We start from the raw sequence: 57,671 nt of genomic DNA, 5'->3' as shown, positions 1-57,671 counted from the left end.
GCCATGGACCCGATCGTCATGCTGTTCGACGAACCGACCTCGGCGCTGGACCCGGAAATGGTCAGTGAAGTCCTCGACGTCATGGTGCAACTGGCCCACGAAGGCATGACCATGATGTGCGTGACCCATGAAATGGGCTTTGCCCGCAAGGTCGCCAATCGGGTGATCTTCATGGACAAGGGCAACATCATCGAGGACTGCACCAAAGAAGAATTCTTCGGTGACCAGAGTGCCCGTGATGAGCGCACCCAGCACTTCCTCAGCAAAATCCTGCAACACTGAGGTGATGACCAGCACCCTCTGTTCGGCGTACGCCGGGCAGAGGGTGCTGGTCGTACCAAGGCCACTGTGATGAAATGTGCCCCCACGCTCTTTCGCCCAGCCAAGCCTGCCCTTGCCGTGAAACCCCGTCTGATCCGCCAACTGTTGATGCCGCCCTTGATCATCCTGCTGATGATCGGCCTGGGTGTGGCTGGCTTCCTGATCAGCGAACACAACGGCATCCGCACCTTGAGCGAATCCGGCGAGCGCCAGCTTGAGCTGCACGCGCGCGGCGTCGAAAGCGAAATCAGCAAATACACCTATCTGCCCAGCCTGCTGGAACTGGAAAACAGCGTTTCCAGCCTGCTGACCGAGCCCGATGGCGAGCATCGCCAGACGGTCAACGAATACCTTGAAGGCCTGAACCGGCGCAGCCGCAGCCGGGCGATCTTCGTCCTCGATACCACTGGCCGAGTACAGGCCACCAGCAACTGGCGTGATGTAGACAGCTTCCTTGGCGAAGATTTGTCGTTCCGAGCCTATTTTCAGCATGCCGTACGCGGCCAGCCTGGACGCTTCTATGGTATCGGCAGCACCACCGGTGAGCCTGGTTATTACCTGGCCCATGGCCTGGAAGAACACGGCAAGATCATTGGCGTGGCCGTCATCAAGGTACGCTTGGAAAACATGGAAGAACGCTGGCAACGGGCCCGTCTGGAAGCCTTCGTCAGCGACGAGAACGGCATCATCATTCTTTCCAGCGATCCGGCCCGCCGACTCAAGTCGGTGCGCCCGCTGACCCCGGAGATCAAAGAGCAACTGGCCCGTAGCCTGCAGTACTACTGGTGGCCACTCAATGAGCTGCAACCCTTGTCGCGGGAAACGCTTGCCGACGGCGTCGAGAAGCTGAGTTTTCCGGCCAATGCCGAACTCGGCGACGGGCGCCGCGAAGTCGCCTACCTGGCCCAGACCCGGCGTCTGAGCGACACACCCTGGCATTTCACCCTGCTCACGCCTCTGCAGGACCTGCGCCGCGAGTCGATCATCCAGGGCATGCTGGTGGCCGTGGCCTTTGCCCTGCTGACCATCGTACTGATTGCCTGGAACGAACGCCGCAAGGTGATTGCCACCCGCCTGGCCGCCCGTGAAGCCCTGGAAGAAGCCAACAGTCAGCTGGAGCGCAAGATCACTGAGCGCACGGCGGACCTGCGTGCCAGCAATGACCGTCTCAAGGGCCAGATTCGCGAGCGCCGGCAGGCCGAACAGACCTTGCGCCACGCCCAGGACGAACTGGTCCAGGCCGGCAAGCTCGCTGCCATCGGCCAGATGTCCACCAGCATCGCCCATGAACTGAACCAGCCGCTGGCGGCGCTGCGCACGCTGTCGGGCAATACCGTGCGCTTTCTTGAGCGCGGTGCCCTGGAAACCGCCAGCACCAACTTGCGCACCATGAACGACCTGATCGATCGCATGGGCCGCATCACCGCCAGCCTGCGCTCCTTCGCCCGCCGCGGTGACGACAGCGGCCAGGCTTCACTGGTCAAAGCGGTAGACGCCAGCCTGCAAGTACTGGGTAACCGCATTGCCGGCTGCCATTTGAAACTCAACAGCCAGTTCGACGACCAACAACTGGCAATCGATCAGACCCGCCTGGAACAGATTCTGGTCAACCTGATCGGTAACGCCCTCGACGCCATGGCCGCGCAGCCGCTGCCCGAGCTCTGGCTCGAAGGCGAACGGCAAGGCGACAAATACCGCCTGCGAGTGCGCGACAATGGTCACGGCATCGATGACGAAGCGCGCAAGCATTTGTTCGAACCGTTTTTCACCACCAAGCCGGGAGAGCACGGCCTGGGCCTGGGCCTGACCCTGTCCGCCAGCCTCGCCGCCGCAGCCAGGGGCAACCTGAGTGTCGAACACCCTGCCAGTGGTGGCACGGCGTTCGTCCTCACCCTGCCCCTGGTCAATGCCCCTACAGAATCTGCCGAGTCCCTATGAATCAAGCGCCCCTTACCGTCCTGATCGTCGAAGACGACCCGCATGTGCTGCTCGGCTGCCAGCAGGCCCTGGCGCTGGAAGATATCGCCTGTGAGGGCGTCGGCAGCGCCGAAGAAGCCCTGCAGCGCATCGGCGATGACTTCGCCGGCATCGTCGTCAGCGACATCCGTCTGCCCGGTATTGATGGTCTGGAGCTGCTGAGCCGGCTCAAGGCCCGCGACAGCAGCCTGCCGGTGGTGCTGATCACCGGCCATGGCGATATCGACATGGCCGTCGGCGCCATGCGCAACGGCGCCTACGATTTCATGGAAAAACCCTTTGCCCCGGAACGCCTGGTCGAAGTGGTGCGCCGTGCCCTGGAACAACGCGGGCTGTCACGGGAAGTCTTCGCCCTGCGGCGGCAACTGGCCGAACAGAGCACCCTGGAAGGTCGGATCATCGGCCGCTCGCCGGCCATGCAGAACTTGCGCGAACTGATCGCCAACGTTGCCGACACCTCGGCCAACGTCCTGATTGAAGGCGAAACCGGCACCGGCAAAGAGCTGGTCGCGCGTTGCCTGCATGATTTCAGCCGCCGCCAGGCGCAGCCCTTCGTCGCCCTGAACTGCGGCGGCCTGCCCGAGAACCTGTTCGAAAGCGAAATCTTCGGTCACGAGGCCAATGCGTTTACCGGCGCGGGCAAACGCCGCATCGGCAAAATCGAGCATGCCAATGGCGGCACGCTGTTTCTCGACGAAGTCGAAAGCATGCCGATCAACCTGCAAATCAAGCTTTTGCGCGTACTGCAGGAACGCACCCTCGAGCGCCTGGGTTCGAACCAGAGCATTGCCGTGGATTGCCGGGTAATTGCCGCGACCAAATCCGACCTCGACGCCCTTGGCCAGAGCGGACAGTTTCGCAGCGACCTGTACTACCGTCTCAACGTCGTTACCCTGGAACTGCCGCCGCTGCGCGAGCGTCGTGAAGACATCCTGCAGCTGTTCGAGCATTTCCTGCAGTTGTCGTCATTGCGCTTCGACCGGGAAATTCCTCAACTGGACAGCCAGACCCTGTCGCGACTGATGGCCCACGACTGGCCAGGTAACGTGCGTGAGCTGCGCAACGTCGCCGAACGCTACGCGTTGGGCCTGCCAGCGTTCAAGAAAGCCGGCGCCAGCGGCAACCAGGGCCTGGGTTTTGCCGAAGCGGTCGAGGCCTTTGAGCGCAACCTGCTCAGCGATGCCTTGCAACGCACCGGCGGCAACCTCAGCCAGGCCAGCCAGGAGCTGGGCATGGCCAAGACCACCCTGTTCGACAAAGTGAAAAAATATGGCTTGGGTTGACCGGCCGCTAGCGCGAGAACACATGTGGACCTGATACTCAAAGCCTGCCTGGGCGCGGCGGTGGTGGTGATCCTTGCCGCCCTGGCAAAAACCCGCAATTACTACATCGCCGGATTGGTCCCGCTGTTTCCGACCTTCGCCCTGATTGCCCATTACATCGTCGGCAAAGGCCGCTCGCTGGAGGACTTGAAAACCACCATCCTGTTTGGCATGTGGTCGATCATCCCCTACTTCGTCTACCTGGCGGCCTTGTACGTATTGCTCGACCGCATGCGCCTGGAGCTGTCGTTGGCGTTGGCGGCGGTGGCGTGGCTGGTGGCGGCGACGGTTCTGGTCAGTATCTGGGTCAGGCTGCACTGAGCGAAGTGCAGCTCCGCGATCAATACACCGCCAGATGGGCATCCGTCAGCCGCTGCGTCTTCAGATAGGGCAACACCGCCCCCAGCAACGCGCCCTTGTACTGCTCCTGGAATCGATGGGCCAAGCCTGGAATCAGTTTCAGCTGACTGCCCTGAATATGCGCAGCCAGATGTACACCATGCATCACCGGCAACAACGGATCGGCGGTGCCGTGCACCACTAGCGTGGGGACATGCAGGCGATTGAGCAACGCGACCCGGCTCGGTTCGGCAAGAATCGCCATGATCTGACGCTCAGCCCCCTGCGGATTAAAGGCCCGGTCATAGGATTGCGCTGCTTGTTGCAGCAATGCCTGACGATCATCCTTGACCTGCGGGCTGCCTAACGCGGCCAACAGGTCGGCCTGCTGTTCGATGGCCACTTCACGGTTGGGTGCCTCGCGTCTGGACAGCAACTGCAACAAGGCCGGGCTGGGCGTCGGTAAGCCTTGAGCACCGGAACTGGACATGATCAATGTCAGGCTTTCGACTCGTTGCGGGGCAAGCCCAGCCATATGCTGAGCGATCATCCCGCCCATGCTCACACCAAGCACGTGGAAGCGTTCGATCTGCAGGGCGTCCATCAAGCTCAAGCCATCTTCAGCCATGTCATTGAGGCTATACGGCGCCTCTACCGAGAGTCCGAGCTTGAAACGCACGACCTGATACGCCAGGTTGGCAGTGCCTGGCGCCTGACTCCAGGTGCTCAGGCCGACGTCGCGGTTGTCGTAGCGGATCACCCGAAAGCCTTGTTGGCACAAGGCAACCACCACTTCATCGGGCCAATGGATCAACTGGCCACCGAGCCCCATGACCAACAGCAGTGCCGGGTCCGAATCACGACCGATGCTCTGGTACGCCAGGTTCAGCTGTGCGAGTGCGACGTGTTCGGTTGGCACGTTGACATCGCAACGCGCCGCTGCAAAAGAAGGTAAGGCGCAGATCAGCGCCAGAAAAAAGCAAAAAGCCCGCATGACAGAAACACCAGAATGCAAATCCCCAGTAGAGCGGGAGTCTGATGACTTTCATGCGGGCGCGCTGCCACAAAACCGTGACCGTTTAATGACAGTCGCCGAGTGGTAGGCCTACAGACTTCAGGCCAATTCGCTACGCAACTGACGCGCAGCGGCAACCATGTTCACCAACGCCGCTTCCGTCTCCGGCCAGGCGCGGGTCTTCAGGCCGCAGTCCGGGTTGACCCACAGACGCTCAGCCGGAATACGCTGGACCGCCTTGCTCATCAACTTGACCATCTCGGCGGTGTCCGGCACCCGCGGCGAATGGATGTCATACACGCCCGGGCCGATATCGTTGGGGTAGGCGAAGGCGTTGAAGGCTTCAAGCAGTTCCATGTCCGAACGCGAAGTCTCGATGGTGATCACGTCGGCATCCATCGCCGCGATGGCCTCGATCACATCGTTGAATTCGCTGTAGCACATGTGCGTATGTATCTGGGTTTCATCCCGCACGCCGCTGGAACACAGGCGGAAGGCCTCGACAGCCCAGTCCAGGTAGCCTTGCCATTGCGCCCGGCGCAACGGCAAGCCCTCGCGGAAGGCCGCTTCGTCGATCTGTACGATCTTGATACCGGCTGCTTCCAGGTCCTGCACTTCATCGCGAATGGCCAGCGCCAACTGCTCAGCCTGGACTTTGCGCGACACATCCTCGCGGGGGAACGACCACATCAACATGGTCACCGGGCCCGTCAGCATACCTTTCATGACCTTGCTGGTCAGGCGCTGGGCGTATTCGATCCAGGACACGGTCATCGGCTGTGGGCGGCTCAGGTCGCCATAGATGATCGCAGGCTTCACGCAGCGCGAACCGTAGCTCTGGACCCAACCGAATCGGGTGAAGATGTAGCCGTCCAGTTGCTCAGCAAAGTACTCGACCATGTCGTTGCGTTCGGCCTCACCGTGCACCAGCACGTCCAGACCAAGACGCTCCTGCACTTGTACGGCGTGGCGGATTTCGCTGTGCATGGCGTCGGTGTAGTCATTGGCCGACAGTTTGCCCTGCTTGTAGGCCTGGCGCGCCAGACGGATGGCCGAAGTCTGTGGGAACGAGCCAATGGTCGTGGTCGGGAAGGCCGGCAACTGCAGGTGCCGACGCTGGGCCTCGATACGCTGGGCAAACGGCGACTGACGCTGGCTGTCAGCCGCGCTCACCGCAGCCAGGCGTGCCTGTACCTGAGGTTTATGGATACGCGGCGACTGCACACGGCTTTGCTGTACTGCGCGACTGGTGGTCAGCGCGTTTTGCACTGCCGGCAGGTGCGGTGCTTCCAGAGCCTTGGCCAGCACGGCAATTTCTTCGCACTTTTGCACGGCGAAGGCCAGCCAGCTTTTCAGTTCGGCATCGAGCTTGTCTTCGCGCGCCAGGTCCACCGGGCTGTGCAACAACGAGCAGGAACCGGCGACCCACAGGTTGGCACCGAAGCGCTGCTTAGCCTGCTGCAATTGCTCCAGGGCTTGTTCCAGGTCGCAACGCCAGACGTTACGGCCATTGACCACACCCAGCGACAGCACTTTATAGCTCGGCAGCCGGTCAAGTACGGTCGGTAACTGCTCTGGCGCGCGCACCAGATCAATGTGCAAGCCATCCACCGGCAGGCCAACGGCCAGGCCGAGGTTGTCTTCCAGACCACTGAAGTAGGTCGCCAGCAACTTCTTCAGCGGCGAGTATTGAAGGATGTGATAGGCGCGTTCGAACGCATTCTTCCAGTCTTGCGGCAGGTCGAGGCCAAGAATCGGCTCATCGATCTGCACCCACTCCACACCCTGGCGCGCCAAGCGACTGAGGATTTCGCCGTAGACCGGCAGCAAGCGTTCCAACAGCTCGAGCTTATCGAACTCAGCGCCCTTGGCTTTGCCCAGCCACAGGTAGGTCAACGGCCCGATCAGCACTGGTTTGACGGCATGGCCCAGGGCTTGAGCTTCGGCGACTTCGTCGAACAATTGATCCCAACTGAGCAGGAAGCGTTGGTCAGCACTGAACTCCGGTACCAGGTAGTGATAGTTGGTGTCGAACCACTTGGTCAGCTCTTGGGCATATTGCGCCTGGCCGTGCTCGCCGCCGCAGCACGTGCTGGCACCACGGGCCATGGCGAACAGGGTGTCGAGGGTCGGCAAGCCATCACTGCCCAAGGCCTTGGCAAAACGCTCAGGAATCGCGCCGAAGGTCAGCGAGTGGCTCAAGACCTGGTCGTACCAGGCAAAGTCACCCACCGGTAGCAGGTCGATACCGGCATCTTTTTGCAACTGCCAGTGACGGGCACGCAGCTCACGCCCCACCGCTTGCAAGCCAGCCTGGTCGAGGTCGCCTTTCCAGTACGCCTCCTGGGCTTTTTTCAGCTCGCGGTCAGCGCCAATGCGCGGAAAACCAAGGTTGTGGGCCAGTGCCATGACAATCGTGCTCCCTATAAAAGATGGCGCTATTGTCGACAGTCAAGGCAACATGAGACAAACTCAATAAATTCGTGTTCATCTCAAAGTTTATTCATGGAGCACCGTCGTGCTGGAAATTCGCCACCTCAAAACCCTGAACGCCCTGCGCGAGGCCGACAGCCTGGTCGAGGCTGCGGAACGCCTGCACCTGACTCAGTCGGCCTTGTCCCATCAGTTCAAAGAGCTGGAAGAACGCTTGGGCATGCAACTGTTCATGCGCAAGACAAAACCGATCCGCTTCACCAGCGCTGGCCTGCGCCTGCTACAACTGGCCGATGCCACCCTGCCGCTGCTACGCGGCGCGGAGCGTGACATTGCCCGCCTCGCCGGCGGCACCGCCGGACGCCTGCACATGGCCATCGAATGCCACAGCTGCTTCCAGTGGCTGATGCCAACCATCGACCAGTTCCGCGATGCCTGGCCAGAGGTCGAGCTCGACCTGGCCTCAGGCTTTGCCTTTGCGCCATTGCCCGCACTGGCCCGCGGTGACCTCGACCTGGTGGTGACCTCCGACCCCCTGGACCTGGCCGGCCTGACCTATGTACCGCTATTCACCTACGAAGCCATGCTCGCCGTGGCCAACCAGCACCCCTTGGCCAACAAGCCGTACATCGTCGCCGAGGACCTTGCCAGCGAGACACTGATCACCTACCCGGTGGAGCGCGATCGCCTGGATATCTTCACTCGTTTTCTCGAGCCTGCGGACGTTGAACCCGCACAGGTGCGCACCGCAGAACTGACGGTGATGATGATGCAACTGGTGGCCAGCGGCCGTGGTGTCTGCGGCATGCCGCACTGGGCTCTGCACGAGTACAGCTCGCGCGGCTACGTGAAGGGCAAGCGCCTGGGTGAGAAAGGCTTGTTTGCCACCCTGTATGCGGCCGTGCGCACCGACATGCTCGATGCGCCATACATGCGCGACTTTCTCCTCACCGCCAAGGACACCTCGTTCTCCACCCTTGACGGGGTCAGCGCGGTGCGTTGAGCCTCAGGTCAGCTTGCGCTGCTCCTGCACCAGGCGCAGCGCCAGGCCGGCGAGGACGAAGCCCATTAAATAGCGCTGGAGCATCAGCCACAGCGGGTAGCGCACGAACCAGGCCGCCAGGCCAGCGGCGAACAACGCAATCAATAGATTGACCGAAAAGCTCACGGTAATCTGGGTCAGCCCCAGCAGCAGGCTCTGCGCCAGCATTGAGCCATGCTCGGGGGAGATGAACTGCGGCAGGATCGACAGGTAGAACATTGCCACTTTCGGGTTCAGCACGCTGGTCAAAAAGCCCATCATCACCAGCTTGGCCGGTGAGTCCGGAGTCAGCTCACGGGCCTCGAACGGCGAGCGAGCGCCGGGTTTGACCGCTTGCCAGGCCATCCACAACAGGTAGGCAGCGCCCGCCCACTTGAGCAGGTCATAGCCCAGGGGAACGGCCATGAACAAGGCTGTCAGGCCCACCGCCGCGGCCGTCATATGCACCAGAAATCCGGCAACCACCCCCACCAGCGAGGTGACTCCAGCCATACGCCCCTGGCAGATCGAACGGGAGATCAGGTAGATCATGTTCGGCCCCGGGGTGAGGACCATCAACAAAGCCGCACCGCAGAACAGCAGCCATTCATGAGCAGGGATCATCGGCATTCCTTGGCAGATAGAGAGTCAGGCAGGCTGGCTAGTTAAGCGCCGGTACAGGGGCAGAATCAAGTCTCGCGTCAGCGGTGCCAACTCAAGCGTCAGTTGCTTGCGGGCCGAGACCCAGACTACCTCTTCGATCTCGGCGGCGGGCTCGACGAGCATTGCGGTGCGTACCTGAAACAGCTCGGCCTGGACCTCGAAACCCGGCTCGTTGGCTGCCGGGGCGCTGAACTGGCCAAGGTACTCGGCGTCCTGCGGATCGATCTGCAGGCCCAGTTCTTCGAACAATTCACGGGCCAGGGCATTGATCGGCTGCTCGTCGGCTTCGATCTTGCCGCCAGGTTGCATGAAGGCCTGAGTGCCTCGCTTGCGCACCAACAAGGTCCGGCCTTGAGGATCGAGCAGGAGGGCGGCGGCGATGCGGATGGTTTTGCTCATGAGAAGCTCGTCACGGAGAAAGCGCGCAAGGATCACATGTTGTCGAGCACTGCACAATCGCATCGCCGTAGGAGCCGGCCTTGCCGGCGAAGGCGTCAACGCCGTCTGACGAACGTATCTTGCAACCCTCGCCTGATGGCCGCATAAACAGTCCATGAACCTGCCTGCCCTGAATCACCCGGAACTGGACGCCTTCCATCCCGCTGTGCGCGCCTGGTTTGAGCGCCGCTTCCCGAGCGTGACCGCCGCGCAGGCGCAAGCCTGGCCGCTGATTCGAAGGGGGCAGTCGCTGTTGGTGGCGGCCCCCACAGGTTCAGGCAAGACCCTCACTGCGTTCCTGGCCATCCTCGACGAACTGTTCGAACAAGGCCTGGCCAATGGGCAACTGCCCGACCAGACCCAAGTGGTCTACGTCTCCCCCCTCAAGGCGCTGTCCAACGATATCCAGATCAATCTGCAAGCGCCGCTGGCCGGTATCAATGAAGCACTGGTCGAGCAAGGCCATGAGCCGCTAGCCATTCGCTCCGCTGTGCGCAGCGGCGATACTCCACAAAAGGAACGCACTGCCATGCGCCGCCAGGCGCCGCATATCCTGGTGACCACCCCTGAATCGTTGTATGTGCTGCTCGGCTCCGATTCCGGCCGCCAAGGCCTGGCCAGTGTACACACGGTGATCGTCGACGAAATCCATGCCTTGGCCGGCAATAAGCGCGGCAGTCACCTGGCTCTCAGCCTTGAGCGACTGCAAGCCCTGTGTGGCCGGCCGTTGCGGCGGATTGGCCTGTCAGCCACGCAACGCCCGGTGCAACGGGTCGCCGAGTTTCTGGTGGGCCAGGGCCGAGACTGTGCGATTGTCGATATCGGCCATGCCCGCAGTCGTGATCTGGCCCTGGAAGTGCCGCCGGTGCCCTTGGGCGCGGTGATGGCTACCGATGTCTGGGACCTGGTCTACGACCGCCTGGCTGCGCTTGCTCGTGAGCACCGCACCACCCTGGTGTTCGTCAATACCCGACGCCTGGCCGAGCGTTTAACCCGACACCTGAGCGAACGCCTGGGTGTGCAGGCGGTAGCCGCGCACCATGGCAGCCTGGCCAAGGAATACCGTCTGGATGCTGAGCAGCGTCTCAAGCGCGGTGAACTGCAAGTGCTGGTGGCCACCGCCTCGCTGGAACTGGGGATTGATATCGGTGAGGTCGACCTGGTCTGCCAGATCGGTTCGCCAGGCTCGATCGCAGCTTTTCTGCAACGGATCGGACGCGCCGGCCACCAGGTTGACGGCACCTCAAAAGGCCGCCTGTTTGCGCTGTCACGGGACGACCTGATTGAGTGCGCGGCGCTGCTCGACGGTGTTCGTCGTGGCGAACTGGACCTGCTGCATATTCCTCACGCACCGCTGGATGTACTGGCGCAACAGATCGTTGCCGAAGTCAGTTGCCAGCCCTGGCAAGAACTCGCGTTATTCGATTGCCTGCGCCAGGCCATGCCCTACGCCGAGCTGGACCCGGCGCACTACCAAGCCCTGCTGCGCATGCTCAGCGAAGGCTTCAATGGCCGTCAGGGTGTGCGCAGCGCCTACGTGCATCGCGACGCTGTCACCAGTAGCCTGCGTGGACGCCGTGGCAGCCAGTTGAGCGCACTGACCAGCGGCGGCACCATCCCCGATAATGCCGACTATGCGGTAATGCTCGACCCCCAAGGGTTGAACATCGGCAGCGTCAACGAAGACTTTGCGGTGGAAAGCATCGCCGGCGATATTTTCCAGTTGGGCAATACCTCCTACCGCATCCTGCGTGTGGAAAGCGGCAAGATCCGTGTCGAGGATGCCAAGGGAATGCCGCCAAGCATCCCCTTCTGGCTGGGCGAGGCACCGGGGCGAAGCGATGAATTGTCGTTCGCGGTTGCCCGTCTGCAAGGCGAGATTGACCGGCGTTTGAGCGAATCAGGCGGTCAGTTACAGGACGCGCTCACCTGGTTGCAGGAAGTGATCGGCCTCGCCAGCGACAGCGCTGAACAGTTGCTCGACTACCTGGCCCGCACGCGTCAGGTGCTCGGTGCCCTGCCCTCGCAACAGACGCTGATCATGGAACGTTTCTTCGACGAGTCCGGCGGCACCCAATTGATCATCCACTCGCCGTTTGGCAGCCGGATCAACCGGGCCTGGGGCCTGGCATTGCGCAAGCGCTTGTGCCGCACCTTCAACTTTGAACTGCAGGCGGCAGCCAGCGAAGATGCCATTGTTCTGTCGCTGTCAGCCAGCCACAGCTTTAGCCTGGACGAGGTGTGGCGCTACCTGTCGAGCAATAACGCCGAGTCGATCCTGATACAGGCCCTGCTCGACGCACCACTGTTCGGCGTTCGTTGGCGCTGGAATGCCGGTGTTGCCCTGGCCTTGCCGCGCTTTGTCGGTGGGCGCAAAGTGGCGCCGCAGATCCAGCGGATGAAAAGCGAAGACCTTATCGCCGCAGTATTCCCTGACCAGATTGCCTGCCTGGAAAACCTCGTCGGCGAACGGCAGATCCCGGATCACCCGCTGGTCGAGCAAACCGTCGACGACTGCCTGCACGACGCGATGGACTGTGAGGGCTGGTTGGCCTTGCTGCGGCGCATCGAGCAAGGCCAGATCCGCTTGATCAGCCGTGACCTGCCAGCCCCTTCCCCCTTGGCCTCGGCGATTCTCAATGCGCGCCCCTATACGTTCCTCGACGATGCACCGCTGGAGGAACGGCGTACCCAGGCGGTACTCAATCGGCGCTGGAACGAGGCGCAGGACAGCGATGACCTGGGTGCCCTTGACCCCGAGGCCATTACTGCAGTGCAAGCAGAGGCCTGGCCGCTGCCAACCCGTAGCGATGAAATGCATGAAACGCTGATGAGCCTGGCCTGTGTTAGCCACGTCGAAGCCTCAGCCAACAGCGGCTGGCAGGCCTGGCTTGAGGCACTGCAACAACAAGGCCGTGCCTGCCGTTTGCAGTTGGCTGAAGGTCAGTCCCTGTGGCTGGCGCGTGAACGCCTGGAGCTGTTACGTGCGGTGTATCCATGGGCCCAGATAACCCCGAACCTCCCGGCGTTACCAGGATTTGACCAAGCGCTGGATGCTGACGCAGCGTTGGTTGAACTGTTGCGCGCACGCCTGAGTGGCTTCGGTCCGCTTACTACCACGCAGATCGCCAACCCGCTGCAACTGTCCGCAGCGGATACCGAACAGGCACTGGCCCGTCTGGAAACTGAAGGCTATGTCATGCGCGGCTACTTCCTCCACGTGCAGTCGGCATTGCAATGGTGTGAGCGCCACCTGCTGGCGCGGATTCATCGTTACACCATCAAGCGCCTGCGCCGGGAGATCGAACCGGTCAGCCTGCAGGATTTCATGCGTTTTCTGTTCGACTGGCAGCATCTTTCGCCTGCTAGCCGATTGCAGGGCCAGAGTGCATTGAGCGCGGCCCTGGACCTGCTCGAAGGCTACCCGGCAGCGGCGGCAGTCTGGGAAAGCGACCTGCTGCCGACTCGTCTCAAGGATTACAGCCCCCGCTGGCTCGATGAGGCCTGCCGCGCCGGTAAGTTCGCCTGGACTCGCCTGGCTCCAAGTGCCGCCACCAGTACGCTGCGCAGTACCCCGCTGGTGATACTGCCGCGCCCCCGTCTCAGCCTTTGGCGAGCCTTGAGCCCAGCCTTGGATAGCAGCGAACTGAGTCTGCGCGCACAGCGGGTACACAACGCCCTGAGCGAGCACGGCGCGCTGTTCTTTGATGAGCTGGTGCATGACGCCCATCTGCTCCCCAGCGAGCTGGAAAATGCCTTGCAAGAATTGGTGGCAGCCGGCTTAGTCAGCGCCGACAGCTTCGCTGGCCTGCGTGCCCTGATCACCCCAGCCAGCAAACGCCGAGGCCGTAGCCCGCGTCGTGGACGTGCTGCCGTGTTCGGCGGCATGGACGACGCCGGACGCTGGGCCTTGTTGCGCAAAACCTCGGCAGCCGAAAATCCTGATGAAAACCTCGAGCACATCGCCCGCACCTTGCTGCGCCGCTATGGTGTGATCTGCTGGCGGCTGCTGGAACGCGAGGCCGACTGCTTACCCACCTGGCGCGAGCTGTTGCGTTGCTACCACCGCCTGGAAGCCCGCGGAGAAATCCGTGGCGGGCGCTTTATAAGCGGCCTGGCCGGCGAGCAATTCGCCCTGCCCGAAGCGGTGGCATTGATGCGTGAAGTGCGCAGACGCGCGTTGGACGCCAGCCTGATCGCCATCAGCGCCAGCGATCCGTTGAACCTGGTCGGCACGCTGCTGCCGGGCAACAAAGTACCGGCACTGAGCGCTAACCGCGTGCTCTACCGCGACGGCGTACCCGTCGCCAGCCTGATTGCCGGAACCCTTCACTACGAGCCAGGCGTAGCGCCGGCCCAGCAGGGCGAACTGCGCGATCGCTTGATCCGTGCGCCTGGGCTGCAACCATGAGAATGATTTTCGCTCCGCCTGAAACACGGCAAAGCTTCATGTTTACAGGCTGGCGTTGACGCGCCCAACCGGGCTAAGGTCGGGGATTGTCCAGGCCCTGAGCCTGACCGCGCCATCGTAAGGAACCTGTATGAGCCTGTCACTTCTCAGCCGCTACGCCTTTTTTGCCGCTTGTGTATTGTTCACCCTGGCGAGCCTGCCGTTTCTCCAGCATGAATGGCTGTGGCCGTTCACCCTTACCACCGCGGTGCTCAGTTTGATCGGTCTGTTCGACCTGCTGCAAAGCCCTCACGCGGTGCGGCGCAACTACCCGATCCTCGGCAACATTCGCTACCTGGTCGAAGGAATTCGCCCGGAAATCCGTCAGTATTTGCTCGAAGCCGACAGCGATGCCCTGCCCTTCTCCCGGGCGCAACGCTCACTGGTGTATGCCCGGGCCAAGAACGAGGCGTCCGACAAACCCTTCGGTACCTTGATCGATGTCTATCAGTCGGGTTTCGAATTTATCGGTCACTCGATGCGCCCGGCGCCGTTGAGTGATCCGGCGAGCTTTCGGGTGATCGTTGGCGGCCCGCAGTGCACCCAGCCCTATTCGGCCTCGGTGTTCAATATCTCGGCAATGAGCTTCGGCTCGCTCAGTGCCAATGCCATTCGCGCGCTGAACCAGGGTGCCAAACTGGGCAATTTTGCCCATGACACCGGTGAAGGCAGTATCAGCCCCTATCACCGCGAACACGGCGGCGACCTGACCTGGGAACTGGGCAGCGGTTACTTTGGCTGTCGCACCGCCGACGGGCGCTTCGACCCCGAGCGCTTCGCCGAACAGGCGCGCGACCCGCAGGTGCGGATGATCGAGATCAAGATGAGCCAGGGCGCCAAGCCCGGCCATGGCGGCATTCTGCCCAAGCACAAGGTCACCCGTGAAATCGCCGAAACCCGCGGGGTGATGATGGGGGAAGACTGCATTTCACCTTCACGCCACAGCGCCTTTTCCACACCGATCGAACTGATGCAGTTCATTGCCCAGTTGCGTGAGCTCTCGGGTGGCAAACCGGTGGGCTTCAAGTTCTGTCTGGGCCATCCCTGGGAATTCATGGGTATCGCCAAGGCGATGATGGAAACTGGAATCCTGCCAGACTTCATCGTTGTCGATGGCAAGGAAGGCGGCACGGGCGCAGCGCCGGTAGAGTTCACCGACCATATTGGCGTGCCACTGCGTGAAGGTCTGCTATTCGTGCATAACACCCTGGTGGGGTTGAACCTGCGCGACAAGATCAAACTTGGCGCCAGCGGCAAGATTGTCAGTGCTTTTGACATCGCCAGTGTCCTGGCCATCGGCGCCGACTGGGCCAACTCGGCACGTGGTTTCATGTTCGCCATCGTTCTTGACCCTATACTAGCAAAACTACTCCCTCTCAAGCCGGGCGCGGTTCACCCGCTCGCATCGATCTGACCCCCCCGCCGCTACTGATCGCTCCAATTCCTACCCCGAAAATCTCATATCTACCTTTCGTCTGCTGGTCATGAGAGCCAATGGCGAAACCCTCATAGCCCGCCTATACAGTAATGACTCCCTAACTAGTACTCTCTTACCATTATGATCCGTAGGACGTTGTACTCGGTCATTGAAGTCCCGGTCGCTCCAAAAATCGTGGGGCGTTCGATACCTTTGCTCATACTCAGCGACGGCAGAGTCAGTCTCTACGCACTGGCTTGGGCAAGGGACATGATGGTGAGTGATAGCCGAAGCCAGCACCATCTTTACCGAGCCATCCAAGGAGTTGGCCGCTTCTACGACTTCTACAACATTATTTACAAAGGCAAGTCTCTCGCCGCAAACGAAATGCGGGGGCTTATGCGACAGTTCTTTGAGGCCCGAGAATATGGAAATGAAAAGTTGGGTTGGGCACCAGTTAGCAAGAAAGCCGCCATCGATGATGTAAGATATGCGAGTGCATTCTCTAAGTTCTGCCATGACAACCTTGGCACCTTATCAATAAATCCTTATGAACAAAAGTTACTTCAAGACCTAAACATTTCAGAGCATACAAATTATTACGCTGAAATCAAAAATCGATCAAAATGGGATATGCTCCATCACCTTACTCCAGAAACACAACTGGGCCAGGGAATCATCGGCAATTACTCTTTTTCACCAAAGCCGAAGTTATTAAAACAGGCCCAGCATAATGACTACTTCCCGCCAGAAAAAGTATTACCATTACTTGCAAACACGAAAAACATACGCGACTTCCTTGCGTTCCTCATCTTGTTTTTTGGGGGATTAAGAGAGTCGGAACTCTTTCATTTATTTGCTACAGATGTTACGACACCAATAGAAGATGAACCTGCCCTCATCCACCTGACTCATCCTGAACTGGGTATTTACACGTGGGACTCGCCATTCACTGGCGCACACAAAGGCATGAGAGCCGAGTTCCTGTGGGGTCGATATCAACTGACTCCTCGTAATCGGTTGGCTATCAAAGATCCGATGCACGCAGGTTGGAAAGGAATGATGTACACCCACAAAGGCTACGGCGCGGATTTTTATTGGTTAGTGCCACAGATGGGAATACTGTTTGCGAAACTCCATAGAAAATACATGCATGAACTTAGGAGTAACGCTACAGACGCCCACCCTTATTACTTCATTAACGTGAAAGACAGTGATTTTGGTCGACCTCTGACCATGTCAAATCTTACGAAGAGTTTTTACAGAGCCGCTGCCAGGGTCGGGTTGAGAGCATCAGACCCAGGCGTCAACCCTCATGGTGCACGACATTTTTATGGGCATTTCGCCGCCTCTTTTCTCAACATACCTGAACATACGCTGCAGTTGATGATGCGGCACGCCTCGGTTCAATCCACACGAATCTATTACTCCATTGATGAACGTGTTGTGAGAGATGCTATAAAAAGAGGTCAGCAAAAGTTGTATGAAGAAATCCCTGAGTTCGTCGCCAGCATGAATAGAATGATTGAGAGGTTGTGATGAAAGGAACACTTGACAACGAAATCAAGTACTTTACTGACATTGCGACTGCTTCAAAGAAAATGATAATTCTCAATCTCGACCCATGCCGCTGCATAGTGTTCGGGTTTGTGACGAAAGAAGATGCGATCGAAGCGCTAGCTTCCGCGAACGAGAAGTTCTATAAAGAAATATGGCGCAAAACGCTTTTTAGTGAAGTAGTTGAAAATGGACGGACGATTTTACAAGGGTTTGCATCCAGGGCAATTTCGGGAGGCCGTACAGCTTTCATGCACTTGTCGCTTGGTTTTGTCCAGAAAATTACGAAGCTGGAGATGAGCACTGCAGACTCTATTCGCTACACACAATCTCTATCCCTTGAAGAGCAGAGCCATCTTCTCTCGGCGAATACTCCCTATACCAGGGAGGATGTAAATTTTGCCCTGCGGACTCCGAAGCGGCTATTCGGGCCAGACTACGAGCAAATGTTAAAGGACAGCCCTGACGTACAGACATTCGTAGATGATCTCGCCAATCTTCTAGATCTACCAAAAAAAGATCAGAATAATCTCCGTATATTCGAAAGCTTACGAACGCTATGGCAAGCCGGGCTTATGATTTTTTCGCCGAGGCTGTTTGATTGGAAAGTGAACGGCAAATGGCAGCTTTTATTCAAAGCTAACCCACGAATCACGAACACACTAAGACAGCTCTATAGCACCGGAAACACCAGCGGACATTACGACAATAGATTAAATCGAATAATATCATTTTTTGCTGCATCTACCACCATCGACAGAGCGGATATATCACCAGCGGCTGTGGACAAGTATACATCAACCTTAGAGGGGATTTTTTTACAAAACAACTCAGACCCTGATTATGAAATGCGGGTTTTGAGCGACATCCACAAGCTTAAATTGAGCTTGCTTGCTGGCTACAATTCAGAAAACCCGAATGCAAAAGTCAAGCTTTCAACCCGTAGGATTTTCAAACAGAAAACAGTGGCAGCTCGGGATATAAATTTTGGATGGGTACAAGATACCTACCCGCACCTGACGGAATGGCAACATTATTTCCACCTGTATATTTCAAGTTTAAAAAATGCCAGACTCACCGCAAAACTCGCCACGCTTAACAACTTTTTGGACTTTCTGGGAACACTCGATAACCCACCTACCAAACCCTGGCTCGTGACTCGACAAGAGCATATAACCGATGTAACACTGCGCAACACTAAAACGTTTTTCACCTTTGCACTTGCAGTTTACTCTGGCAACGGAAAGCGTATAAAATCTTCGCTCTCAACACTCCGCTCTTTCTTTATATGGCTATCTGATTATTTAATAGCTGCCGGCATGGTAGCTGAAAGCCAGTTCACTATACCTATCCATGAAACAGACAGCATTGGGTCGTTTACTTCTATTATGAAGACGCCAAGGGAGGCCCTTCCACCATACGTTATAATGGAAATGAAGGCTGCCTTAATTGAAAATGACTTTGCGATTCCAAAAACTTTCAGCCGCGCAACAGTCCCTACAATAGAGCAGGCCACCGGCTATAGCACGAGGGTATTTTATCCTGGCCCAGCGATTTGCTTATACAGTCTCTTGGACACGCCTATTCGTAGCCACCAAGCTCGTTGGCTGGACTCAGGTGATCTAGATGAGTACATATACAACCATGAACTCAAAGTCAATGAGCACAATCCATCTAAGTACCTAATAGTTGATCGTAAGGAAGGTGTACTTCAGATCACGAAGGACGGATTACGATCCGAGTCTTGGTTATCCATGTGGGTTAACACAAATAAGACCGGTAACTTCGAATCAGGATCCGACGGTTATCGAATTCCGTACGTTTCTCCGACCTTGGAGCAACTGATAGCAGTACAGAAAATTTGGTCTGCCCAATACCTGCCACCCATTACCGCCCCGCTCAAATACCGTGATTATATGCAGGACGTGAGGGAGTATCGGCCTGAAGTCAAGAAAGGCCCAGAGGTTTGCCCTCTCTTTCGCGACCCGACCAATGTCGAACAACTTATGCCTATTACCTATCCGAAACTGGCAAGAGCATACACACAGCTGCTAGAAGTGGTGGAAAAAAGGATTTTTGAAAAATACGCCCATAAGATCCAACTCGTAAAGACCGATGAAAAAGGCAAGAAGACTTGGGCTGTCGATCTCCATTCGCTTAGGGTAAGCGGTATCACAAACCTCATAGAGGCTGGCGTTCCCGTGGAGGTTGTTCAACAATATATGGTTGGGCATAAAGTCATAATTATGACACTCCACTACCTCAAACACTCTCCCGCCAAGCTACGTGAGTTTATTATTCAAGCAAACGAAAATATGATCTCTGATCAAAACTTCGTGGGTTCAAAAGCCTTTATTGACGCACTAAATGAATTCACGCCATTCCTTCTAAGCCAGAACGGCCCTGGATTAGGGCCTGGCGTCGAAGCACTGAGCATTGGCGATGGCATAATAGTCCTCAACAGTGATGGCATATGCCCCGGGACGTCCTGCAGCACCGGTTTCTTGCTGGTAGATAGACAGAATCCGGTATATGGGCCTGTACCTGGAGGAAAGCGCTGTGGATTGTGTCGCTACTGGATTACTGGCCCCGCGCACCTTTTGGGTCAAATAACTGCCGTAAACAATCTGGCTTACTTGATTCGTAAAAAAGGCTTAGAGGTAGCCAAGCTCAACGAGCTGAAGATGGATGCCGAGGATGCTGATAACAAACGAGCCGCTCGGGTTCTTCGTGACAGGATCGATTTACTGAATCGAGAGCTTGAGCTTGACGTGGCTGAGTGGGTGGCGAGATATCAGTTGGCCGAACAGTCTATTGAAAAACTGGCAGACTACATCATAGCCCGAGACAAAATCATCGCTACAGATGCCACCCCAAATGTACCGCTTTTCACGTCGAGTTCGAACATGGAGCTTAAAGTGACTTTGGAGCATGCACATCAATTTGCACTGCTTGACCAAATCACACAGCTGAGCTCCTTCAATCCCGGCTTCACCAATGCCCAAGCCGAACTTGAAAAACAGCAGGTCTTGTCAAAGATGATGATGGCCAACGGTATTGAGCCCTTCCTGTTGACCTTATCTGCGGAGCATGCGCAAGAGGCTGGTAACTTGTTATCGGCAATGATACTACAGCAGGTGAGCACCAACGATTTAGACGATGTATTAGATGGCAAAAAGCGGCTAGAAAACTACCCGAATTTATCAGCTGCCATAGTAAAACTTGAAGAATCAGCCTCGACTGACCTTGGAGTATCCACAGGTGCGTTGAGTAAGATTTCAGAATTGTTGGCCCATGACCGGCAGGCCCTCAATAGCCGCTCAGGCCTTGAGGAGCAACCTGGCGACGAGGAGCTGTTCGGATGAACTCAACTCAGACTTCAGAAAGTCAACTGGACGAGTTTTTAAGGGTATCCAACAACCCTAGGCAACATGAATCGTTACGCCGAATACATAAGGCGTGCGACTACCTTCAATCCCAGGACATTCGCATAACGCCTTCGTCAGTCGAACGTTACTGTATTGACCACGAATGGGAAGGCCCGAAAGCCCAATCCATACGGAATTCCCCTGTTCTTCTCCAATACGTAAAGCTTCGCACATCAGGGCAAATCATCCGGGGGAATAAGAAGGCATCCTCGCCCAAGCCGCTTATCGCGGACGAGACGCTGCGGGCCTATGTGCGCCTGTTGGAGGAGGAGCGAGATCAGGCGATTGCGGCGCGGATCCGAGTAGAAAAGGGGGCAAGCTCCATCACCGGCATTTCAGTAGACGATCTGATTCGTCAAGGCTTCGGTGGTACTGCGATGGGGCAAGACGACAACTCCCCTGAGCTGCTTCCGGTGCTGGTCAAGGACGCTCTCAACCGTATGTTCAATGAAAAGATCCTGTCCGACTGCGGGCTGAAACTTCACCGTGACCGCATAGTAAACACGCTTACCGGAAATTCACTGTGGGATCTCAAGCACGTGGAAGCGGTTAAGGCTTTCGTCACCAAGCTCAAATCCTCGGAAAGCTCAGGCTTCCACCGAGATGTGCCTGGAATCTCTTGAACCCCCACCTGTTAGAGCTACTACCTATACGAAACCACCACCGCTTGAACCACCAGCTTTCTTGCACTACCAACAATCTTAACCTGTACTGAATCCGCCTCGTCTAGCGCTAACCTGGGCCAAGGCACAGAAAAATCGGCGCTGAAGCTGAGGTGATGATGGCTAGCAGTAGAGAAAACCTACAGACGTTCAGGAACTGGATCTTAGGTAAGAGCGCCCAGGATTTCAGTGAAATGACTTATCGAGGCTCTCTGCATCGAGAGACCATAGCCATCGAATGCGGCTTCTCCAAGTCGGTTCTGCTCCAAAATCCAAAGATCAAAGCACTACTCAAGGAGCTTGAAGATCGTCTACGTGCAGAGAACGTCCTTCGCCCCGCGCTCCTCCCGAAGACACAAAGCACATCGAGCTTCATCGACGAACTCGAATCTAAGGAGGCGCTTACTGCTGACCCTGCCTCTCACCGTCACCGAGCAGGGCCCAGTCTATCAGAGGGTGCTTTAGACCAGCGCACGGGCCATTCCAGCCTCGAATCGACTGTGCGCCGCCTCCAATCCGAAAACGCGAGCCAGCGTGCTGAAATCCGGGAGCTGCGACATCAGCTGAGCAAGCTCAGAGAACTCCAGGAAGCACTCTGCACCACTGGGCGGCTACCACGATGAGTCAGCCGCAGACAGTACAGAGGCGCATCCGCGTATTGTCCATCCGAAGTGTGAATCCTCTCGGTCAGGGTGGTTACATCTTCTATGGTGCCGCCATCCACCTCGATGGAACTGCCATCAACAATGAACATTTCGTGGTGTCCGTGCCGAACCGGCTGCACATCACGACAGCCGTGGAGGTTGGCCAGTGGTGGGATGTAAGTGGGACGCCCAGCATCTATGTGCGCGAATACAATGGGATCAAAATTCCGGAACGTCAGATCGACGCTACCGACATCAAACTAGCGCTGCCCAATGGGCGGCACATCATTACCTTGTTAGCTCACGGCGAACGGTTCAGCGGTATCGGCATTTCCAAGGCCAATCGCCTATGGGAAACCTATGGTGAGGGTCTTTACGAGCTTTTGAAGGAAGGTCGTGTTGATCTGATTGCATCCGTACAAGGCATCAGCGAAGCAGCTGCCAGGGCCCTTGTGAGCGGATGGAAGAACTACGGTGACTGCACCGTAATTCAACGACTTCACGCCTATGGAATACCTCACTCCGTGGCAGAACATGCCATCAACCATTTTGAAGACAAACTCGAAGACGCGCTGGCCGAAGACCCTTACCGCCTGCTTTCCTTTTCGGGATCGTGGCGTGGAGTCGACGCGTTCGCCCTAGGCCACTATCGACTCGCTGCAGATGACCCACGTCGACTGATTGGGGCAGCTGAAGAAGCAATGTACCGGTTGTTCGATGAAGGTCATACCGCACCGCCCCGACACGTCCTGCTGCGGCGCGTGGAATTGCTTCTGAGTACCGCAAATAACGCCCCCTCTTCGTCAGCAGCCATCGCCCTGACCGAAGCCCAGAAGCACGGGGTACTGGTGAAGCTCCATGGTGACCAACAATTTCAGCAATTGGGCGCTTGGGTAATGGAGTCCACTATCGCTCGCGCGATTATTGAGCGCCTGACCAACCAATCGTCGGACTTGTTCACACCGCCCTACCCTTCAAACAACAGTTCCCTCAGCAGCATCTTGCCCAAAAGAACTGGCCAGTCCGATATGGATATTGAGCACTCTGGCCAACACATCGAGCTGACCGATGAGCAACATCACGCACTTCAAAGAATTGCAAAACATCGCATTGCCCTGTTAAGCGGAGGCGCAGGCGTTGGCAAAACCACGTTGCTCAAAGCACTTTACCGACACTTCGACGAATCCGGCATCACTGTGTTCCAAGGAGCAATCGCGGGCCGCGCGGCTCAACGTATGAAGGAGGCCACACAACGCCCTGCTCGAACCCTGGCCAGCCTTCTCTATTCCAAAGACCTGCTGATAGCTGGAGGACAGACAATCGTGGTGATCGATGAGGCCAGCATGCTGGACGTCATCACGATGTACAGGCTGTGTCAGGCTCTCCCTCCGGATGCACGGCTATTGTTGGTTGGGGATGCTGATCAACTCATGCCTGTGGGCCCTGGGCTGGTGTTCCATGAGTTAATTGATCATCCACGAATACCTCATGCTCGTTTGACGCAAGTCATGCGCCATGGCAATGAAATCGCCACCTTCGCTCAGATGGTTCGACAAGGCATATGGCCGCAGGTCGGCCAGGATGAAAAGCGTCCTGTGGCATTTCTGAATGCTTCTGTAGAACAGGGGAAAGCGGTGTTGCCCAGTTCTCCTCAGACTCAACAAACCGAGGGTTTGAGAGCTGTAGCTGAGAACATCGTCAGGCTCTACATGAAGGCTCCAGAGTCTACGCAAATCCTATGCTCACTTCGCAACGGCGTGTTAGGAGTTGGGTCACTTAACCTGATGTGCCAAGCAGCTGCAAATGGTATCGCCCTACCCCTGCGCGTCTGGAGCGAGGCCGAGGGTGAATTTATCTCAACAGGCCTCCGGCTGAATGACCCCATTGTGAGCAACAAAAATCACTGGGACGCTGGGATACTGAACGGATCCTTGGGGCGAATAACACAGATTGAAGATCCACCTTCTCCGTTGCATGATGAGGAAGGCAATATTTGCGGCTTTGCCATTGCATGGGTGAACTGGGATGACGGAGTACGACGCCCATTAACCGAAGATCTACTGCCATCATGTGATCTGGCTTATGCACTCACTGTTCACAAGGCTCAGGGTTCGCAATGGCCCATCGTGATTGTGCCAGTGATTCCGAGCAGACTACTCGATCGAAGTTTGCTCTATACGGCGATCACGCGGGCCCAGAATCAAATATTGCTGCTAGGGGATGAATCGGCTGCACGCCTGGCCGTGCAGCGTCCTCCCAAGTCAAGACATCGCCAGACAGCTCTAAGCCTTCATCTGTCAGGACAGCTGGCTGAGTAAAGCGAGGTGAGCAAAGTCGTGATTTTAGGCAGACCAGGGCCGGAGCCCTCGATATGGTTTTAGATAAATCGCCTGAGGCAGGATGAGCGCGCCGAAAGCTGGATCTAGGTCTACGCTTGAAAACCAGAGCGGTTTACTTCAGCAGAGGTTTCACATGCGAAAATCACCTGAAAAACAACGTGGCGCAACCAAGCTTGTCCCGACACTCTCCTCAGAGCAAATCAAGCTATTCGTAAGCCACAATCAGTCTCTGATGACTGAGTACTACTCGAAAAATCATTCAGAAAACCCGGTAAACCATCAGCCTTCCGCTGATCAAAAATGTACTTAGTCAGCGTCGCAGCGTTTCAGGAAAATCGACTTCAGGCCTTCAGTGACCTCGCCAGCGTTGGCTCGCAGGGAGCCCCGGCTAGATTCTAAAACTCTGACCAAATATCAAAGGGTACTCCAGTAGCAGCTATCGAAATCGAGATATTGTTTTGCCATCATGTGATGACGCCCACCAAATCTGGCTTTACAGGCCGCAACTGACCCGAAAAACAGCCGACCGATAACAGGAAACCAAGCGAGGCACGCGCTGCCCTCTGTAACGCTGGGCTCATCATTGAGCAGCCCCCCTAACCAGCGTTTCGCACGCATGGGCAACCCCGTTTCCCATGATCAATTGGTCACGAGAACACCGTCGTGAGGAATCAGGAACGCTCACCATTTTGGTGAGTATTTTTTAACCACACCGAATGCTTTATCGTGCCTATGAGGAAGGTTCGGCTGGCAGGCAAATTGTTCACCGGCCAGCATCTCGTACACTTACACGGGGATTGCCAGGATGAACTACTCCATCGACCAATCGGCAGAAGCGGCGGAATTGCTAAACACACTGGGTGTCCATGAAGTGTCCTCAGGGATCTGGGCGTTTACAGACGTGCACACCGCGAGCCACTGCTATGTGCATCACTCCCAAAAGCCCGTCGCCCTTGCCGCCTACGCCGCCGTTAACCCGATCTTCGCAGCCGGTCGTTTTCCCGGATACACCTTAATAGATCTGGTCGAAAAGATGCCTTGTCTGGACGGCACCGAGAATGCAGCCTTGGCGATGGTCTGCCGCATCCCCGCCCCGATATTTGAGTCAGCCGCACACCGGGGGGAAAAATTCGGATCGGTAGCTTGGGACATTGTAAGGAAGTACCAATTGGATGCCTGCTTCACAAAAGCCCGCCCTTACGGAAGCGAAGGCAGCCACTACACCATGCGCCCTTGCGGCTACGACTATGACCGCTCAGAGCCTCTTCCTGAGGCGTTAAAGGCAATGCGCAGCTCGTATCGAAAGATGACTAACGTACAGCGTGTGATGGTTCTGACGCTGCTGCATCTCTACTCCCAAGGAACGGACGACTTTTACTTGAAGGGAGGCTGCCCCACCCAGATTTCGGCATCTGAGGCGCTCCGATTGCTCCGGGCAGATGGGGATGCTCTGAAGCTGTGGGGACATCTCGTTACGCATTACGCCGGCTGGTGATGCCGATTCCATGCTTGGTACCCGGCTTAGAGACCGGGCCCTGCTTCCCCATGGCCTCCTGCCCATGTCGGCTACGGCGAAGGAGGGTTGGGAGGAAGATAGGCTGCTTGCAGTCGTGGAGACCACTGCGGTGGGCCTCGGCCAATTAATAGGCAGCGCTAGGGATAAACCTGAAGAATCTTCCTGAGACTTCCACGCACGAGGCTTTAACTGCTGAAATCATGACGGCGGCTTCGCTGCCTTCGTCCGGCTATTGCCTGGTCTCTTTCTACACCCGCACGCCTTCCTTGCCCCTCCAATGTAAGAGTCTCGCGCGGTTAAACCGATTGCCACGTATGCGGCAGCAACTGATCGATTTCATTCGCCCTCTGCGTCGGCAGGCCTGTGAGAACATCCTTCAGATACATTTATGGATCATTTCCGGTCATGCGTGCCGACCGGATCAAAGTCATGATCGCTGCCGCTCGTTTGCCACTGCGCAGATACCCGTCAAATAACCAATTGGAGCGCACAACTGCCCATGGCCTGATAGTGCTTTCGACCGGGTTGCTGTCCATGCACAACGAACCGAGTCGGTCAGCGAGCGTTGCAACGCTCAGCCTGAGAGCTAGCTGACGACCTATTTTTTGGATCTGGCCCGTCCCCAAGGACTGGGGCATTTAGAATGCTCTAAGGCTCCTGATGCTTCCCTCTGGAGGAATTGAAATGCTTATTACGTTGGATTTGAACAACAATGACGCGGAGGCGCTGCTGCGTCACTGCAAGCAGCACCAGCCCAGCCAAGGAGACTTTCGTGAAAACGCTCGCCTAGGAGAGGCCCTAGAAACCCTTGCTGCCGCCATTGAAGACGCCATGAGCTTAACGCCTGAAAGTCGTGATTCGTCGGGTACGATTGATCCTCAGCTCCTCGATGCATCAGTCAGTTTGTTCGGCGACGAGGCCTTGGCAATCAGATGGCTATCAAAGCCGCTGCGAACCCTCGGCAATAAACGCCCGATCGATGTTCACATTGAGGAAGCCTTGGATCTGATCCGGCGGTTGGAGCATGGGTTGGGCGTCTGAAGATCTATCAGCCAAGACTGATCCAGCAGGCCGGCCAAGGTTGGCTCTGGAAGGGAGAGAGCGCCAAGGCAGCAATATCCCCCCTGGCCGATCTGGGAGAATGTAGTTCGACAGTTAGATGACCATGATCCTCGGTCGAAGACTTGAGAAGCAAGGAGACAGTCGCGGCCTCAAGCTGACAGCCTGGGCTGAGACTGGCCAGCCTTTTCTGAATCGTCCAGGAAGGCGCTGCCGCAGCCCTCAACAATCTGTCGCAGGCACAACGACTACTTGGATAGCTTCGCCTCGATAAGGGCGCGGAACGCTTCCTCGCTCGTAAAGCCTTCGCGCAACCTGGCAACCAAAAATGCCGCATCTGATTCCGCCGGATCAAAATACTCGCGCGCGCGCCGGACTATGGCAAACCATAGCTCAAGGGGAAGTGCTGTTTCATGGTCATTCCTGCACCGAAAGCTCGGACGCTGCAACAGCAAGGGCTCCCGCTCTACCAGTTCATCAGCCAGCCGCTGCAGGACTAAAAAAGTCACATCACTCATCCCAATTAACGAAGGATGAATAAAGTGACTGATCGATTGAATCGCGCACTCTGGATCAACGGTGTGCAAGCGCAGTAACAGTGAAACCTCAGCCTCAAACGCCACAGCCCCAATCGCTGCAGCCAAACGTTCGACAACTTCGAGTTCAGCGAGGTTACGACGCTCTAGCCCAATTACGTGCTTCTCCATAGCCATCGGCTCCCCGAATTGGTGATTCATCCAACCGGCAAGCTTTTTAACGCTGGCCAGAGCATGGGATAATACGCGCTCCAGTCCTCCTAAACGGACTCACATGGAATCCTTATGAACGAAATTTGGCTGCGAGAACGGGAACGACGTGAGGCGATTTGGCAGCTCGCTGAGATGCAGCCAGGAGATAAAAGCGCTCCGGCGATATTGGAACGACTGGACGACCTAGAAAGGCTAGATCGCGAGCACCCACTAATTGAATGCAAGGTCGGTTTCGAGCAGCTTGCTGAACTACCATGGGAGGCGCATCCCATCGGATGCTGGATCGTTCGGGATAGTGAAATGCCAGAACCGTGGAAGTCCCGTTTCGTGCTTGCGCTGGGCCCCGCAGCTAGGGTTTCGGAAGGGTTTTACTTGCAGGATTGGCTTGATTTCTTAGACGCCTGGCAGCGCGAAATTGAGCATCTGGAGCAGCACCGCCTTGCTCTTGATGACGAATGAGACCTGGCCTGGTGAACGATTTCGCGTGGTGGATTGCTCTGGTGCCTGCTGACCGACCACTTCGCTTGAGCACCCACCGCCACCGTCATGCCCCTGCTCTAATCCGCGTGGGAGCCCCTGATACTTAATAGACGTACAACCAGCGCCCATCTTGCGCGGATCCCACCAACCACATTCGTGTCCCTCTGTCTATCCAAGCGGCTATTACAGCCGCACAACTAGCTATCGAACAACAATTCCGTGTTGTGCAAAGTCGTTCAAAACCCGCTTGCGGCTTAACATCCCGGGAAGTTTGAACATGTTCCTATAACCATACCAAAAACCGAAAGGGATGATGATGAGCCCTAATCCGAATGTCGCGGTGGCCACAATAATTGCAGCTGGAATTGATGCAATTGAAAACACAATACCCTTCAGCACGGTCGACCTTGCGATCATCCGGATGTCCTCTAAATCGTACTCAACCTTCCCACCTCTCCCTTCAAAAGCCAGGACAACGATGGATTTTCTTGAGATCTTTTTAAAATACCAAGTTCGGGGTACATCGGTAGTCATCGCCCCATGATTCTTGAGATATTTAGGGACGACCACTTCCTTGAAGTAAAAGGTATTACCCTGAGCATCTTCCATCCTCACTCTTGTGTAAAGAGCATCAAGATCGCTTAATGCCTTCACATCGAAATTCTTGATCGTCATCGTAATTTTTTCAAGATCAGCCATGGTTCATCCTTAGAGGCATTTTTTTGGCACACGTACCTGTACCAACTCTTCTGGGCCCGCGCGACACAGCTCACGGGCACATGTTCCAGGTGGAATAGGAAGTGGTGTGGTTTCCGCTTTACGAACTGCGATTTGGCCTCAAGGCCTCCTCACTCACCGGGCACGACGGTAACGAACGACCCCGCGCACCCTACAGGCGCTACAGGTCGTCATGTGCGTTGCTCGCTTGCGATCACGTAGTGATCTCCGCCAGCGCTACGCATCAGCCTAAAGCCCTGTCTGACGTCAACGCACTCCAGGACTGGCGTGGCAACCGTCATTCCATTTTCCGACACCCCCGACCGGTCGCCGTACACGAGCGCCACGTATCGATCGCCGAGCTTCGCTGCGTCGGATAGGTACGCGTCGATGTGAACGGGCCAGTCGATGGCTTGGGCCAAGATGATCTCCGGTCGCAAACCTCGTCCTAGGTTCTGCTGTTCTCCAGAGCCGTGAATATCGCGCGCCCCCACCTGATTAGACATCTACTTCATTCCTTACAATTGATAAAACTGGCACACGAGCAGCGAGCTACGATGCCTTCTCAGAGCCACAGGGAGCTGGAGTGAGGAAGATGGAATTTCGATTTATCCAATAATTGAATGGCCTCGCTTCGCATGCCAAACCTCGTCTCACCCCGTCACAGGTGCGGTTAGTGCCTCCCACTCATTAGCGCGCTACCAATACAGCACTGGCTACCAGAAAGGCGCCACCCACCGGCTTGCACAGTTTTATACCTTATGTCATGTGTAACTGTACATGACGACGTGGCTACATCCTCGTTTTTCCGAGGACATCGCTTTGTTGAAGCCGGCACTGGCAGCAGTCATCCGATCGCTTAGAGAGAATTTGGGCTTCACTCAAGAGAGCCTGGCTTCCGCAGCATCACGCACTTATCTGAGTCGGATCGAGAACGCCGAAAGCAGCCCCACAGTTGAAAAATTTGTCGAGCTATCCGAGGCACTGGGTTTGAGCCCAGTATCCCTCCTCGCGTTGGTGGTCTCGACACGAGACGACACCGCCGTCGACGCCGTCCTCGCTCAGGCAGTCGAAGAGTTGAAAGTGCTCGAAGCACGAATCAGTGCAGACGACATCAAGACACACCTTTCAGCGGAGGGTGTTTCGAAAAGGCCAGCTGCGCGACCTGGAGACACCAGTAAGCTGCGGCAAGTGCTTGAGTGCAAAGAAGCTGGCTTGAGCAAGGCAGAGACAGCGCGGCGGCTAGATTTGAGCCGTTCTACTGTCGGATTCTTGTGGGATAGGACATTGCCTGCGCAAGACTGAACTAGGTTGAACTGCGAGCAATTCCACAGCCGCAGCAAACACAGAAGCTTGTTGCTGGCGACTCGGCAGGTGAGGAAAGACTCGCCTCCTCGCTCTAAGTGTTAAGTCGCACTTACTACATCGCGGGCAGCGACCCATCACTCTCACTGACCGGAAGGCCATGACAACGGACGCCTCACCGTGGGACGTGCGCAATCCAGCGCTCCGTAGGCCTTGACGGCGCTGGGTGGCTGGCAATCTCTCTTGCACATTGCGACCCATGCTCACGCTCAGGCAAGATCGTAGTGGCAGATTGCATAGGGAGAATCGCAATGCGGGAACCTTTTTCCAAGCGCCACGGGTACGCCGGTATTCAAGAAGCCGAAATCACCGTCCGAGAAGATGCTCCGGAGGAGCTGCGCGCCTATCTAATCGCGCTCTGCTATGAGTGCGGGTTAGGCCCTAAAGCCCTCCGAGAAATAGTGTGCCAAGCCTTGAGAAAGCAACCCGATCGTAACAACTGGACTGAATATCCCAATGTTGCGAATGAAGTGGAAGACCTGCTTCTCGAATGCAAATGGTTCAAAGTATACGACATCATCGAGCGCGTCCTGGACAACCTTGGTAATCATAACTATCGCTACGAGAACTACGAGCACTTCCAGAACGAGCTCAATGAATACTTCGTAGAAAATGGGATTGGTTGGAAACTGGCCGACGGTCAGCTGGAGATGCGCGGGCCAGAATCATTCGAGACTGTTCTCAGCAACGCTCGACAAACCGCCGAAGCGTTTGGCCATCCGACAGCTGCAAATGAACTTCATCAAGCGATTTCCGACCTATCACGCCGACCCGCCCCAGACCCCACGGGAGCAATTCAGCACGCCATTGCGTCGCTTGAATGTGTGGCGAGAAAAATCACAGGCGATGAGAAAGCGAACCTAGGTGATATCCTCAAGAAACACACATCATTGATTCCGCAGCCGCTTGACCAGGCAGTGTCGAGAGCTTGGGGGTACGCCTCGGAGCACGGCAGACATCTGCGTGAGGGGCGTGTACCGTCGTTTGAAGAGGCCGAGCTTTTGGTCGGCATTTCCGCCGCCGTCAGCAACTACATCATCAAGAAGGCTCAGCCTAACTCGGCTGACGAGACGGGTGCTTTTTTCTAAGCCCAGTTTAATGCTCGCTGCGAAAGAGTCGATGTCGCACTACCGGTCACGCCACAGCCTGTGCAGCTGACAGGGTGTGGCGTGGACGTCAAAGCAGGAGTTCCGACTCTGCCAACCAGGCCCAGCCAAATTCGGCTGCCTTCCCCAGACATCCTCTACTGATCACCACTGTTCCGGTCGAAATTCGGCTCATGGTCGGCGATTCGTGTTACCGCTCCGACGCGACCGGCAATCCAGCATCTCGGAGGTTGTAAACCTACTTTTCGACGTGTAAACCTGTTCGATTTACACCTCGAAAAGTAGGTTTACAACCACGGTGCCGGCGGAGTGTCGCTGACTCAAAACGCCTATGGAGTTTCCTTAATGACTGGTGGCAATGTAAGATCATGACCGAAGAGGCAGGTACCTCCTCTCGTTCATTCGGGGGCGGCTCTGATAATTAACAGCTCTGGCTGTTGGGCTCACGCCCACTGATCCCTCTGGGGATGTTCTAAGATGACTCAAACCCGCTTGCCTCTTCTCCAAATTCCCATGGAGTGTTGCGTGTGAAGGATGCTATCTGGTTCACCTACAAGGCCCGAATTCAAGCCCATAACCGCTTGGAATGGCTGGACTTTCACTCCCAGATGCTCCTGGTGTGGTACGCAATCCTCGGCGCTGTTCTAGGCGTCCTAACCATTCGCTACGAACATGTACTTGGCCCAGATACTGACGTAATGGCCACCGTCCTTTCCGTTGCGTTACTAGGCGTCTCGCTCGCAGTGACAAACCGGGATTTTAGGGTGCGCGCCATGGCAATACGCAAAAACTACCTGCAGTTGCACGCCCTTTATCGTGAACTTTCATCGGGTGCTGCACCCACCCCTGAACAGACGAAGCAGTATGATGATCTGCTCGCCGACGCAGAGAATCACAGAGAGATCGATGACCGCGTCGCACGTGTTTTTTCCACCGGGCTGACCAGCCGAACACCTACTGCGTTTGAGAGTTGCTATGCCATCACCTGGATAGGTGCTCGCCTGATTGTTACCGTAGCCCTGTACGCCCTCCCCCTCGCGGCAGGCATGTACGCTTGGGCGGTAAGATGAGCGCTGCACGGAGTTTCAAGAGGCATTTCGCGCGCAAACCATTGCTTCGCATTTACACTGAAAAGATCAAGAACTCTGGCGCTATCGGGCTTGACCGCACCCGTCCGGCAAAGCTGGATGCCAGACTGAATGATGAGCTCGAACTCATTATCCAAAAGGTTCAGCAGGGTAAATATCGCTTCACCGCATTCAAGGAAAAGTTGATTCTGAAGGGCGCAGCCTCCCCGCCCAGGCAGATCTCAATTCCGACCGCGCGTGATCGGATTGTGTTGCGCGCCTTATGTGAATGCCTTGCAGAGGTTTATCCAACAGCGAGGCTATCACTGCCACAGGTTGTCATCGAAGACCTCAAGGTGGCACTGGCGTCTGGAATCTATGCCGATTACGCCAAGATTGACCTGAAAAACTTCTATCCATCAATTCCTCATACGTTGATTGATGCAGCTATCCGGAAAAAGATTCGCAAGCCTGAGTTCAAGCATCTCATTACCACGGCGATTACTACGCCAACTGTCTCTGAGTCGAGAGGCAGGAAGGACACGCCCAACTCAACCATTGGAGTGCCCCAGGGCTTAGCTATCTCCAATATGCTGGCGGAGATCGCACTGCAAGATATCGATCTTATGGTTAATGGTCGGCCCGGGATCTGGTACAAGCGCTATGTCGATGACATCTTGATCCTAACGCCTGCCGGCCAGGCTGAGGCGGTAGCCAAGGAGCTGATGGCGGGGCTGCAGAGCCTGGGGTTACACCCACATCCGTTTGGCCCAGACTCAAAATCCAAGTTCGCCCCGCTGACCGATCCCTTTAGTTTCCTGGGGTATCAGGTGGAAGGTGGGCACGTGATCATTCGACGCGATAGCATCCTCCGATTTGAATCATCCATTGCGAACATCTTCACGGCCTATCGGCACAAGGTAGCGACGGCTCGCTCTCCTAAAGACATGGAGCGGGCCAGAGCATACTGCGAATGGAAAGTTAACCTACGGATCACGGGCTGTTTCTTCGAAGGAAAACGGCGAGGCTGGGCATCGTACTTTTCCCAGATCACCTCTACCGCCCAGCTTCGAGCGGTCAATCACACGATACGTAACCTGACCAAACGCTCCTCACTGGAAGGGAAGATCAAACTCAAGTCGTTGATCAAAACCTTTTACGAGCTCAAGCGCGGAAGAGCCTCTAATCACGCCTACATTCCGAACTTGGATGATCACAGCATCGCTGATAAGCGAAAAGTACTGGCGCTATGGATTGGCGATGATGTGATAAAGCTTCGTGATGACCAGATAGAACGGCTTTTTGCGATCAAAGTAAGTAAAGCTGTGCGGGAACTCGAACAAGATATAGCCCAGACATCATGATTGGGATGTGAGTACCATGGCCTACTCCGTCGCACCAACTCAGCGGAGAAATGCCCAGCGAAATTTCAGCGACAGGCAAATAGCCAGCACGATCTCCAGTAGTATTCGTTGACCGGCTTACTGCTCCGCAAGCCTCTATGACAGGAACACATGGATGTATTTGTCAGCACTGAAGGTTCAGAATTTTCGTCAATTTAGCGCCGAATCAAACGGTCTGGTCATCGAATTCAACAAAGGCATTACTGCGCTGGTCGGAGAGAACGACGCGGGTAAGTCATCGGTCATCGACGCCCTGCGATTCGTCCTTCAGACGCGAGACGGAGAATACGTACGCCTGCAGCCGGAGGACTTCCACATTCCTGATGAAGGGCCTCAGGCGAGTCAGATCACGATCGTGGCCAAGTTTGCAGATTTGTCTGTCGCGGATCAGGGGGCACTGTCCGAGTACGTGACATTCAAGGGTGGTGATGCGGTCGTTTACGTTCACTGGACAGCACGAAGACTCTCGGACGACGTCCTCGCACGTCGTTGGGTTGATATTGTTGTACGCAGTGGCCATAGCGGCGGTGGCCCAAGCATTGACACCAATGTCCGCCAACTGCTGGCTGCTGCATACTTGCGCCCCCTTCGAGATGCCACACGGGAAATGTCCCCTGGGCGTGGATCACGCCTCTCACAAGTGCTCAAGCATTTCCCCAGCATCAAGGATGGGAGTGGTTTTGATGTTGACCAGCCGCTTGCAAACCCTGAGTCGCTGAGCCTCGCTGGGTTGGCTGGGTATCTACGGCATTTGGTGAACATGCATCCAGGTGTCACCTCTGCCCAAGACTCGGTCAACGAAAACTACCTGTCCCATCTTTCACTGGAAGGTGATGAGCTACATGGGCGTATCAATTTCGTTGAAGGGAGCTCGGAGCCAGCTCGCCTTAGACAGATCCTAGAGCGCATGGAACTGAGTCTGCTCGACCAGGGTTCACGTGAAGCTCGTGGGGAATACGGCCTGGGCTCTAACAATCTGTTGTTCATGGCCTGTGAGTTACTACTGCTTGGCAAGGAACCCGACGGACTACCGTTACTGCTTATAGAAGAGCCAGAGGCCCACCTTCATCCACAGCGACAACTGCGCCTGATGGATTTTCTGACTGTTGCAGCTACGCCCAGACCAAGCTCCTCCACAGTCACTCGCCCTATGGAGATCGATCAGCGAGAGGAAATCTCGCTGCCATGGAACGAAGGCCCCACAGCTCCTTCAGCGCTTTCATCTGACGATGGTGGATCGACTGCAGATGAGGTCGACCAGGAAGACCAAACGCGGCCCGTTCAGGTGATCCTTACCACCCACAGTCCCAACCTCAGTTCCAAAATAGCTCTAGAGAATTTAGTACTGATGCACGGTCGCAAGGCTTATTCTCTCGGCAGGCAACACACAAAACTGGATGAGGGGGACTACCGATTCCTCGCGCGTTTCCTGGACGTGACCAAAGCAAATCTGTTTTTCGCACGGGGTCTCCTCGTCGTCGAGGGAGATGCTGAAACTATCCTATTACCAGCACTAGCAAAGCTGCTCGGACGAGATCTGACCCGCCATGGCGTCTCGCTGGTGAACGTCGGGGGCGTTGGCCTGAGGCGATATGCTCGGATCCTTCAACGTGCTCATCCCTCAAAAGGCGTTCTGAACATCCCTGTCGCCTGTATCTCGGACATGGACGTCATGCCAGACTGCGCACCACAGATTCTGGGATTGGTAGAGAATGATGACGACCCCAAGTGGGTGGATGGCCGCCGGAGGTGGCGAGCGAACCGCGACTTCGGCTCTGATGATGAAACACGGCGTCAACGTTTGTCTGAACGGAGAAACTCGCGCGAAGCTAACGACGAGCAAAATGTAAAAACGTTCGTGGCGGAACGATGGACACTGGAGTACGACCTGGCCTACAGCGGCATGGCACTTGAACTTCTCGTGGCCGCACGATTAGCGGCGCACGATGATGCGATCCATGCTGCTCGGGAAACGCACGACCAAGTAATTGAACGAGCCATGACCGAATATGAGGGGCTTGTAAGCTCAGGTATCTCGGCTGAAGAAACAAGTTCGACCATCTACGCACTGTTCCACCGCAAGGTTGCCTCCAAAGCGATTACTGCGCAGTACCTCGTTGACATCTTGGAGCAGCGCTTTCAAACGCTGGGAGTGAGTCTTGAGCGATTGGAAGAACGTCTTCCCGCCTACCTCGTTGAGGCGATCTACTACGTGACTTCTCGCATAGAGATAACGCCCAATCAGCACCAACCCACAGAACAGCAAACGCAGGGACAGATGCCATGATCGCGTTCTGTGACCTGGTGCCCGAAATTACCGACGAAGACATCGAGTGGGTCTCAGAGCTCATGAAGCTGGAGGGTCTGGATGAGCAACGCCTCGCCTTCCTTCGATCGCAGGAAACGCTCGACGTATCCGCCTCGCCAGGGAGCGGTAAAACGACCCTTGTAGTCGCCAAGCTCGCAATTCTTGCCCGCAAATGGAAAAGCCGAACTCGTGGCATCTGCGTGCTGTCTCACACCAACGTCGCTCGCCATGAAATTGAGCATCGACTGGGAAACACCGAAGTTGGCCGACGGCTACTGAGTTACCCTCACTACATCGACACAATCCACGGTTTTGTCAGGCGCTTCCTTGCCACGCCTTGGCTCCTTTCCGCTCAATACCGCTTCACTGCGATCGATGATGAGCTGACCCATCGGATGCGTTTGAGGTCTTTGTCAGCCGTGGATAAACGGTTTCTGGGCAGCTTCTTGGCCCGCAGAGCGTTTGATACCAAATTGCTGCGGTTAGCCACTGCTGACTTTGACAATCCTTGCATCATGGCCGCCAAAGGCAACCTGCCTAGCGGGCCAAATACTCAAAGCTACCAAATCATGGCTAGGGCAGTCGTCGACACAGCGAAGCGCGGTTACTTTTGTTACGACGAAATCTTCGTGCTGGGCAGTGCTCAACTGGCTGCGCGACCCATGGTAGCTGAGGGGTTGAGGCACCGCTTTCCATGCGTATTCATCGACGAGATGCAGGATACCTCTGCGATGCAGGTTGAGTACCTGAACGCAATTTTCCCTCGCCACAACACCGGGATTTGCGTGACTAGGGTTGGTGATTCCAACCAGGCGATTTTTGAATCGGACGTCCACACCAATGGCAGTGACTTTCCGGATCGAAGTCGAGCAGTCGACATCTCCAGTAGCTTCCGCTTCGATGAATCGATTGCGATGTTGGCAAATCCCTTCGCACTCCAGGCCGTCGCTGGCGGGCTTTCAGGGCGGCGCAACGTAGGAGAAGCCGGAGCGCTTCGCCACACCATTTTCGTTTTTTCTGATGGCAACTGTAGCCCCGTACTGGATGCTTACGCTCGCCTGGCATTCCAGCAGCTCCCCGTGGAGCTACACGACAAGGCAACAGTCACTGCCATAGGCTTTACCCATAAAGACATCGATCCCGATGACACCGACCCGATGCATTACCCAAAAACGGTCGGGCACTATTGGGAGGGCTATGATCGCAGTGCAGGTCTAGCAGCTTACCGTCCGCCAACGTTGATCGAGCGTATTCGCCAAGCCAAACGTGATCTCGTCAAAAGCGATACTGCTCACCATAGCGTGGAAGAGATCGCGAAATGCCTTCTCCACCTGGTAAACCTCTCCAATCTCACCACCAAAATCAAAGTGGGAAGTCGACAGCACGTCCAAGTACAACAGTTACTGATCGACCTGAATGACTTGGCCGTCTACCAACAGTTGGTGGTCGATCTACTCTTCACATCAAATACCATCAGTGCCGACAGCTGGACATCTTTCGCTCAGCGCTTTTGGGCTTTGGCATCACTCCTTGCTGGAGTAGATGAGCAACCCGAAGCAGCGCAGAGCTACCTCGCTTGGGTAGCGGAAGGCTTGGATACTCTGCAGGAGGACGCTGTACATCTTGAAGTAAATACCTTCCGCAGCAATCAAGACCATGGCGTGTTGGACGTCAAGCTCGGCTCCATTCATTCAAGCAAGGGACAGAACCATACCGCGACGCTTGTGCTGGAAACCTACAGTCACGAGCACTTCATCGCTAGCCTGTTGCCTTGGCTCACTGGGCAACAAAGCCACGGTGGTATCAGGACGCGAAAACGGATCGTCCAGCGGTTACTTGCAATGTATGTGGCGATGACCCGCCCAACACACCTGCTGTGCCTGGCCATAAGCAGGAGGGCGCTTGGCGAGGGGGAGGAAATCGAGGCCAACTGCGAACAGCTCCGGCAGCAGGGTTGGGACATTCAGTATGTGTAAATGTCGCATGATCGGCATCCAAAGTATCATTAGCAATTTCACTACCATGAAGATGTGATCTGATGACAGACTCACCCCCCCTACAAGCTGCCCTGATTGCGGCCATTATCGCATTCGGCGGTATCCTTGTTCAGCTACTGATCGCCTATCTAGGTAGGCGACAGACAGCGCAGCAACTTGATCTCCAGCAACTTGTGTCGCACCGAACAACAGCAAGCTTCGTTGCTGATAAGCGTCAAAAATGGATTGATGAGCTTCGTACGGACATGGCGTTTCATCTGGCTCTGTCCCAGGAAATCGTATGGAAGTGGGATGCCATGCGTTCTCGGGCAGCGGTCAGAGCAGATCAGGAGGCTAAGGACGGCAAAGGAAATATCGATCAGCTAAAGGTCGACAAAATTCACCAAGACGCAGCAGATGCATTTGCTCCTGAGAGCGGAGCGCGAGACCGTGAACACCACGAACGGCACATTCGAATCTTGTTCCGGCTCAACCCCAAGGAAACCTCTCATATCTCGCTCCGGGAGTGCCTTGAAGAGATTCGCCGCTCGATTCATCAGACCCAGAGCGCTGGGAACCTGGGTGAAGCGATCAGACTGATGAAGCAAACCACCAACCTTGTCCTTCAAGCACAGGGGCTCACCGAGACCATCTTGAAAGCAGAATGGAAACGAGTGAAGCAGGAAGTTGCCTACCCCGAAGTCTTGATGTCGAGTATCCCTAAGCCCCAAGAGAGCTCAAGTCCTACGGAGAATGATATTGATTGGCCGAGTCGCTGAATGGGTAATTGCACTGAGTTGACCACCTGTTTGCATTCGACTTGACCAGCCATTTGCATCGGACGTGACCAGCGCACGGGTGCGTCTTGACAGGCAGGAATCGGCCAAAAGCGGCCACTCGAAGGAGTCTACGACCCTATGGTCGATTCACTAAGCACCGTCACGATCTCTAGCCACCAAGATCGCATTACGGTTACGGCTAGCTTGATGCGAACGACACGAGGGCATGGTAGATTTCGTCAAAAATCAATCTCGATTAGCAGGGAGCATTATGACCCAGCAAGACCAACGCCTAACGGATCTGTACACGCTTGTAACTAACTACACTTCCAAAGGACATGAAAAAATACTACCAGCGCCGGAAAACGAAAAGCTCCGATGGTTTGAAGATTTTAAATTTCTGAATCCGGCTTCTTGGGCTGCAAACCCAAAAAAAATCCCTTACATTGCCGCTACCGCACTTATAGACTCGTACTCATGTCTTCCTCGTCGCCCCGACATGGCATTTACATATCTTTGGACAGCCATCAATAACAGCTATAACGATTTATTTCTTATGCATAACACTATTAGTAAAAGGCTTGGCGACACCAAGGCAATTGAAAAGTCACTGGAGTTGATCTCTAATATCCTTCAATCAAATATTGAAAACAAAGCAGCCATCCCCGACGAGTATGAAAACAAGACGATAAATGAAATTGTTATTGAATTTGCAGAGCGCTTGCCGGATAAAACTCTTAACTTTTTGGCCTCATACATTTTGAAAGGCATGGCTATTACAATGCATAACGGCAACCAGAATCTAACTAAAATAAGAGAAATCCATATCTCGTCTTCGTATCAAACATTCGCAAATAGATTTAAAGTAATCCACAATCATCTATATTGGAATTACGGGCAGAACTATTCAAAAATTTGTTCCATTAAGGAAGCTACAGATAAAACTAGCGTGGATTATGGCATCAGCGAAGCAAATGCGGAAACTTCTCGAAAAATAACCCGAGCAGTGAGAAAAGAGCTTCAAAGGATTTTAGTAAACAAGCCAATGCTAGATCAATTCGATACAAATGGAAGTTCGCTACCTCAGGAGATTTCATTTGCATCTGAGATTCAGAGGGTAGAGTTTTTAGTTTTTAGCTTGCTGTATGCCTCCAGAAACAACAATATCCATGGGAACGTAGCATCCCGTGTAAACAGTATATTCGCCAATGCTGACACTATTACAGCTGCAACATGGAATTTCTTGTTCGGATATTTCTACCTTTCACTACTTCTACTCTGCTTAAAACAAATTGATCTAGACGACTTGGATATCCACCTATCTAATCTTAAGCTGCTTAAGGTAACAAGCAAAGACACCAAAAATAAATGACTGCATCTGGCTGGAAGCATCCGCTCACGGACGTCTGCTTCCGGCAAAAAGCAGTCGGTCAGTTTAAGAGCCGACGTGGGCAATAAATGGCTTTTAAACTCTACAGAATCTGATGAGTATAAAGTTTCCCTGAATGATGAAATTTAGCCGATGCTGCGACACCTCAAGCTGGAATTATCTAGAAATTAAAAAATAGACCCATATGGGGTGAGTTTTTCGGCTAGCTAACCTTACACTTCCCCCCCGAAAAATCAGGAATTGATCGCCCTATTAATAACAACGCAATCACTTAAACTAAAGTCTACTTCTGAACGCTGTTAAGTAACTTTTCCAATGATTCACGCCTCTGCTGTTTATCAAGTACTTCTAGCTTCTGGCTCAGTATGAACTCAATAGCCAGCCTCAACATCGGAAACAATTTGAGGCATTCTTCCTCAGGACGGTTGTGGAGCCCTTGAGAAAGAAATCCGTACAACTTCGGGTGCTGCACCAAATCAGATGGTAGGAAGTCTTTTAGAACCTTTACCTTATTTGCCATTTTAAGTGTCAGATAATCTTTCCCATGAGCAGACATCCAAACTCCATCTTTGCTAGCCTCCTGATGAGCTTCTTCTATCAAATGCTCGAAGATCTTACGAAGATAAACTATAGAACCAGCCCCTACACCATGAGAAAAAAGCCCTAAAGCTTTTGTGTAACCTTTCTGGTGTTCCTCATTCAAAACTCTACGATATTTCTTTAAATCCTGTTTTGCAGCGTCAGCGGCGGATGGGTACTGACCTATTTTTGTCACTCCATCCTTTTCGTGAATCCTGAATACGTAACATGCGATGTGCTGTTTCACGCGAGAGCATCTAGCTTGAACTACGTAAATGTAAGGATTTTGAAGTGTTTTGCGAAAATCTGCACGGCTAGCCGAAAAATCGGGATGTTCAACAACAAACAAGCTCCTATCCTTACACTCCACGCAATAAGTATCAATTGACCCTTGAAATCTACATAGGCTTAACACTTTAGAAAAACTATTATCGTCCCACTTGCGACTCTCATACATAGCCACAGATAAAAAAAACTCATCAGGCGTTGGAAAATCATTGTCTGACACTTGATCCTGCTCCATGTTAGGTAGTCATAAAGGCATTGTGCCATAAGATAACGATGCTTTCCCACAGGCAAAAAAATGCCTCAGTTTGTGAAGCTAGGACGTATTGTGCTGCATCAAACGGCATCGTTCTTAACGTACGTTCAAGGGCGACCATAGCTCTGAGTTAACTGCAATACCCTGGCTATCGAGAGGCAATTACACTGGAGGCCGCCAAACGGAAGCGGAGTCAAGAATCAATGGCAAATCCAACAGAATTACCTTTCCACACTGCACGCCAGTTGCTGGACTACTGGTCTCCTCTAAACCCTATTTTGGATGTTGGAAGACTCATATTTAGAGGTCAGCCAAGTGATGAATACAAGCTAACACCATCAGTGTGCAGGCGTGGAGTAGGTTCATTCGCTTATGGCTCGCCAATCCACCAGAAATGGCTGCCAGCGCAGCACTGTCTCATTTAGGCCACACACTCGCATCTCATGGCCACTGGCGACACGGTCTACTCGCAGCCCTTTTCACTATCCTTCCCGCCCGTGTACTAAATGCAGTGCAACTCAGCGGAGCGTTGGAGATGGGGAGAGTTGAAATGACCAAGGGCGAATAGGCCCTGGGCGTCGAGTGTCTCCTTTGCTTGTTTCTCGCCAATGCACCCCAGACTCCAACAGCAGCTTTAGGTCGGTAGCTGCTCTTCGCTAAGGGCATCTATGGGGCGGACGCAGACAGCTGCGACAGACCGCTTCTGGCCGATATCTGCCGGTCAAGACGTACCAGTGCGCGTGGTCACATCCGATGCAAATGGCTGGTCAAGTCGAATGCAAACAGGTGGTCAAGTGGTAGGCAAACGCGCGGTCAAGTCAGGCGCGATTTCCCAGGTGAACACCGACTCCCGGGAGCGCCTAGGGCGAAAGCTTGCCCACACTAGGCGAGCGTCCCCGTATCATCAAAAATTGTTTGGACACGTAGTGATACAACTCATGCTATAGCTTGGCCAATCACCGTGGGCTCCATAGCTGTCTCTTCTGCTGGCATTGGGTCAAAACTGTCAGCCCGAGCTGCTCGCCACATACGCTCGTAAAACTCACCGGCGACCTGACCACTGAGCAACTCCCCTGGCTTCAGAAACACGTGCATCTGGGAAAAGAGTTTAATCTCGGTAGCCGACATCCTACGCACGAGGTGGCGCGCAGTCAGCTGCGAAGGATTCGTCAAACCAGCAGCAGCCAGCATCTCTGCCAGCGCCTTCAGCGTGCTTCGGTGGAAGTTATAAACTCGCGCACCTTTGTCTTCGACAACCAGCGCTCGCTGACGCAGAGGATCCTGCGTAGCCACACCGGTAGGGCATTTGTTTGTATGGCATGACTGAGATTGGATACACCCTATCGCGAACATAAAACCGCGCGCCGCATTCCCCCAATCCGCACCGATCGCCAGGACGCTTGCAATGTCGAACGCACTGATGATCTTGCCGCTCGCACCCAGCTTGATCTTATCCCGAAGATTGATACCTACCAACGTGTTATGGACGAACAAAAGGCCCTCACGCATAGGCACGCCAAGGTGATCCGTGAACTCTACCGGCGCTGCACCGGTACCACCCTCAGCGCCATCAATAACGATGAAGTCAGGCAGAATTCCAGTTTCAAGCATGGCCTTGGCGATACCCATGAACTCCCACGGATGCCCCAGGCACAGCTTGAACCCCACAGGCTTCCCTCCAGATAGCTCACGCAGGTGGGCAATGAACTGCATTAGCTCCAATGGGGTAGAGAAAGCGCTGTGGCTCGATGGTGAGATGCAGTCCTGCCCCATCGGCACACCACGAGTACTCGCGATCTCCTGAGTAATCTTGTGCTTCGGGAGAATGCCCCCGTGGCCAGGCTTGGCACCCTGACTCAGCTTGATCTCAATCATCTTCACCTGTGGGTCATTCGCTTGTTTGGCAAACTTCTGTGCGTCGAACTTGCCATCATCCGTCCGGCATCCGAAATACCCACTGCCAAGCTCCCAGACCAAGTCACCGCCATGTTCACGGTGATAAGAGCTGATGCTGCCCTCCCCCGTGTCATGGGAAAAATTTCCCAGTTTCGCACCCTTGTTAAGCGCTCGAATTGCATTGGCGCTGAGCGAGCCGAAGCTCATAGCCGAGATGTTGAAAACCGATGCGGAATATGGCTGTTTGCACTGCGGGCCACCGATCTCCACCCGGAAGCTTTCAGGGTCTGAGAGGGGAGCTGGCCGCATCGAATGGCTAATGAATTCGTATCCAGTCTGGTAGACGTTCATCAACGTGCCAAATGGCTTATCTGAGGCTTCACTCTTAGCGCGCGAATACACGAGTGCACGCTGAGCACGTGAAAAGGGCGTGGCCTCATCGTCAGCTTCGAGCAGGTACTGACGGATCTCTGGACGGATCCCTTCAATCAGGTAGCGGATGTTGCCGAGAATGGGGTAATTGCGTCGAACGGCATGGCGCGATTGCAGGAGGTCGAACACCCCCAAGAGGCTCAGGGCCCCGGTAATACACGTCATAGGCCAAAGCCACTCATGCTGGTGTGCAAAAGGCAGAGTCAGCAACGTGAAGAACACACAACAGACGAAGAACGCATAACGACTCAGCAGAGATAAACTCATGGGATTTCCTTCTGGCATAGCTTGGTAGACCCAACATACCAACAATTCGCTATGTGTTGATGAACCTTAGGGACAGGATGCCGCCTCCGAATACCGCTGATAAGGAACCTGCTCTACTTAGCTGTATGTATAACCAGTTAAATATTGTGGTCAATTTATGTTCAAATCGTAGACCCGTGAGTGGCCATTTGATAGCGTCACGTTATGTAATGCGAAGCACCTTTCCCGGTATCTGAGGCCGAACGTGGCGCCTCAGTAATGGACTAATCGATACGCGTGGCAAGGCAGGCGAGCTTTGATCATCACACCAGCAGGCCCCTTCAACGGAACGACGTGGGAGGCGACACTCCAGCTCGTCTTCAAGACGAAATTTGGCGCAGACGGATACCAGCACGTACCAGCCACGCCAGGTGATTTCGGGATTGAAGGATTCACGAAACACACTGGGCTTGCCTTCCAGTGCTATTGCCCTGATTCGATCTACGAGCGCACTGTGCTCAACAAAAAGCAGCAGGACAAAATCACCAAGGATCTGAACAAGCTCAAAAAAAATCAAACTAGCCTTCAGGGCATCCTCGGTGGTACCAAAATCAAAGACTGGTGCTTCGTCACACCTGAGATCGCTCATAACGCGCTGCTCACCCACGCTCAAAAAAAACAGGATGAAGTCAGGGCGTGGGATCTTCCACACCTGGATGAAAACTTCACGATACTCGTACACGACATTGATTTTTATATCCAAGAGATCAACCAGCACCGTATTTCAGCTGGAGTACCGATCTCCATGGGGCAAGGTGAGCAACACGTTCCAAAAGTTAATGAGAGCCCAACGGCTTATGACGAAAATCTTGAACGTAAAACGCAACTGCGGATGTCCCACAAAGGGGAGCGTGCAGTAGCAAGTCTTCTTAGTAAAACCAAAAATTCTTTCTTGGATCACGACAGCTTTTTCCAGACACTCTATAAAACATCCCCCCAAACATATTTTCATGTTGCGAAAACACTGAACGGTTTTGAGGAAAATGTTGAGGAATGGAGTCTTACCACCTCCGATCACCCGGACAAACTGGTAGAGATGATCAAGGATCGTTTATCTGATCGATTGCTCGCCGATGAGCGCCTCAAGATTGATGGAACACTCACGGACGACATAGTGCGCAGAACTGTCGCCCGTTGGCTTGCCGTGTGCCAATTGGACTTCTACAGCTGATGGCAACCATAAAATTCACTCCTAGACCCATGCCCGTGCTGACCGAACTCCGGCCCATGTACAAGATTTGTCAGGCGCTGTTGATCCTCGACATCTGCGGACATGGTGGTAAGTGCAGCCTGATAAAACTCCACTTGATGCATTGGGCGATGAAAACCCCTGCGCGTATGGAAACGATGACGCTCGCCGCACAGCTAGGTCAGATAACCCTTCCCGTTTGGGGCTTTGATCCGGCGCTCTCCATTGCGCTCCAACTTGCATTTCGAGATGGGCTCATCGAGCCGACCACCAGCGGGTTCAAATTATTACCCAAAGGACGGCAGTTGGTAGCAGACATCAAGGCCGACGGCACCGTCATGGTCGAAGAAAAGACCACGCTTTCGAAGATTGGCAAGAAGATCTCAGAAGGTATGGTCAAAACCATCTCCAAGGAATGGGAATAATCTTGTTTATTAAACGTATCAAGATCGCAATCGAAACCACTGACGGCCCATTCGGCTTCATGGCCGAATTTTCGCGCAATCTCAATATCATCCGTGGACGTAACTCTTCAGGAAAAAGCACCATCGTCCACAGCATTCTCTACGCCTTGGGAATGGAAGAGTTGCTGGGTGCGCAAAACTCCGATGCGCTGACATACGTGCTCAAAGACCACGTCGAATTTGACCAAGATAAACATTTTATATTGCGATCTATGGTCATCATGGAGCTGGAGTCGAATGGCAAGACGATCACCATTACTCGAAAGATCAAAGAGGATGGTATAAATCCAAAACTGGTCGAGATTCAGGAGTGTGCGGCCCTCACCAAAGGGGAGACCGCGCCAATTCTTTATCGATTCCTCCATGATGGTGGGAGCGCGCAAATTCGAGAAGGCTTCTACACCTATCTCGAAAACTTTCTCGGGCTCAAATTGCCCATGGTGCCTCACACCAATGGCAAGCAGGTAAAACTCTACCTGCAGTACATCTTTGCCGCGATGGCCATTGAACAAAAGCGCGGATGGACGGATTACATTGCCAATCTGCCTTACTTCGGCGTCAAGGAAGCGCGAATCAAGATCGTGGACTTCTTGGTAGGCACCAACGTATTTGAGATGGATGCCAATCGTGCGCGACTAGACCACGAGTCGGTGGAGCTCAATACGGCATGGCAAGATATCTACCGGGCAATTAACTCCGATGCACTAAAGAACTCGATGAAGGTGCTGCACCTGCCGAAAGCTCCGGTAGTGGAGTTTGTCCCCGCAAACGTGCTTTACCACAAGTCCACGCTGCAGGGCCCGGTGGATCTAGATCAGTTCAAGAATAATCAGCTCCAAGCGCTCAAGAGGCTGACTGAGGAAGAGCTCAAGTGGAAGGACACGACTTCTGATGAGACGCTCAAGCTTATTGAACAAGAGACTTCCAGGCTTCAGGAACTGACAGTCGCATATGAGACATGCATTGGCGACTTGACACTTCATCGAGCAGCCCGTAACGCGAACGCTATTCATCAGAGGCAAGCAAGTGAAGAACTTTCAAAGAACCAGGCTGCCCAAAAGCTCATTCGATACGGCGCCTCACTCAAACTTGATGTCGCCAGTGACGTCTGCCCAGCATGCATGCAGAATATTGGCCACTCCCTGACTGACCTCCATGAAAGCACTCCCCACATGGACATCGAGACCAACATCGATTATCTGAAATCTCAGATCAAGATGCTTGAGAGGGACACAGCGGCGATTGAGCAATCGGTCAAAGAGACCACGGTAGTGAGTGAGGAACTGGCCAAGAGCATTGCCTCCTCCAAGTCAAAATTGCGCGCTTTAAAATCTGACATAACAACAAACACAGCGGTATCCAAGTCCAATCTGCGGCAGCAGCTTCAAGTAGAAATGAGTATCGAGGAGGTCTCTCAATTCCTACAGCGCAACGAGGAGCAATTGGAAGTTCTGGTGGAGCTTTCCGCTAAATTCAAGCGAAACCAACAGAGTCGCGAAAAGTTACCGGAAGACCATTACTCAGATGTGGATCTTGCAAAGTACGATTTGTTTTCAAAGATATTCAGAGCGAACATTAGCTCTTTCGACTATCACAGCGCTCCCGTTAAGGACATCAAATTCAACGTAGAGAACCTTCTGCCAGAGCTCGACAAGATTGAGCTCCGTGAGGTCTACAGGAAGGATTTTAACGAGAGGAAAGCTGCTTCTCCCACCAGTACCTCCAAGAACAGCTCGAACATCGCGCGGGAGTCGAGCGCCAGTGACTTTGTGCGGTTGATCTGGAGTTACATTTTGACGCTGTATGAAACATCAGCGCACGTCACGGTGAAGGGGAATCACCCTGGTTTTATCCTGATGGACGAGCCTGGGCAGCACTCCATGGCAACAAAAAGCCAACTCGCCCTGCTCCAAAAGCTATCCGGCGAGAAAAACCTGCAGAGCATCGTTGCAGCGTCATTTGACGACAGCGATGCGGCCTACAGGGAGGCTACCCACAACGTTCAGTTCAAGCTGATCTTGCTGGGTAGTAAGGCAATCGTGCCTGGCGGGGATTCAGTTCTTGTGGGGGCTGAGGGGCAGCAAGCGCAATGATCGTAGGGCGTGATTAGTATGAGCAACTACTCACGCGCCGCGTACTCACTCACTCACCGGGCAATAGTTGAGTTTTGGGGGGCATAACGTCAAGCTGCATCCAGTCGCAGAGCTGCCATACCAACAAATGCCCGACCGGCGTCGCCACTCAGGATGCCCTGCGCCAGCGCGCCCTGGTGGTACCAGACAAGGCCCAGCGGGTCTTCAACTTTCACCACAGCACCCTCAAGGCGCTGGCCGAAATGCTCGCTGCTGCCGGGCTCGATCATCCCACGCAACTGGAGGCCAAGCATCTGGTGCGCCGCGTCTCGGCCACCGAGATCAAGCTGTTTTCACAGATGCACGTGTTCCTCAAGCCGGGTGAGCTGCTTGGCGGTGAGATCAATGGAGAGTTCTATTCGCGGATGTGGCAGATGGCCCGAGCGGACAGCTTTGAGCCGAACAGCGAAGTGGCGGCCTGAGTAGCACAGGTGCCGGCAGCTTAATGCTGCAGGTGGGACCCCATCGCGGGCAATGCCCGCGATGGGATTACATCACGACGCGGAGCGCGCCAGCTGTACGTTGTCAGCCTTAGGCGACAGTTTGAACACGTAGTACAACACCGTCAGCAGCACCAGGAACGCTGGGCCAATGTACAGCGCCACGCGGGTTTCCTCGAAGTAGGCCATCAGACCGACCACCAGGATCAGGAACGCCAGCGCCAGGTAGGAGCTCAGCGGCCACAGCCACATGCGGTATTTCAGTGCAGCGCGTTCGCTCTCGCTCAGTCCAGCGCGGAACTTCAATTGCGCCAGCAGGATCATCACCCAGGTCCAGATCGCCCCGAAGGTAGCGATGGCGGTTACCCAGACGAAGACTTTCTCCGGAACCAGGTAGTTGGCCAGCACGCCCAGCAGCAAGGCGGCGATGGACAGCAGCAAGGCATTACGCGGCACGCCGTTGCTCGACGTGCGGGCGAAAGTCGCCGGGGCCTGGCCGTTCTGCGCCAGGCTGTAGAGCATGCGCCCGGTACTGAAGATGCCACCGTTGCAGGACGACAGCGCCGCGGTGATCACCACGAAGTTGATGATACCGGCAGCCGTCTTGATGCCCAGACGCTCGAAGGTCATCACAAACGGGCTGCCTTGACTGCCGATCTCGTTCCACGGGTAGATCGAGAGGATCACGAACAGTGCGCCAACATAGAACAGCAGAATGCGCCAGAACACCGAGCCAATGGCTTGGGGAATGGTCTTTTGCGGGTTGCGTGCTTCACCGGCGGTCAGGCCGATCATTTCTACACCCAGGTAGGCAAACATCACCATCTGCAGCGACATCAGCACGCCGGTCATGCCGTTGGGCATGAAGCCGCCATTGCTCCAGAGGTTGGAAATACCCATCGCCACGCCGTCGTTGCCGAAGCCAAAGGCGATGATGCCGATGCCTCCCAGCACCATGGCAATAATGGTGACGATCTTGATCAGGGCAAACCAGAACTCGAATTCACCGAAGGCCTTGACCGCGATCAAGTTGATCGCGCCCATGCTGCCCAAGGCCGCCAAGGCCCAGATCCAGCGCGGTACTTCGGGGAACCAGATGCCCATGTAGATGGCCACTGCTGTGATTTCCGCCACACAGGTCACCAACCACAGGAACCAATAGTTCCAACCGGTCAAAAAGCCCGCCAGCGGGCCGAGGTAGTCTTGAGCGTAACGGCTGAAGGAGCCTGCGACCGGATTGTGCACGGCCATTTCACCGAGGGCGCGCATGATCACCAGGATCGCCAGGCCGCCGATGATGTAGGACAGCATGATTGCCGGTCCGGCCATTTCAATGGCCTTGGCCGACCCCAGGAACAGGCCGACACCGATACAGGCGCCCAGCGCCATCAGGCGAATATGTCGCTCGCCGAGTTCTCGCTTGAGTGGGCCGCCCTGAGCGGTCTCACCGTGAGAAGGATGGTTGCCGACTGGCATAGAAATACAACCTCATTTTGTTATTGGATATGACCATTCGTGCAGGCCTGGTACCGCCGATAGGCTGGATACGCTGCCTTGCCGGGCACCACCTTGTGAGCGGTCCCGTCTGCCGACACGCAATTTGCCGGCAAAGCGAAAGGGGCGAGCAGTATAGAAAGGCCTATGTAGGGCTTTTCACTATAAAGAGCAGGATATTTGGCGAGAACTCTCGGCAAAAACCCCATTCACGGAGGGGCATTCCCCGTGTTTTCTCGAGTACAACCAACAGGGCGGCTAACATAGCACCAAAACGGGGCATTACAACCTCAACCAAAGACGCACGCCCTACGCTTTTTTCGGATACGTCTCACAGCCTTACAAATTTTTCACCACATCCGCTCACCGTCTAAGCTTCAGGCAAGCAAGACGAAAATACGCAGCCGGGCTGAACACTATGGGCGCACTGTGGCAATCGGAACCAACGAGTAAGGAAACTCCCACTGACCCCCTTGAAGAATCGCCATTGCCGAAAAGCCCTCGCCAGCGTCATCTGTGGTGGCGGCTGATCTGGCTGGTGCTGTTGCTCGCCCTGATCGCGCTGGGCGTTGCCATCGCCAATGAAATGCACACTTCGCGCATGCAATCACGCGAGCTCAGCCAACTCGCCTCGACCTTGACCTACTCGCTGCAGCCAGGCCCCAGCGACGCCATCCTCTATCCCGGCGACGGCCCTTTCGATAAACGTCTGGGCTACAGTGCTCTGGGCGAATTCCTGCCACGCCTGCTGAAACGCGATTACGTGATCAGCGAACAGGTGCATTTCTCACCCGCGTTGATGGACTACACCGAGCACGGGTTCTTCGTGCCCTATAAAGAAAAGATCCAGACCGGCCTGTCGATTACCGACTGCAAAGGTGATGTGCTGTACCAGTACCATTACCCGAAGTACCTGTACCCGGACTTCGACTCCATCCCAGCGGTCATCGTCAACAGCCTGCTGTTTATCGAGAACCGCGACCTGCTCGACCCTAACGACCCCTACGCCAACCCGGCAGTGGACTGGCCGCGTTTTGCCAAGGCGGCTTACAGCCAGGTCGCCAAGTACCTGGCCCTGCCCGGGCAGTCCGCCGGCGGCAGTACCTTGGCTACCCAACTGGAGAAATACCGACACTCGCCCGACGGCCTGACCGTTTCCGGTGGTGAGAAAATCCGCCAGATGATTTCCGCCAGTGTCCGCGCCTATCAAGGTGGACCTCAGACGCTTGAAGCACGCCAACGCATCGTTCGCGACTACCTCAACAGCGTGCCACTTTCGGCAGTGCCTGGGCATGGTGAGGTTCATGGTATGGCGGAGGGGCTGCGGGTCTGGTATGGCGCCGACTTTGCCCAGGTCAACCAGGCGCTGGCCTCCACTGAGCGCGATCCGGCAAGCCTGGCGGCGCGCGGCCTGGCCTTGCGTCAGGTGCTGTCACTGATGATTGCCCAGCGCCGTCCGTCGCACTTTCTGTCCAAAGGCCGCAACGAACTGGCGGAGCTAACCGATAGCCACATCCGTATTCTGGCTGCCAGCAATATCGTTGACCGTCCGCTTGCCGAGGCGGCACTGGCCAGCAAAGCGGTGTACCGCGACTGGGTCGCTCAACCCACCATGCAGCCGATTGTCACCAACAAGGGCATCAGTGTTGCCCGCAGTCGCCTGTCTTTGGCCCTGGCCCGGCCACTGTACGACCTTGACCGTCTCGACCTGTCGGCTACCAGTACCTTGCAATCAGACTTGCAGGGCCAGGTCAGCCAGTACCTCAAGGACCTCGCCGACCCGGCCATCGCCGAGAAGCTCGGCCTGTTTGGCGAGCGCTTGCTGACCCCGACCAGCACCACTCAGGTGCGCTACAGCTTCACCCTGCTCGAGCGCACCGCCAACGGCTCACGAGTGCGAGTGCAAACCGACAGCACCGATCAACCCTTCGATATCAACGAGGGCAGCAAGCTGGAACTGGGCTCCACCGCCAAACTGCGGGTACTGACCAGCTACCTGGAGATCATTGCCGAGTTGCATGACAAATACGCCAATACTCCCGCCGCCGACTTGAAGAACGTCGAGGTCGCCGAGTTGGATTTCATCACCCGCTGGGCCATCGATTACCTGATCCAGAACAAGGACCGCAATATCACCGCGATGCTCGATGCCGCGCTTAATCGCAAGTATTCGGCCAGCCCGGGTGAAGCCTTCTTCACCGGTGGCGGCATGCACGTGTTCAATAACTTTCGCAAGGAAGACAACAGCCGCATCCCCACCCTCAAGGATGCCCTACGCGAATCGATCAACCTGCCGTTCATCCGCCTGATGCGTGATCTGGTGCGCTACAGCACGTATCAGACCCCGGGCAACAGCACCAAACTGCTGCGCGACGACACTGAGCCACGGCGCCAGGAATACCTGGCACGTTTCGCCGACAAAGAAGGCACCGATTACCTGCGCCGCTTCTGGAAAAAATACCGCGGTAAAACGTCGCAACAGCGGCTCGATACCTTCCTCGATGGCTTGCGCATCACTCCGATCCGCCTGGCCGCCGTGCATCGTTACCTGTTCCCGGAAGCTGATCAGGCCACCTTCAATGCCTTCGTCCGCGCCCACCTGAAAAAAGAACTGCAGGACAAAAAGCGGGCGCCGACCAAACAGGACAGCGTGACTGACAAGCGTCTTGACGCTATGTACTACGCCTACGGTCCGGGTAAGTTCGACCTACCTGACCAAGGCTTTGTCGCTAAGGTTCACCCACTGGACCTGTGGCTGCTGGGCTACCTGCTCAACAACCCTAGCGCCAGCTTCCAGGACGCTGCGCAGGCCAGTCAATTCGAGCGCCAGGAAGTCTACAGCTGGCTGTTCAAGAGCCGCCACAAGGGGGCCCGCGACAGCCGTATCCGTACCTTGGTGGAGATAGAGGCGTTCCTCGACATTCATCGACGCTGGAAACGCGTCGGCTATCCCTTTGATCACCTAGTGCCGTCACTGGCCACCGCCATCGGCAGCTCCGGCGACCGGCCGGCGGCACTGGCCGAGCTGCTCGGTATTATTCAGAACGATGGCATTCGCCTGCCGGTGTTGCGTATCGATACCTTGCACTTTGCTGCCGATACGCCCTATGAAACCCGCCTGGCGGGTGACCCCGACCTGGGCCAGCGGGTACTGTCGGTAGAAGTCGCCAGGGCCCTGCGTGGCGCCCTATCACAGGTGGTAGATGCCGGTACTGCACGACGGGTATCGGGCAGTTTCAAACTCAACGATGGCACGCCGATGGTTATGGGTGGCAAGACCGGTACCGGCGACAACCGTCTCGAAAGCTGGGGCGCCGGTGGCCGCTTGCTTGGTTCGAAGGCAATCAACCGTACGGCGACGTTCGTGTTCTTCCTCGGTGACAACCACTTCGGCACCCTCACCGCTTTTGTCCCCGGGCGCGCCGCCGAATCCTTCAAGTTCACCTCGGCCTTGCCAGTGCAAGTGCTCAAGGGCATGGCGCCGATCCTTACGCCGTATCTGCAACCAGGCAGCCATACCCTGTGCAAGGCACCGCCGCAGGTGGCGCAAAAATAGCTCGCGCTATTCATACTCAGCCAGGCCATTCGTCCATTTCCTGCCTAACATGAGAAATATTCTCACTCTCACGCTTGCCTTAAGATATATCTTGAGTAGTATCTAAAGACATATCTAAACGCAAACGGAGCCCGCCATGCGTGAACATCATCCTCACCGCGACCATGGCGAACGCCATGACGGTTTCGAGCGCCGTCACAATCGCGAGCGTGGCGACCGCGGCCCAAGGGTCTTCGCCCCTGGTGATCTGAAATTGCTGCTGCTGTCTATGCTCGCCGAGCAGCCCTGCCACGGCTATGACCTGATCCGCCAGATCGAGAGCCTGTTTGGCGGCAACTACAGCCCAAGCCCTGGGGTGATCTATCCGACCCTGACTTTTCTGGAAGAAAGCGAACTGGTCGTCGGCCAGGTCCACGGCAGCAAGAAGCGCTACAGCGTCACTCCTGCCGGGCTTGAGTCGCTGGCCGAACAGACGATCGCCCTGGACGGTGTGCGCATGCGCATCGAAGTCAGCAAGCGCTCGCTGTGCGGGCACGACCGCCCGCAGGAAATCCATGAAGCGGTACACAACCTGCGTCATGCCCTGCAGATGCACAGTGGCCGCTGGAGCCCGGCAGAAATCGAGCGGGTTCGCACCCTGCTCAACAACACCGCCAAAGCCATCGTCGCAGGCCCTGCTGCAACGTCTACGGAGAGTCCCGAATGAGTGTCAGCGAAAACACTGCAATCCATCGCGTCAACCACGAGATCAAACGTCGCCGCCTGAACGTGCTGCGGGTCACTGAGCTGACCCCGCGCATGCGTCGCATCACCCTCGGTGGGCCAGAGCTGCAAGGCTTTACCAGTATCGGCAGCGACGACCACATCAAATTGCTGTTTGCCTGTACTCCGCAAGAACAAGCGGTGCTCAATAGCAGCGAGCTGAACCAGGATGGCGTGCGCCCGACCATGCGCGAATACACGCCACGGCGTATCGACCTGGCAGCCGGAGAGCTGGATATCGATTTCGTTCTCCATGGGGACGGCCCCGCCTCGACCTGGGCTGCCCAGGCCGAGGTCGGACAGGTGCTCAACATTGCCGGGCCACGCAGCTCGATGGTGGTGCCGGATATCTTCGACAGCTACCTGCTGATTGGCGATGAAACGGCGATTCCGGCCATTGCCCGGCGTCTAGAAGAACTGCCGGCCACACGAAAAGCACTGGCGGTTATCGAGATCGAAGATGCGCACGAGCAACAGGCCCTGGCGAGCCAGGCGCAGCTTGAAGTGATCTGGGTGCAACGGCATCAGCAGGATCTGCTGGAAGTGGTGAGAGGTCTGGCCCTGCCTGAAGGTCAGTTGTATGCCTGGGTTGCCTTGGAAAAAGCCCTGACGCGCAGCATCAAACGTCTGTTGATCGAGGAGAAGAGCATCAAGGAAGCACTGATCAAGGCCGCCGCCTACTGGCGCCTCGACCCTAACGACGACGAGTAAGCCGGCACTATCAGGGTTGCGTCCTGGCTTTGCTCAGGCGCTCGCCCTGCCAGCGATCCAGGCCGAGCAGCAGCAAGCCGATGACAATAAAGCCCAGCAGGATTGCCAGCGCGTTAACCAGCACATGGGCAAAGCCAAGCGTGGCCACATCAATGAACGGGTAGGGATACACCCCCAGCGACTGCCCGCGCAGCAGCACATAGGCAAAGTACCCCAATGGATACAGCAGCCAAAGGCCAAGGTGCTTGAGGCGCAGGCTGCCTTTGTCCACGCAGATCCACCAGTACACGACGAAAAGTACCGGCATGACATCATGCAAGAGCTCATCAGCCAGCCATTGCCAACCTTGCGGATGCCACAAGTGACGCAACAACAGGCTGTAGGCCAAGCCGACCAGAACGATACTGGCGGTCACCCCGGTGCTGACCGCAGGGGAGAGAAACCAGCGCCGCGCGCCTGACGCCCTGCCGAATGCCGCTTGGCTGAGCACCACCGCCACCAGGGTATTGCTCAATACCGTGAAGAAACTGAAAAACGCCACCAGGCCGCCGACCAGGCTGGCCTGCTCCTGCCAACGAGCGAGCAGCATCAGGTACATCTGAATTGCCAGTGCGCTCCAGCCCAGACAGGCCGCCAGGCCGATCACGACCTCGCGCCGGACCATCGGTTTAGCGACGACCGCGCTGCAACTTCAGGTACAAGCGCTCGACTTTTTCCCGTGCCCACGGCGTGCGGCGCAAGAAGGTCAGGCTCGATTTGATGCTTGGGTCGCTCTTGAAGCAACGGATATCGACGCGCTCGGCCAGCCCTTCCCATTCATAGTGCGCCACCAGCGCGGTGAGGATCTGCTCCAGGGTCACGCCATGCAGCGGATTGGGGTTGGCGGTGGTCATGCCTGTGCTCCAGTGAATCAAAGGTGCGCACCTTAGCCCAGGGGCAGGCCGCAAGTCTTCAGACTTTTAAACATTCTAGTGCACAGGTGAGCGCAAGCCCGCGGTAACTGAGTGGTTATTAAAGCAAAAGGCAATGTTATATTGTATCAATACCAAGACACTGCCAAGGAAACCCGTCGCCCATGCGTCATTTGCCCCTTCGACTTTCCCCCCTCGCCGCCGCCCTGTGGCTCGCTTCGCCATTGGGCCAGGCGGTGGAGCTCGAATCCCAGGTCATCACTGCCAACCCGCTAGGCAACAGCGAACTGGCCGCCCCCACCACCGTACTCGAAGGTGACGACCTGACCCTGCAACAACAAGGCAGTCTCGGCCAGACCCTGAACAACCAACCCGGCGTTGCTTCGACCTGGTTCGGCCCTGGGGCCAGTCGCCCGGTGATCCGTGGCCTGGATGGCGACCGCATCCGCATTCTGCGCAATGGCGTCGGCGCTCTGGATGCCTCATCGCTGTCCTACGATCACGCCGTACCGCTGGACCCGGCAACCGTCGAACGCATTGAAATCGTTCGCGGTCCAGCCGCCCTGCTCTACGGCGGCAACGCCATTGGCGGGGTGGTGAACAGCTTCGATAACCGTATTCCGACCTCGCCTATCGACGGCATTCATGGCGCAGGCGAGTTGCGCTATGGCGGCGCCGATACTACTCGCAGCAGTGCCGGCAAGCTGGAAGCCGGCGATGGCCGCTTTGCCTTGCATCTGGACGCCAACAGCCGCCAGTTCAATGACCTGCGCATTCCCGGCTACGCTCGCAGCGCCAAGGTGCGCACTAGCGACGAGCCGGGCGATCGCCACCGCCTGGAAAACAGCGACGGCCGTCAGGAGGGTGGTGCCATCGGCGGGGCTTACCATTGGGATCATGGCTATACCGGCCTGTCCTACAGCCGCTACGACTCAAACTACGGTTCAGTGGCCGAACCGGGCGTGCGCCTGGACATGCAACAGGATCACTACGGCTTGGCCTCCGAATTGCGGGACCTGGACGGCCCTTTCAATTCACTGAAAGTCGACCTCGGCTACACCGATTACCAGCACCGTGAACTTGAAGGCGGCAACGTGCATACCACCTTCAAGAACAAGGGTTATGAAGCGCGCGTTGAAGCCCGGCACCAGCCGTTGGGGCCGGTGGAAGGTATGATCGGCGCCCAAGTCAGCCGCAACGAGTTTTCCGCCCTGGGTGAAGAAGCCTTCGTGCCGCAGACCGATACCGATAGCCTGGCGCTATTCATACTTGAACAATGGCAAGCCACTGAGCGCCTGAACCTGAGCCTGGGCGGTCGCCTGGAGCACACCCGCGTCAACCCCGACAGCCAGGGTAGCGAACGTTTTGCCCATGCCGACAGCGCCAGTAGCTTCACTGCCGCCAGCCTGTCATCCGGTGCCGTCTATGAACTGACGCCAATCTGGTCACTGGCAGCAACGTTGGGCTACACCGAACGCGCACCGACCTTCTATGAGCTGTATGCCAATGGCGCCCACGTCGCCACCGGCACCTATGAAGTCGGCGACCCGGATTTGGGCAAAGAGAAAGCGATTTCCAGCGACCTGGCCCTGCGCTTTGACAACGGTACGCACAAAGGCAGTGTCGGCGTCTTCTATAGCCATTTCCGCAACTACATTGGCTTGCTGGCCAGCGGCAATCTGCGTGAAGGTCATGATCATGGCGATGAGGACCATGACCATGACCATGACCACGGCGGTGAGGTGCCAGAGTATGTGTACAAAGGCGTGCGCGCCCGCTTCTACGGCATCGAGGCCCAGGACCGCTGGCAACTGGCGCAGAACCACTTGGGCAGTTTTGCCCTGGAACTGTCTGGCGACTACACCCGGGCCAAGAACCTCGACAGTGGCGAAGACCTGCCGCGCATCGCCCCGCTGCGCCTGAACAGCGGCCTGCTGTGGGAACGGGAGCGCTGGCAGGCTCGGTTCGATGTCCAGCATGCCAGTGCCCAGCATCACAAACCGGCCAATGAAACCAGTACCGATGGCTATACCACCCTGGGCGCAAGCCTCGGCTATCGCTTCGACATCGGCCAGAGCCAATGGTTAGCCTTTGTGCGTGGCGAGAACCTCACCGACCAGACCGTGCGTTATGCCAGCTCGATCTTGCGTGACATCGCTCCGGCTCCAGGAAGGAGTGTCGAGGTGGGCCTGCGCACCCGTTTCTGATTGCTGATAAGAGCCGTTGTGGGAGCGGATTCATCCGCTTGTGTCTATGGCCGGAAGTAAACTCTAGGGTGAGAGAGATGGATGGCAAGCTGTGAGTCCGCGGTGCTTAA

The 57,671-nt window shown here is 55.7% G+C and carries 41 protein-coding genes and 3 pseudogenes (1 of these 44 running past the window's edge); 31 read left to right on the top strand and 13 right to left on the bottom strand.

Annotated features, from left to right (window positions below; all coding sequences use genetic code 11):
* The 4 genes from ACQRAX_RS19245 to ACQRAX_RS19230 form a co-directional block, all read left to right on the top strand.
* Positions 1-282: the final stretch of an amino acid ABC transporter ATP-binding protein gene (locus tag ACQRAX_RS19245; protein WP_045185709.1), read on the top strand. Its footprint begins 453 nt before the window's first position; 282 of the gene's 735 nt are visible here — the last part of the coding sequence; the start codon falls outside the window, past its left edge; it ends in the stop codon at positions 280-282.
* A gap of 69 nt (positions 283-351) precedes the next feature.
* On the top strand, positions 352-2,259 hold the full coding sequence (locus tag ACQRAX_RS19240; RefSeq protein WP_412041131.1) for a sensor histidine kinase: 1,908 nt from the start codon (positions 352-354) through the stop codon (positions 2,257-2,259).
* Positions 2,256-3,581, top strand: a complete 1,326-nt coding sequence (locus ACQRAX_RS19235) for a sigma-54-dependent transcriptional regulator (protein WP_045185706.1) — start codon at positions 2,256-2,258, stop codon at positions 3,579-3,581. Before ACQRAX_RS19240 ends, ACQRAX_RS19235 begins: the two co-directional genes overlap by 4 nt.
* 33 nt (positions 3,582-3,614) lie before the next feature.
* Positions 3,615-3,941, top strand: a complete 327-nt coding sequence (locus ACQRAX_RS19230; protein WP_412041166.1) for a GlpM family protein — start codon at positions 3,615-3,617, stop codon at positions 3,939-3,941.
* 19 nt (positions 3,942-3,960) lie between these two features.
* Here ACQRAX_RS19230 and ACQRAX_RS19225 read toward each other — a convergent pair whose 3' ends face one another.
* The gene (locus ACQRAX_RS19225; protein ID WP_412041132.1) at positions 3,961-4,953 is read right to left on the bottom strand and encodes an alpha/beta hydrolase; all 993 of its coding nucleotides are present in this window, start codon (positions 4,951-4,953) and stop codon (positions 3,961-3,963) included.
* A 120-nt stretch (positions 4,954-5,073) separates the two neighbouring features.
* Positions 5,074-7,383, bottom strand: a complete 2,310-nt coding sequence (metE, locus tag ACQRAX_RS19220) for a 5-methyltetrahydropteroyltriglutamate--homocysteine S-methyltransferase (protein WP_412041133.1) — start codon at positions 7,381-7,383, stop codon at positions 5,074-5,076.
* Between the two features lie 109 nt (positions 7,384-7,492).
* Between metE and metR the strand changes: the two genes are divergently transcribed.
* Positions 7,493-8,410 (top strand): transcriptional regulator MetR, encoded by a 918-nt coding sequence (metR, locus tag ACQRAX_RS19215; protein WP_412041134.1) that lies wholly within the window; start codon positions 7,493-7,495, stop codon positions 8,408-8,410.
* A 3-nt stretch (positions 8,411-8,413) separates the two neighbouring features.
* Here the strand turns inward: metR and ACQRAX_RS19210 are convergent, their stop codons facing one another.
* Together ACQRAX_RS19210 and ACQRAX_RS19205 are read right to left on the bottom strand one after the other, a co-directional pair.
* Positions 8,414-9,052, bottom strand: coding sequence for a LysE family translocator (locus ACQRAX_RS19210; RefSeq protein ID WP_412041135.1), 639 nt, complete (start codon positions 9,050-9,052; stop codon positions 8,414-8,416).
* Between the two features lie 24 nt (positions 9,053-9,076).
* The gene (locus ACQRAX_RS19205; RefSeq protein ID WP_412041136.1) at positions 9,077-9,490 is read right to left on the bottom strand and encodes an NUDIX hydrolase; all 414 of its coding nucleotides are present in this window, start codon (positions 9,488-9,490) and stop codon (positions 9,077-9,079) included.
* A 154-nt stretch (positions 9,491-9,644) separates the two neighbouring features.
* On the opposite strand from ACQRAX_RS19205, the gene ACQRAX_RS19200 reads away from it, so the two are divergent.
* The 8 genes and pseudogenes from ACQRAX_RS19200 to ACQRAX_RS19165 all read left to right on the top strand — a co-directional run bounded on the left by ACQRAX_RS19200 (position 9,645) and on the right by ACQRAX_RS19165 (position 25,521).
* Positions 9,645-13,940, top strand: coding sequence for a DEAD/DEAH box helicase (locus ACQRAX_RS19200; protein WP_412041137.1), 4,296 nt, complete (start codon positions 9,645-9,647; stop codon positions 13,938-13,940).
* Between the two features lie 130 nt (positions 13,941-14,070).
* Positions 14,071-15,321, top strand: a pseudogene (locus ACQRAX_RS19195) (FMN-binding glutamate synthase family protein); the annotation flags it as partial.
* 345 nt (positions 15,322-15,666) lie between these two features.
* Positions 15,667-16,935: a hypothetical protein gene (locus tag ACQRAX_RS19190; protein ID WP_412041138.1), complete on the top strand. Its 1,269-nt coding sequence runs from the start codon at positions 15,667-15,669 to the stop codon at positions 16,933-16,935.
* Positions 16,935-20,318 carry a VPA1269 family protein gene (locus ACQRAX_RS19185; RefSeq protein WP_412041139.1) on the top strand — a complete coding sequence of 1,128 codons (3,384 nt, stop codon included), beginning with the start codon at positions 16,935-16,937 and terminating at the stop codon, positions 20,316-20,318. Before ACQRAX_RS19190 ends, ACQRAX_RS19185 begins: the two co-directional genes overlap by 1 nt.
* The gene (locus tag ACQRAX_RS19180; protein ID WP_412041140.1) at positions 20,315-21,004 is read left to right on the top strand and encodes a hypothetical protein; all 690 of its coding nucleotides are present in this window, start codon (positions 20,315-20,317) and stop codon (positions 21,002-21,004) included. Before ACQRAX_RS19185 ends, ACQRAX_RS19180 begins: the two co-directional genes overlap by 4 nt.
* A 155-nt stretch (positions 21,005-21,159) precedes the next feature.
* Positions 21,160-21,666 (top strand): VPA1267 family protein, encoded by a 507-nt coding sequence (locus ACQRAX_RS19175; protein WP_427867750.1) that lies wholly within the window; start codon positions 21,160-21,162, stop codon positions 21,664-21,666.
* Positions 21,663-24,005, top strand: coding sequence for an ATP-dependent DNA helicase (locus tag ACQRAX_RS19170; protein ID WP_412041141.1), 2,343 nt, complete (start codon positions 21,663-21,665; stop codon positions 24,003-24,005). The genes ACQRAX_RS19175 and ACQRAX_RS19170 overlap by 4 nt, the downstream gene beginning before the upstream one ends.
* A gap of 826 nt (positions 24,006-24,831) precedes the next feature.
* Positions 24,832-25,521, top strand: coding sequence for a hypothetical protein (locus tag ACQRAX_RS19165; RefSeq protein ID WP_412041142.1), 690 nt, complete (start codon positions 24,832-24,834; stop codon positions 25,519-25,521).
* A gap of 317 nt (positions 25,522-25,838) precedes the next feature.
* On the opposite strand, the pseudogene ACQRAX_RS19160 reads toward ACQRAX_RS19165, so the two are convergent.
* A pseudogene (locus ACQRAX_RS19160) lies at positions 25,839-26,075 on the bottom strand (transposase domain-containing protein); the annotation flags it as partial.
* Between the two features lie 151 nt (positions 26,076-26,226).
* On the opposite strand from ACQRAX_RS19160, the gene ACQRAX_RS19155 reads away from it, so the two are divergent.
* Positions 26,227-26,583: an antitoxin Xre/MbcA/ParS toxin-binding domain-containing protein gene (locus ACQRAX_RS19155; RefSeq protein ID WP_412041143.1), complete on the top strand. Its 357-nt coding sequence runs from the start codon at positions 26,227-26,229 to the stop codon at positions 26,581-26,583.
* A 266-nt stretch (positions 26,584-26,849) separates the two neighbouring features.
* Here the strand turns inward: ACQRAX_RS19155 and ACQRAX_RS19150 are convergent, their stop codons facing one another.
* Positions 26,850-27,308 (bottom strand): hypothetical protein, encoded by a 459-nt coding sequence (locus ACQRAX_RS19150; RefSeq protein ID WP_412041144.1) that lies wholly within the window; start codon positions 27,306-27,308, stop codon positions 26,850-26,852.
* Between the two features lie 114 nt (positions 27,309-27,422).
* On the opposite strand from ACQRAX_RS19150, the gene ACQRAX_RS19145 reads away from it, so the two are divergent.
* Positions 27,423-27,809 carry a hypothetical protein gene (locus ACQRAX_RS19145; protein WP_412041145.1) on the top strand — a complete coding sequence of 129 codons (387 nt, stop codon included), beginning with the start codon at positions 27,423-27,425 and terminating at the stop codon, positions 27,807-27,809.
* A gap of 222 nt (positions 27,810-28,031) precedes the next feature.
* Here the strand turns inward: ACQRAX_RS19145 and ACQRAX_RS19140 are convergent, their stop codons facing one another.
* Both ACQRAX_RS19140 and ACQRAX_RS19135 read right to left on the bottom strand, forming a co-directional pair.
* Positions 28,032-28,529, bottom strand: a complete 498-nt coding sequence (locus tag ACQRAX_RS19140) for a hypothetical protein (protein WP_412041146.1) — start codon at positions 28,527-28,529, stop codon at positions 28,032-28,034.
* A 209-nt stretch (positions 28,530-28,738) separates the two neighbouring features.
* Positions 28,739-29,053: a hypothetical protein gene (locus ACQRAX_RS19135; protein WP_412041147.1), complete on the bottom strand. Its 315-nt coding sequence runs from the start codon at positions 29,051-29,053 to the stop codon at positions 28,739-28,741.
* Positions 29,054-29,327: 274 nt separating this feature from the next.
* Here ACQRAX_RS19135 and ACQRAX_RS19130 point away from each other — a divergent pair, with 274 nt between their 5' ends.
* From ACQRAX_RS19130 to ACQRAX_RS19095, 8 genes are all read left to right on the top strand, one after another.
* Positions 29,328-29,852, top strand: coding sequence for a helix-turn-helix domain-containing protein (locus ACQRAX_RS19130; RefSeq protein ID WP_412041148.1), 525 nt, complete (start codon positions 29,328-29,330; stop codon positions 29,850-29,852).
* Between the two features lie 311 nt (positions 29,853-30,163).
* A complete protein-coding gene (locus tag ACQRAX_RS19125) occupies positions 30,164-31,000 on the top strand; it encodes an AbiJ-NTD4 domain-containing protein (RefSeq protein WP_412041149.1) in 837 nt (278 codons plus the stop codon).
* A gap of 545 nt (positions 31,001-31,545) precedes the next feature.
* A complete protein-coding gene (locus tag ACQRAX_RS19120) occupies positions 31,546-32,088 on the top strand; it encodes an SLATT domain-containing protein (RefSeq protein WP_412041150.1) in 543 nt (180 codons plus the stop codon).
* Complete coding sequence (locus ACQRAX_RS19115) at positions 32,085-33,449, top strand: reverse transcriptase domain-containing protein (protein ID WP_412041151.1); 1,365 nt, start codon at positions 32,085-32,087, stop codon at positions 33,447-33,449. The genes ACQRAX_RS19120 and ACQRAX_RS19115 overlap by 4 nt, the downstream gene beginning before the upstream one ends.
* A gap of 154 nt (positions 33,450-33,603) precedes the next feature.
* Positions 33,604-35,775, top strand: coding sequence for an ATP-dependent nuclease (locus ACQRAX_RS19110; RefSeq protein ID WP_250947571.1), 2,172 nt, complete (start codon positions 33,604-33,606; stop codon positions 35,773-35,775).
* Positions 35,772-37,772 carry a UvrD-helicase domain-containing protein gene (locus tag ACQRAX_RS19105; RefSeq protein ID WP_250947572.1) on the top strand — a complete coding sequence of 667 codons (2,001 nt, stop codon included), beginning with the start codon at positions 35,772-35,774 and terminating at the stop codon, positions 37,770-37,772. The genes ACQRAX_RS19110 and ACQRAX_RS19105 overlap by 4 nt, the downstream gene beginning before the upstream one ends.
* Before the next feature lie 62 nt (positions 37,773-37,834).
* Positions 37,835-38,551 (top strand): hypothetical protein, encoded by a 717-nt coding sequence (locus ACQRAX_RS19100; protein ID WP_250947573.1) that lies wholly within the window; start codon positions 37,835-37,837, stop codon positions 38,549-38,551.
* A 271-nt stretch (positions 38,552-38,822) separates the two neighbouring features.
* Positions 38,823-39,923 (top strand): hypothetical protein, encoded by a 1,101-nt coding sequence (locus ACQRAX_RS19095; protein WP_412041152.1) that lies wholly within the window; start codon positions 38,823-38,825, stop codon positions 39,921-39,923.
* A gap of 301 nt (positions 39,924-40,224) precedes the next feature.
* Here ACQRAX_RS19095 and ACQRAX_RS19090 read toward each other — a convergent pair whose 3' ends face one another.
* Positions 40,225-41,043 (bottom strand): hypothetical protein, encoded by an 819-nt coding sequence (locus tag ACQRAX_RS19090; protein WP_412041153.1) that lies wholly within the window; start codon positions 41,041-41,043, stop codon positions 40,225-40,227.
* A gap of 954 nt (positions 41,044-41,997) precedes the next feature.
* Positions 41,998-43,656 (bottom strand): FMN-binding glutamate synthase family protein, encoded by a 1,659-nt coding sequence (locus tag ACQRAX_RS19085; RefSeq protein ID WP_412041154.1) that lies wholly within the window; start codon positions 43,654-43,656, stop codon positions 41,998-42,000.
* A gap of 295 nt (positions 43,657-43,951) precedes the next feature.
* Between ACQRAX_RS19085 and ACQRAX_RS19080 the strand changes: the two genes are divergently transcribed.
* From ACQRAX_RS19080 to ACQRAX_RS19065, 4 genes and pseudogenes are all read left to right on the top strand, one after another.
* The gene (locus ACQRAX_RS19080; protein WP_133338483.1) at positions 43,952-44,866 is read left to right on the top strand and encodes a hypothetical protein; all 915 of its coding nucleotides are present in this window, start codon (positions 43,952-43,954) and stop codon (positions 44,864-44,866) included.
* A 29-nt stretch (positions 44,867-44,895) separates the two neighbouring features.
* Complete coding sequence (locus tag ACQRAX_RS19075) at positions 44,896-45,309, top strand: hypothetical protein (protein WP_250947748.1); 414 nt, start codon at positions 44,896-44,898, stop codon at positions 45,307-45,309.
* 2 nt (positions 45,310-45,311) lie between these two features.
* On the top strand, positions 45,312-47,441 hold the full coding sequence (locus tag ACQRAX_RS19070; RefSeq protein WP_412041155.1) for an AAA family ATPase: 2,130 nt from the start codon (positions 45,312-45,314) through the stop codon (positions 47,439-47,441).
* Between the two features lie 95 nt (positions 47,442-47,536).
* Positions 47,537-47,902, top strand: a pseudogene (locus ACQRAX_RS19065) (glutamate synthase-related protein); the annotation flags it as partial.
* Between the two features lie 72 nt (positions 47,903-47,974).
* On the opposite strand, the gene ACQRAX_RS19060 reads toward ACQRAX_RS19065, so the two are convergent.
* Entirely contained in the window at positions 47,975-49,396 is a 1,422-nt protein-coding gene (locus ACQRAX_RS19060; RefSeq protein WP_412041156.1) for an amino acid permease, read from the bottom strand.
* A 436-nt stretch (positions 49,397-49,832) separates the two neighbouring features.
* On the opposite strand from ACQRAX_RS19060, the gene ACQRAX_RS19055 reads away from it, so the two are divergent.
* The 3 genes from ACQRAX_RS19055 (at position 49,833) to ACQRAX_RS19045 (ending at position 54,443) form a co-directional block, all read left to right on the top strand.
* Complete coding sequence (locus tag ACQRAX_RS19055; RefSeq protein ID WP_412041157.1) at positions 49,833-52,970, top strand: biosynthetic peptidoglycan transglycosylase; 3,138 nt, start codon at positions 49,833-49,835, stop codon at positions 52,968-52,970.
* 136 nt (positions 52,971-53,106) lie between these two features.
* Positions 53,107-53,676: a PadR family transcriptional regulator gene (locus ACQRAX_RS19050; RefSeq protein WP_412041158.1), complete on the top strand. Its 570-nt coding sequence runs from the start codon at positions 53,107-53,109 to the stop codon at positions 53,674-53,676.
* Positions 53,673-54,443 (top strand): siderophore-interacting protein, encoded by a 771-nt coding sequence (locus ACQRAX_RS19045; protein ID WP_412041159.1) that lies wholly within the window; start codon positions 53,673-53,675, stop codon positions 54,441-54,443. The genes ACQRAX_RS19050 and ACQRAX_RS19045 overlap by 4 nt, the downstream gene beginning before the upstream one ends.
* A 10-nt stretch (positions 54,444-54,453) precedes the next feature.
* Here the strand turns inward: ACQRAX_RS19045 and ACQRAX_RS19040 are convergent, their stop codons facing one another.
* Together ACQRAX_RS19040 and ACQRAX_RS19035 are read right to left on the bottom strand one after the other, a co-directional pair.
* Complete coding sequence (locus ACQRAX_RS19040) at positions 54,454-55,107, bottom strand: Pr6Pr family membrane protein (RefSeq protein ID WP_412041160.1); 654 nt, start codon at positions 55,105-55,107, stop codon at positions 54,454-54,456.
* A 4-nt stretch (positions 55,108-55,111) separates the two neighbouring features.
* Positions 55,112-55,336, bottom strand: coding sequence for a VF530 family DNA-binding protein (locus ACQRAX_RS19035; protein ID WP_412041161.1), 225 nt, complete (start codon positions 55,334-55,336; stop codon positions 55,112-55,114).
* 182 nt (positions 55,337-55,518) lie between these two features.
* On the opposite strand from ACQRAX_RS19035, the gene ACQRAX_RS19030 reads away from it, so the two are divergent.
* A complete protein-coding gene (locus ACQRAX_RS19030) occupies positions 55,519-57,561 on the top strand; it encodes a TonB-dependent receptor (RefSeq protein WP_412041162.1) in 2,043 nt (680 codons plus the stop codon).
* The last annotated feature ends 110 nt before the right edge of the window (positions 57,562-57,671 follow it).

The sequence above is a fragment of the Pseudomonas sp. UM16 genome (assembly GCF_050312595.1).
Lineage (GTDB): Bacteria > Pseudomonadota > Gammaproteobacteria > Pseudomonadales > Pseudomonadaceae > Aquipseudomonas.
Note: the sequence above shows the minus strand (reverse complement) of the source record. Positions and strands in the feature narration are given on the sequence as shown.

Excerpts from the sequence above, each read along its gene's own strand:
- ACQRAX_RS19240 (WP_412041131.1), top strand. The coding sequence starts at position 352 with ATGAAATGTGCCCCCACGCTCTTTCGCCCAGCCAAGCCTGCCCTTGCC.
- ACQRAX_RS19235 (WP_045185706.1), top strand. The coding sequence starts at position 2,256 with ATGAATCAAGCGCCCCTTACCGTCCTGATCGTCGAAGACGACCCGCAT.
- ACQRAX_RS19225 (WP_412041132.1), bottom strand. The coding sequence starts at position 4,953 with ATGCGGGCTTTTTGCTTTTTTCTGGCGCTGATCTGCGCCTTACCTTCT.
- metE (WP_412041133.1), bottom strand. The coding sequence starts at position 7,383 with ATGGCACTGGCCCACAACCTTGGTTTTCCGCGCATTGGCGCTGACCGC.
- ACQRAX_RS19210 (WP_412041135.1), bottom strand. The coding sequence starts at position 9,052 with ATGATCCCTGCTCATGAATGGCTGCTGTTCTGCGGTGCGGCTTTGTTG.
- ACQRAX_RS19205 (WP_412041136.1), bottom strand. The coding sequence starts at position 9,490 with ATGAGCAAAACCATCCGCATCGCCGCCGCCCTCCTGCTCGATCCTCAA.
- ACQRAX_RS19200 (WP_412041137.1), top strand. The coding sequence starts at position 9,645 with ATGAACCTGCCTGCCCTGAATCACCCGGAACTGGACGCCTTCCATCCC.
- ACQRAX_RS19190 (WP_412041138.1), top strand. The coding sequence starts at position 15,667 with ATGATGGTGAGTGATAGCCGAAGCCAGCACCATCTTTACCGAGCCATC.
- ACQRAX_RS19185 (WP_412041139.1), top strand. The coding sequence starts at position 16,935 with ATGAAAGGAACACTTGACAACGAAATCAAGTACTTTACTGACATTGCG.
- ACQRAX_RS19180 (WP_412041140.1), top strand. The coding sequence starts at position 20,315 with ATGAACTCAACTCAGACTTCAGAAAGTCAACTGGACGAGTTTTTAAGG.
- ACQRAX_RS19175 (WP_427867750.1), top strand. The coding sequence starts at position 21,160 with ATGATGGCTAGCAGTAGAGAAAACCTACAGACGTTCAGGAACTGGATC.
- ACQRAX_RS19170 (WP_412041141.1), top strand. The coding sequence starts at position 21,663 with ATGAGTCAGCCGCAGACAGTACAGAGGCGCATCCGCGTATTGTCCATC.
- ACQRAX_RS19165 (WP_412041142.1), top strand. The coding sequence starts at position 24,832 with ATGAACTACTCCATCGACCAATCGGCAGAAGCGGCGGAATTGCTAAAC.
- ACQRAX_RS19155 (WP_412041143.1), top strand. The coding sequence starts at position 26,227 with ATGCTTATTACGTTGGATTTGAACAACAATGACGCGGAGGCGCTGCTG.
- ACQRAX_RS19150 (WP_412041144.1), bottom strand. The coding sequence starts at position 27,308 with ATGGAGAAGCACGTAATTGGGCTAGAGCGTCGTAACCTCGCTGAACTC.
- ACQRAX_RS19145 (WP_412041145.1), top strand. The coding sequence starts at position 27,423 with ATGAACGAAATTTGGCTGCGAGAACGGGAACGACGTGAGGCGATTTGG.
- ACQRAX_RS19140 (WP_412041146.1), bottom strand. The coding sequence starts at position 28,529 with ATGGCTGATCTTGAAAAAATTACGATGACGATCAAGAATTTCGATGTG.
- ACQRAX_RS19135 (WP_412041147.1), bottom strand. The coding sequence starts at position 29,053 with ATGTCTAATCAGGTGGGGGCGCGCGATATTCACGGCTCTGGAGAACAG.
- ACQRAX_RS19130 (WP_412041148.1), top strand. The coding sequence starts at position 29,328 with ATGACGACGTGGCTACATCCTCGTTTTTCCGAGGACATCGCTTTGTTG.
- ACQRAX_RS19125 (WP_412041149.1), top strand. The coding sequence starts at position 30,164 with ATGCGGGAACCTTTTTCCAAGCGCCACGGGTACGCCGGTATTCAAGAA.
- ACQRAX_RS19115 (WP_412041151.1), top strand. The coding sequence starts at position 32,085 with ATGAGCGCTGCACGGAGTTTCAAGAGGCATTTCGCGCGCAAACCATTG.
- ACQRAX_RS19110 (WP_250947571.1), top strand. The coding sequence starts at position 33,604 with ATGTATTTGTCAGCACTGAAGGTTCAGAATTTTCGTCAATTTAGCGCC.
- ACQRAX_RS19105 (WP_250947572.1), top strand. The coding sequence starts at position 35,772 with ATGATCGCGTTCTGTGACCTGGTGCCCGAAATTACCGACGAAGACATC.
- ACQRAX_RS19100 (WP_250947573.1), top strand. The coding sequence starts at position 37,835 with ATGACAGACTCACCCCCCCTACAAGCTGCCCTGATTGCGGCCATTATC.
- ACQRAX_RS19095 (WP_412041152.1), top strand. The coding sequence starts at position 38,823 with ATGACCCAGCAAGACCAACGCCTAACGGATCTGTACACGCTTGTAACT.
- ACQRAX_RS19090 (WP_412041153.1), bottom strand. The coding sequence starts at position 41,043 with ATGGAGCAGGATCAAGTGTCAGACAATGATTTTCCAACGCCTGATGAG.
- ACQRAX_RS19085 (WP_412041154.1), bottom strand. The coding sequence starts at position 43,656 with ATGAGTTTATCTCTGCTGAGTCGTTATGCGTTCTTCGTCTGTTGTGTG.
- ACQRAX_RS19075 (WP_250947748.1), top strand. The coding sequence starts at position 44,896 with ATGCCCGTGCTGACCGAACTCCGGCCCATGTACAAGATTTGTCAGGCG.
- ACQRAX_RS19060 (WP_412041156.1), bottom strand. The coding sequence starts at position 49,396 with ATGCCAGTCGGCAACCATCCTTCTCACGGTGAGACCGCTCAGGGCGGC.
- ACQRAX_RS19055 (WP_412041157.1), top strand. The coding sequence starts at position 49,833 with ATGGGCGCACTGTGGCAATCGGAACCAACGAGTAAGGAAACTCCCACT.
- ACQRAX_RS19050 (WP_412041158.1), top strand. The coding sequence starts at position 53,107 with ATGCGTGAACATCATCCTCACCGCGACCATGGCGAACGCCATGACGGT.
- ACQRAX_RS19045 (WP_412041159.1), top strand. The coding sequence starts at position 53,673 with ATGAGTGTCAGCGAAAACACTGCAATCCATCGCGTCAACCACGAGATC.
- ACQRAX_RS19040 (WP_412041160.1), bottom strand. The coding sequence starts at position 55,107 with ATGGTCCGGCGCGAGGTCGTGATCGGCCTGGCGGCCTGTCTGGGCTGG.
- ACQRAX_RS19035 (WP_412041161.1), bottom strand. The coding sequence starts at position 55,336 with ATGACCACCGCCAACCCCAATCCGCTGCATGGCGTGACCCTGGAGCAG.
- ACQRAX_RS19030 (WP_412041162.1), top strand. The coding sequence starts at position 55,519 with ATGCGTCATTTGCCCCTTCGACTTTCCCCCCTCGCCGCCGCCCTGTGG.